52 protein-coding genes, 1 tRNA gene and 2 pseudogenes (2 of these 55 running past the window's edge) are annotated in these 56,554 nt (G+C 64.0%); 37 read left to right on the top strand and 18 right to left on the bottom strand.

All coding sequences use genetic code 11. The annotated features are described in order from the left end of the window. Both gnd and NKI64_RS03675 read right to left on the bottom strand, forming a co-directional pair. Positions 1 to 273 carry the 5' end (the start) of a phosphogluconate dehydrogenase (NAD(+)-dependent, decarboxylating) gene (gene gnd, locus NKI64_RS03680; protein WP_023670467.1) on the bottom strand. It extends 741 nt beyond the left edge of the window, so only the first 273 of its 1,014 coding nucleotides appear in the window; it begins with the start codon at positions 271 to 273; the stop codon falls past the left edge of the window. A 42-nt stretch (positions 274 to 315) separates the two neighbouring features. Then, positions 316 to 2,736, bottom strand: coding sequence for a glucan 1,4-alpha-glucosidase (locus tag NKI64_RS03675; RefSeq protein ID WP_502901362.1), 2,421 nt, complete (start codon positions 2,734 to 2,736; stop codon positions 316 to 318). 204 nt (positions 2,737 to 2,940) lie between these two features. Between NKI64_RS03675 and NKI64_RS03670 the strand changes: the two genes are divergently transcribed. From NKI64_RS03670 to NKI64_RS03635, 8 genes are all read left to right on the top strand, one after another. Continuing rightward, positions 2,941 to 3,954, top strand: a complete 1,014-nt coding sequence (locus NKI64_RS03670; RefSeq protein ID WP_352666512.1) for an ABC transporter substrate-binding protein — start codon at positions 2,941 to 2,943, stop codon at positions 3,952 to 3,954. A gap of 48 nt (positions 3,955 to 4,002) precedes the next feature. Further along, on the top strand, positions 4,003 to 5,520 hold the full coding sequence (locus NKI64_RS03665) for a sugar ABC transporter ATP-binding protein (protein WP_023732918.1): 1,518 nt from the start codon (positions 4,003 to 4,005) through the stop codon (positions 5,518 to 5,520). Position 5,521: 1 nt separating this feature from the next. After that, the gene (locus NKI64_RS03660) at positions 5,522 to 6,493 is read left to right on the top strand and encodes an ABC transporter permease (RefSeq protein ID WP_023694460.1); all 972 of its coding nucleotides are present in this window, start codon (positions 5,522 to 5,524) and stop codon (positions 6,491 to 6,493) included. 2 nt (positions 6,494 to 6,495) lie between these two features. Beyond that, positions 6,496 to 7,443 carry an ABC transporter permease gene (locus NKI64_RS03655; protein WP_023704993.1) on the top strand — a complete coding sequence of 316 codons (948 nt, stop codon included), beginning with the start codon at positions 6,496 to 6,498 and terminating at the stop codon, positions 7,441 to 7,443. A 128-nt stretch (positions 7,444 to 7,571) separates the two neighbouring features. After that, complete coding sequence (locus NKI64_RS03650) at positions 7,572 to 8,597, top strand: BMP family protein (protein ID WP_023687751.1); 1,026 nt, start codon at positions 7,572 to 7,574, stop codon at positions 8,595 to 8,597. A 174-nt stretch (positions 8,598 to 8,771) separates the two neighbouring features. Continuing rightward, entirely contained in the window at positions 8,772 to 10,283 is a 1,512-nt protein-coding gene (locus tag NKI64_RS03645) for an ABC transporter ATP-binding protein (RefSeq protein WP_352666509.1), read from the top strand. A gap of 281 nt (positions 10,284 to 10,564) precedes the next feature. After that, a complete protein-coding gene (locus tag NKI64_RS03640; RefSeq protein WP_023683937.1) occupies positions 10,565 to 11,620 on the top strand; it encodes an ABC transporter permease in 1,056 nt (351 codons plus the stop codon). Then, a complete protein-coding gene (locus NKI64_RS03635) occupies positions 11,617 to 12,561 on the top strand; it encodes an ABC transporter permease (RefSeq protein ID WP_352666507.1) in 945 nt (314 codons plus the stop codon). The genes NKI64_RS03640 and NKI64_RS03635 overlap by 4 nt, the downstream gene beginning before the upstream one ends. 71 nt (positions 12,562 to 12,632) lie before the next feature. Here the strand turns inward: NKI64_RS03635 and NKI64_RS03630 are convergent, their stop codons facing one another. After that, positions 12,633 to 13,400, bottom strand: coding sequence for an SDR family NAD(P)-dependent oxidoreductase (locus NKI64_RS03630; RefSeq protein ID WP_023686096.1), 768 nt, complete (start codon positions 13,398 to 13,400; stop codon positions 12,633 to 12,635). A gap of 233 nt (positions 13,401 to 13,633) precedes the next feature. Between NKI64_RS03630 and NKI64_RS03625 the strand changes: the two genes are divergently transcribed. Together NKI64_RS03625 and NKI64_RS03620 are read left to right on the top strand one after the other, a co-directional pair. Next, positions 13,634 to 13,789: a hypothetical protein gene (locus NKI64_RS03625; protein ID WP_023670454.1), complete on the top strand. Its 156-nt coding sequence runs from the start codon at positions 13,634 to 13,636 to the stop codon at positions 13,787 to 13,789. A gap of 158 nt (positions 13,790 to 13,947) precedes the next feature. Then, positions 13,948 to 14,904, top strand: a complete 957-nt coding sequence (locus NKI64_RS03620) for an LLM class flavin-dependent oxidoreductase (protein ID WP_352666505.1) — start codon at positions 13,948 to 13,950, stop codon at positions 14,902 to 14,904. Positions 14,905 to 14,992: 88 nt separating this feature from the next. On the opposite strand, the pseudogene NKI64_RS03615 reads toward NKI64_RS03620, so the two are convergent. Then, positions 14,993 to 15,660, bottom strand: a pseudogene (locus NKI64_RS03615) (cysteine hydrolase family protein). 337 nt (positions 15,661 to 15,997) lie between these two features. Between NKI64_RS03615 and exbB the strand changes: the two are divergent. The 12 genes from exbB (at position 15,998) to NKI64_RS03555 (ending at position 28,987) form a co-directional block, all read left to right on the top strand. Next, the gene (exbB, locus tag NKI64_RS03610; protein ID WP_027050525.1) at positions 15,998 to 16,975 is read left to right on the top strand and encodes a tonB-system energizer ExbB; all 978 of its coding nucleotides are present in this window, start codon (positions 15,998 to 16,000) and stop codon (positions 16,973 to 16,975) included. 6 nt (positions 16,976 to 16,981) lie between these two features. Further along, positions 16,982 to 17,440 (top strand): TonB system transport protein ExbD, encoded by a 459-nt coding sequence (gene exbD / locus NKI64_RS03605; RefSeq protein ID WP_023730202.1) that lies wholly within the window; start codon positions 16,982 to 16,984, stop codon positions 17,438 to 17,440. Continuing rightward, a complete protein-coding gene (locus NKI64_RS03600; protein ID WP_023730201.1) occupies positions 17,437 to 18,396 on the top strand; it encodes an energy transducer TonB family protein in 960 nt (319 codons plus the stop codon). Before exbD ends, NKI64_RS03600 begins: the two co-directional genes overlap by 4 nt. Before the next feature lie 171 nt (positions 18,397 to 18,567). After that, positions 18,568 to 19,662 carry a transporter substrate-binding protein gene (locus tag NKI64_RS03595; protein WP_023668588.1) on the top strand — a complete coding sequence of 365 codons (1,095 nt, stop codon included), beginning with the start codon at positions 18,568 to 18,570 and terminating at the stop codon, positions 19,660 to 19,662. Beyond that, positions 19,659 to 20,273, top strand: a complete 615-nt coding sequence (locus NKI64_RS03590; protein WP_023668589.1) for an ANTAR domain-containing response regulator — start codon at positions 19,659 to 19,661, stop codon at positions 20,271 to 20,273. The genes NKI64_RS03595 and NKI64_RS03590 overlap by 4 nt, the downstream gene beginning before the upstream one ends. Beyond that, on the top strand, positions 20,251 to 21,153 hold the full coding sequence (locus tag NKI64_RS03585) for an ABC transporter permease (RefSeq protein ID WP_352666502.1): 903 nt from the start codon (positions 20,251 to 20,253) through the stop codon (positions 21,151 to 21,153). The genes NKI64_RS03590 and NKI64_RS03585 overlap by 23 nt, the downstream gene beginning before the upstream one ends. Before the next feature lie 13 nt (positions 21,154 to 21,166). Then, entirely contained in the window at positions 21,167 to 22,087 is a 921-nt protein-coding gene (locus tag NKI64_RS03580) for an ABC transporter permease (RefSeq protein ID WP_023668591.1), read from the top strand. Between the two features lie 76 nt (positions 22,088 to 22,163). Then, positions 22,164 to 23,759: an ABC transporter substrate-binding protein gene (locus NKI64_RS03575; protein WP_444849001.1), complete on the top strand. Its 1,596-nt coding sequence runs from the start codon at positions 22,164 to 22,166 to the stop codon at positions 23,757 to 23,759. After that, positions 23,749 to 24,693 carry an acetamidase/formamidase family protein gene (locus NKI64_RS03570; RefSeq protein ID WP_352666500.1) on the top strand — a complete coding sequence of 315 codons (945 nt, stop codon included), beginning with the start codon at positions 23,749 to 23,751 and terminating at the stop codon, positions 24,691 to 24,693. Before NKI64_RS03575 ends, NKI64_RS03570 begins: the two co-directional genes overlap by 11 nt. A gap of 187 nt (positions 24,694 to 24,880) precedes the next feature. Then, positions 24,881 to 26,647 carry an ABC transporter ATP-binding protein gene (locus NKI64_RS03565; protein WP_352666498.1) on the top strand — a complete coding sequence of 589 codons (1,767 nt, stop codon included), beginning with the start codon at positions 24,881 to 24,883 and terminating at the stop codon, positions 26,645 to 26,647. Between the two features lie 128 nt (positions 26,648 to 26,775). Further along, positions 26,776 to 27,726, top strand: coding sequence for a hypothetical protein (locus NKI64_RS03560; protein WP_027050529.1), 951 nt, complete (start codon positions 26,776 to 26,778; stop codon positions 27,724 to 27,726). Positions 27,727 to 27,775: 49 nt separating this feature from the next. After that, positions 27,776 to 28,987 (top strand): hypothetical protein, encoded by a 1,212-nt coding sequence (locus NKI64_RS03555; protein WP_023747346.1) that lies wholly within the window; start codon positions 27,776 to 27,778, stop codon positions 28,985 to 28,987. Between the two features lie 48 nt (positions 28,988 to 29,035). Here the strand turns inward: NKI64_RS03555 and NKI64_RS03550 are convergent, their stop codons facing one another. The 3 genes from NKI64_RS03550 to NKI64_RS03540 form a co-directional block, all read right to left on the bottom strand. Beyond that, on the bottom strand, positions 29,036 to 32,461 hold the full coding sequence (locus NKI64_RS03550; RefSeq protein WP_352666496.1) for an acyl-[ACP]--phospholipid O-acyltransferase: 3,426 nt from the start codon (positions 32,459 to 32,461) through the stop codon (positions 29,036 to 29,038). Positions 32,462 to 32,552: 91 nt separating this feature from the next. Next, a complete protein-coding gene (locus tag NKI64_RS03545) occupies positions 32,553 to 32,840 on the bottom strand; it encodes a YiaA/YiaB family inner membrane protein (protein WP_023668598.1) in 288 nt (95 codons plus the stop codon). Positions 32,841 to 32,951: 111 nt separating this feature from the next. Then, entirely contained in the window at positions 32,952 to 33,638 is a 687-nt protein-coding gene (locus tag NKI64_RS03540) for a PspA/IM30 family protein (protein WP_023710178.1), read from the bottom strand. Positions 33,639 to 33,745: 107 nt separating this feature from the next. Here NKI64_RS03540 and NKI64_RS03535 point away from each other — a divergent pair, with 107 nt between their 5' ends. After that, positions 33,746 to 34,354, top strand: coding sequence for a TetR/AcrR family transcriptional regulator (locus tag NKI64_RS03535; protein WP_023688831.1), 609 nt, complete (start codon positions 33,746 to 33,748; stop codon positions 34,352 to 34,354). 103 nt (positions 34,355 to 34,457) lie between these two features. Beyond that, positions 34,458 to 36,419 carry an acyltransferase family protein gene (locus tag NKI64_RS03530; protein WP_081740621.1) on the top strand — a complete coding sequence of 654 codons (1,962 nt, stop codon included), beginning with the start codon at positions 34,458 to 34,460 and terminating at the stop codon, positions 36,417 to 36,419. A 101-nt stretch (positions 36,420 to 36,520) separates the two neighbouring features. Here the strand turns inward: NKI64_RS03530 and NKI64_RS03525 are convergent. Next, positions 36,521 to 36,596 (bottom strand) — tRNA-Ala (locus NKI64_RS03525). 148 nt (positions 36,597 to 36,744) lie between these two features. On the opposite strand from NKI64_RS03525, the gene NKI64_RS03520 reads away from it, so the two are divergent. Continuing rightward, positions 36,745 to 37,035, top strand: coding sequence for a YggT family protein (locus NKI64_RS03520; RefSeq protein WP_023668602.1), 291 nt, complete (start codon positions 36,745 to 36,747; stop codon positions 37,033 to 37,035). 13 nt (positions 37,036 to 37,048) lie between these two features. Next, positions 37,049 to 37,360: a DUF167 family protein gene (locus tag NKI64_RS03515; protein ID WP_023688833.1), complete on the top strand. Its 312-nt coding sequence runs from the start codon at positions 37,049 to 37,051 to the stop codon at positions 37,358 to 37,360. Positions 37,361 to 37,477: 117 nt separating this feature from the next. Here the strand turns inward: NKI64_RS03515 and NKI64_RS03510 are convergent, their stop codons facing one another. The 3 genes from NKI64_RS03510 to NKI64_RS03500 are packed head-to-tail and all read right to left on the bottom strand — an operon-like array spanning position 37,478 to position 40,230. Further along, positions 37,478 to 38,359 carry a MurR/RpiR family transcriptional regulator gene (locus NKI64_RS03510; protein WP_023681445.1) on the bottom strand — a complete coding sequence of 294 codons (882 nt, stop codon included), beginning with the start codon at positions 38,357 to 38,359 and terminating at the stop codon, positions 37,478 to 37,480. A gap of 30 nt (positions 38,360 to 38,389) precedes the next feature. Next, positions 38,390 to 39,457: an ABC transporter ATP-binding protein gene (locus NKI64_RS03505; protein ID WP_352666493.1), complete on the bottom strand. Its 1,068-nt coding sequence runs from the start codon at positions 39,455 to 39,457 to the stop codon at positions 38,390 to 38,392. 2 nt (positions 39,458 to 39,459) lie between these two features. Beyond that, positions 39,460 to 40,230: an SDR family oxidoreductase gene (locus tag NKI64_RS03500; protein ID WP_023688835.1), complete on the bottom strand. Its 771-nt coding sequence runs from the start codon at positions 40,228 to 40,230 to the stop codon at positions 39,460 to 39,462. Between the two features lie 178 nt (positions 40,231 to 40,408). On the opposite strand from NKI64_RS03500, the gene NKI64_RS03495 reads away from it, so the two are divergent. From NKI64_RS03495 to NKI64_RS03480, 4 genes are all read left to right on the top strand, one after another. After that, entirely contained in the window at positions 40,409 to 41,641 is a 1,233-nt protein-coding gene (locus NKI64_RS03495) for an ABC transporter substrate-binding protein (protein ID WP_023688836.1), read from the top strand. 331 nt (positions 41,642 to 41,972) lie between these two features. Next, positions 41,973 to 42,842, top strand: coding sequence for a carbohydrate ABC transporter permease (locus NKI64_RS03490; RefSeq protein ID WP_023681441.1), 870 nt, complete (start codon positions 41,973 to 41,975; stop codon positions 42,840 to 42,842). After that, positions 42,839 to 43,663, top strand: a complete 825-nt coding sequence (locus NKI64_RS03485; protein WP_023668609.1) for a carbohydrate ABC transporter permease — start codon at positions 42,839 to 42,841, stop codon at positions 43,661 to 43,663. Before NKI64_RS03490 ends, NKI64_RS03485 begins: the two co-directional genes overlap by 4 nt. A gap of 25 nt (positions 43,664 to 43,688) precedes the next feature. After that, entirely contained in the window at positions 43,689 to 45,161 is a 1,473-nt protein-coding gene (locus tag NKI64_RS03480; protein WP_352666490.1) for a M81 family metallopeptidase, read from the top strand. Positions 45,162 to 45,195: 34 nt separating this feature from the next. Here the strand turns inward: NKI64_RS03480 and NKI64_RS03475 are convergent, their stop codons facing one another. From NKI64_RS03475 to NKI64_RS03450, 6 genes are all read right to left on the bottom strand, one after another. Further along, positions 45,196 to 47,250 carry a M3 family metallopeptidase gene (locus NKI64_RS03475; RefSeq protein WP_023688838.1) on the bottom strand — a complete coding sequence of 685 codons (2,055 nt, stop codon included), beginning with the start codon at positions 47,248 to 47,250 and terminating at the stop codon, positions 45,196 to 45,198. A gap of 88 nt (positions 47,251 to 47,338) precedes the next feature. Further along, a complete protein-coding gene (locus NKI64_RS03470) occupies positions 47,339 to 47,752 on the bottom strand; it encodes a hypothetical protein (RefSeq protein ID WP_023830140.1) in 414 nt (137 codons plus the stop codon). Between the two features lie 67 nt (positions 47,753 to 47,819). Next, positions 47,820 to 48,464 (bottom strand): carbonic anhydrase, encoded by a 645-nt coding sequence (locus NKI64_RS03465; protein WP_023668613.1) that lies wholly within the window; start codon positions 48,462 to 48,464, stop codon positions 47,820 to 47,822. A 147-nt stretch (positions 48,465 to 48,611) separates the two neighbouring features. Continuing rightward, positions 48,612 to 49,376, bottom strand: coding sequence for a DUF429 domain-containing protein (locus NKI64_RS03460; protein ID WP_023693218.1), 765 nt, complete (start codon positions 49,374 to 49,376; stop codon positions 48,612 to 48,614). Next, entirely contained in the window at positions 49,373 to 50,257 is an 885-nt protein-coding gene (pdxY, locus tag NKI64_RS03455) for a pyridoxal kinase PdxY (protein ID WP_023668615.1), read from the bottom strand. The genes NKI64_RS03460 and pdxY overlap by 4 nt, the downstream gene beginning before the upstream one ends. 133 nt (positions 50,258 to 50,390) lie before the next feature. Next, a complete protein-coding gene (locus NKI64_RS03450; RefSeq protein ID WP_023698736.1) occupies positions 50,391 to 50,642 on the bottom strand; it encodes a hypothetical protein in 252 nt (83 codons plus the stop codon). 163 nt (positions 50,643 to 50,805) lie between these two features. Here NKI64_RS03450 and NKI64_RS03445 point away from each other — a divergent pair, with 163 nt between their 5' ends. From NKI64_RS03445 to ppa, 7 genes and pseudogenes are all read left to right on the top strand, one after another. Further along, complete coding sequence (locus tag NKI64_RS03445; protein WP_023681434.1) at positions 50,806 to 51,438, top strand: LemA family protein; 633 nt, start codon at positions 50,806 to 50,808, stop codon at positions 51,436 to 51,438. 167 nt (positions 51,439 to 51,605) lie between these two features. Further along, on the top strand, positions 51,606 to 52,448 hold the full coding sequence (locus NKI64_RS03440; protein WP_023736816.1) for a TPM domain-containing protein: 843 nt from the start codon (positions 51,606 to 51,608) through the stop codon (positions 52,446 to 52,448). 49 nt (positions 52,449 to 52,497) lie between these two features. Next, positions 52,498 to 52,953, top strand: a pseudogene (locus tag NKI64_RS03435) (TPM domain-containing protein); the annotation flags it as partial. Positions 52,954 to 52,988: 35 nt separating this feature from the next. Beyond that, complete coding sequence (locus tag NKI64_RS03430; protein WP_023736817.1) at positions 52,989 to 53,879, top strand: TPM domain-containing protein; 891 nt, start codon at positions 52,989 to 52,991, stop codon at positions 53,877 to 53,879. A 6-nt stretch (positions 53,880 to 53,885) separates the two neighbouring features. After that, positions 53,886 to 54,524, top strand: a complete 639-nt coding sequence (locus tag NKI64_RS03425; RefSeq protein ID WP_023668621.1) for a TPM domain-containing protein — start codon at positions 53,886 to 53,888, stop codon at positions 54,522 to 54,524. Between the two features lie 167 nt (positions 54,525 to 54,691). Next, a complete protein-coding gene (locus NKI64_RS03420; RefSeq protein WP_023668622.1) occupies positions 54,692 to 55,198 on the top strand; it encodes a GNAT family N-acetyltransferase in 507 nt (168 codons plus the stop codon). 123 nt (positions 55,199 to 55,321) lie between these two features. Beyond that, a complete protein-coding gene (ppa, locus tag NKI64_RS03415) occupies positions 55,322 to 55,855 on the top strand; it encodes an inorganic diphosphatase (protein ID WP_023668623.1) in 534 nt (177 codons plus the stop codon). 226 nt (positions 55,856 to 56,081) lie between these two features. On the opposite strand, the gene NKI64_RS03410 is transcribed toward ppa, so the two are convergent. Continuing rightward, a protein-coding gene (locus NKI64_RS03410; RefSeq protein ID WP_023736818.1) for a hypothetical protein crosses the window boundary here: on the bottom strand, positions 56,082 to 56,554 show its 3' portion. The gene runs 121 nt beyond the window's last position; 473 of the gene's 594 nt are visible here — the last part of the coding sequence; the start codon falls outside the window, past its right edge; it ends in the stop codon at positions 56,082 to 56,084.

Genomic DNA, 56,554 nt, shown 5'->3' with positions numbered 1-56,554 from the left:
GTCGATGATGATATCGCCGGGCTCCATCAATGCTGCCATCTGGTCGGCGATCCTGCCGGTGATCGCCGCCGGCAGCATCAGCCAGGCGCTACGCGGCTTGGACAGCTTGCCGACGAACTCTTCCATGGAGGCGGCGCCGATGGCGCCATCGGCAACCAGGGCGGCAACGCTTGCCGGGTTGATGTCGTAGACGACGCATTCATGGCCGTCGCGCATCAGGCGGCGCACCATGTTGGCGCCCATCCTGCCCAGTCCCATCATTCCGATCTGCATGGTCTTGTCCTAGTCGCTTGAGGAAAGAAAATTGTGGGCGAGTTAGTTCTCAATGCCGACGGTGAAGTCGACATTCTCCCAACGGTCGCCGTCGGGCCAGAAAAAAGTGAAGACGATCGTATTACCTCGCGGAATATCGGCCACCGGCAGATCCGCCAGATGGACGCCAAAGACATTCACGGACGTGTTGATTTCTTGGCTGGTCTGCCACTGGTCGCCGCTCCAGCGGATCAGTGCCGGCTGCAGCAGTTCAACCCGCAGCGTCTTGCCGGCTTCCATGGTGCGCAGCCTGTTGTTGAAGCGCCATATCCTCAGCGGCGAGCCGGTCTTGTCCCTGACATAGCGCTTGACGCCTTGCGGCGGCATGTCGAAGACGGCGCCGTCGCGGAGCGAGCGCAACAGCTTGATGTGTTCCGAATGCGCCCAGACCAGCGGCATGGCGCTGCCCGACGGCCTGCCCAGCCACAATTCGCGCTCCGGTATGTCGGCGCGGTCCCAGACCTGTTCCGGCAGCAGACCGCCCACGCCAGCCGAAGCCTCGAATGTCCTGAGCAGGCTTGCCGCCTTGTCCTTGTTACCGGCGGCCAGCTCGTAGTGGGCGCGTTCGCCGGCCAGCAACGGCCAGGGCCGGCCCTGGCCGTTGCCGTCGAAGGGCGCGCCGTCGGCGTGTTCGCCATAACCGTCGCTGGTGTAGCGATACCAGAGAGGCCCTTGCGGCAGGTCGCAGCGCAGTTGCGCGTCTATGATCTTGACCGTGCCGACGATGCGCGGATCGTCCGCGGCCCTGAGGCCGAAGCGGACCAGCGCCAGCGCGTCCGGGCTGACAATCGCTTCGGCCGGCTTGTCGGTATCGCCCGGCGGACGGTTCTTGATCGGTACGAAGCCGTCCTTCGGCGATGCGGCGCCTGAACCGTCGGCCGGCGCGATGCGGATGTAGTAGCCGTCGACGCCAGCCTCGTGGCACTGCGGTGTGCCGTTGACATAGGTCCAGCGCTCGATCTGGTCGTTCCAGCAATCCGCGACCTCGCGCAAATAGTTAGCCGGTTCCGGTTTGCCGTCAACGTCGAACAGATCGGCGGCGCCAAGCAGTGCCGATATTTCGACGGCGAGCGTGAATGGGCTGTAGCCGGCATCCTCTTCCCAGCGGTCCTGCCCGGTGACGGGACCATTGCGCACGACATAGGACGCGGCCTTCTCGATCATCGGCATGAAGGCGGCGAGCTTGGCGCGCGGCAGGTGGCCGGCGCGGTGCAGCGCATCGGCAAGCAGCAGCGGGAAGGCGCATTCGTCCATCTGGATGCCCGGCCAATAGAGCGAGCCGTCGAGCCACACATTTTGTGGCCAGTGGCCGTCCGGCTGCTGGATGGAACAGAGATAGGCGAGGATCTCAAGCGCCTGCGCCGGATCGCCGGCGGCGAGGAAGCCGCCCGCGGTTTCCACAAGGTCGCGCGGCCAGACCAGATGATAGCCGCCAAGGTCGTCGTCGCCCTTGCTGAACCCCCAGGGGATCGACAGGCTGGCGACGGCCGCACCGGGCCTCGCCAGCGACAGGTGTGTCGCCAGCACCGCTGTGCTGACGCGGTAGGTGTTGAGGCCGGATGCATCATGGTGGTCGAGCGCCGTCAGGCCTGCCTGCCATTTCCGCCATTTCGCGACATAGGCCTTTGCCGCCGGCTCAAAACCGCGTTTCAGGCTGGCGGCGGCGTTTTCGGCCGCTTCATCCGGCGTTGCCCCAAACCCAAGCGCAAGCAAGGCTTTGCTGTTGCGTAAGGAAAAGCCGATCTCGCCGGTCAGCGCGACATTGCCGTCCTCCGCCCTTTGGCAGGCCGGATCGAGCCGGCCGGCGCGGCTGAGTTGCTGCCAGCCGTCGGAAAAGCCTGCATAGCCGGCCGAGCAATCACCCCAGGGCAGCGAGGATGCAAGCGCCAGGCAGGTGCCGCGCCCGGACGCGAACAGCATCGGCCTCCCCTTGTGCTCGTCGGTCCAGGCGGTGTTGCCCATGCCGGCACTGACCAGATGCGGCGCCAGCAGGGCGTAGACGCGGTAGTCCGTGGCCACGCCCTCGAGTGCCGTGAAGCTGGTTTCCTGCAGCAAGGCCGGGCGCGCCGGATCCGCCAGGATGCGCTTTTCGATCTGGTAACGCGCCGTCGCGTTGATCAGCCGGTAGGCGGGCACGCCGTCCTCGAACGGCTCGATGGCATGCGTGGCGTCACGCTTCTCCTCGGAGAACCAGCCGCCGGGACCGGTGACCAGCAGTCCCATGTCGCGCGTGCAGGCGCTGTCGAGGCCGGGATAATAGACCTCGTTGACGATGCCATGGCTGAGCGTGAACCAGACGCGGCTCGCCGGCGAAAGCGCGGCACCTACGCCGCTCTTGGCGCTTGACGTCCAGCGCGCCGGAATTCCGGGGGCGCCCATTCTTTTGGGTGCACTGGGGGGAAGGGTCGGCGGCATCGCTGCCATGCATGGTCTCCTGGACCCTTCCCTAGACCAGCACGCGAAGGCTTTTCAACCGCCGCACCTGAAGTTGATCGTCCAAGCGTGATCGATCGCAGTTGACAAGCGGGCGTATCTGAATTTGTCTGACAATAGATAAAAAACAGGCAGACAACGCCAAAACCATCTGCAACAGTCGGCGGGGCCGACAATCTATGGGAGGATTATGACATGAAGACACTGCTCGTCCTGAGCGCTCTGGCGGCGATGCTCGCCTCGGGCACGGCGCTTGCCGACACCAGCGGCAAGAAGATCGCCTTCTCCAACAATTACGCCGGCAATTCGTGGCGCCAGGCGATGCTCGACAGCTACGGCATCGTCACCAAGAAGGCGGTGGAGGATAAGATCGTCGGCGCCGCCGACATCTTCACCACCGCCGACAAGGAAGTGCCGACCCAGGCTGCCCAGGTGCAGAACCTGATCCTGCAGGGTTATGACGCCATCGTCATCAATGCCGCATCGCCGGATGCGCTGAACGGCGCCATCAAGCAGGCCTGCGATGCCGGCATCGTCGTCGTCTCCTTCGACGGGACGGTCACCGAACCTTGCGCCTACCGCGTCGTCGTCGACTTCAAGGACATGGGCAAGCAGGAAGTCGAGCAGATGGCCAAGTTCCAGCCCAAGGGCGGCAATTTGCTGGAAATCCGCGGCCTTGCCGGCACCTCGATCGACGATGCCATCCATGCCGGCATCCTCGAAGGCGTCGCCGCCCATCCCGAGTTCAAGATCGTCGGTTCGGTGACCGGCGACTGGGACCAGACGACGGCGCAGAAGGCGGTCGCGACGATCCTGCCTTCGTTGCCCGACATCGTCGGCATCGTCGACCAGGGCGGTGACGGTTATGGCGCGGCACAAGCCTTTGCCGCCGCAGGCAAGCCGCGTCCGACCATCATCATGGGCAACCGCCAGGACGAGCTGAAATGGTGGAAGGAGCAGAAGGACAAGGATGGCTACCAGACCTGGTCGGCCTCGATCGCGCCCGGCGTGTCGTCGCTGGCCTTCTGGGTGGCGCAGCAGGTGCTCGACGGCCGCACCGACATTCCGCATGACCTTTTGGTGCCGTATCTCGCCTTTACCCAGGACAATTTCGAGACCGAGCTGCCGAAAATCAAGGAGGGCGGCGTCGCCACCCACGAATACAGCCAGGAAGACGCAATCGCGGCGATCAAAGCCAATCTCAAGTGATGCATTGCATTCATTGCCAGCGGCATGACCGACCGGATATCGTTGAGCATGCCTGAGGCCAATACGGACATCATCAGACTGGGCGGCGCCGAAAAACATTTCGGCGCCGCCCATTTGGACATCATCAGGCTGAACGGCGCCGAAAAACATTTCGGCGCCGTTCGGGCGCTTAACGGCGTCGACTTCCATGTTGTATCAGGCGAATGCGTCGGGCTGGTCGGCCACAACGGAGCCGGCAAATCGACGCTGATGCATATGGTGGCCGGTACGCTGCAGCCCGATGGCGGTGAGATCGCGGTGCGTGGCAATGCCGAAACCGACTACTCGGTGGCGCGCGCGCTGAAACTCGGCATACGCTGCGTGTTCCAGGAACTGTCGCTCTGCCCTAACCTCAGTATCGCGGAGAATACGCGCATCAACCATCCGGCGCTCACCGGCTTCGGCTGGCGACGCAAGGCGGCTGCTCTCATTGCCGCCAAGCTGGACGAAATCTTTCCGGATCACGGCATCTCGGCAGACGACATTGCCGGCGATCTCTCCATCGGCCGGCGGCAAATGGTCGAGGTGGCGCGCGCCTTCACGGTGACGCGCGATCCGCTCGACTTGGTCATTCTCGACGAGCCGACCTCTTCGCTGGACGCGCATACTGCGGGCCAGCTGCTTGCCTTCGTGCGCCGTTTCGTAGCCACCGGGGGCAGCTGCATCCTGATCTCGCATGTGCTGGGCGAGGTGCTGCAGAATGCCGACCGCATCGTGGTCATGCGCGACGGCAAGGTGGTCGCCACGGACGTTGCAAAAGCGTTCGACCGCGACCGGCTGGTGGCCACCATGGGCGGCGCGGAAGCGCGCGAGAAGATCGCGGCGGAGATCGCCGCCAGGCCGGCGGCGGGCCCGCTCAGGGTGCGGGCGCGGCCCGAGCGGCAGCAGGACGGCAAGGAGCTTGTCGCTCGCGCCGGCGAGATCATCGGGCTTGCCGGGCTTGCCGGCCATGGCCAGACCGACCTGTTGCTGGCGATCTTTGCCGCCGCGACGCGTAGAAGGCTTGATATCGAGGTGACCGCCCCGGTGGCGCTGGTGGCCGGAGACCGCCAATCGGACGGCATTTTCCCGCAATGGTCTATTGCCGAAAACATCGGTATCCGCTCGCTGGCGCGGCTGCGCAAAGGGTTGCTGATCTCGCCGCAGCGCGAGGCCGAGCTTGCTGAGTTTTGGAAGCAGAAGATCGGCATCCGCACGCCTGACATGACCAACAACATCTTCTCGCTGTCCGGCGGCAACCAGCAGAAGGCGCTGTTTGCCCGCGCACTGGGTTCCGATGCGCAGATCGTGCTGATGGACGATCCGATGCGCGGCGTGGACATCGGCACCAAGCTCGAGGTCTACGATCTCGTGCGCGAGGAGGCGGCCAAGGGCCGGACCTTCCTCTGGTACACCACCGAGACCGAAGAGCTCGACAATTGCGACCACATCCATGTCTTCAAGAACGGCCGCATCGTCGCCAATCTCACGCGCGACGAGCTGACCGAGGAAAAGATCATCCAGTCCTCATTCGGCGACGCGGCCTGAGATGACGGCAGTCGCTCCCGGCCCTACGTCCTCGCCGCGCAGCAGCGCGGCCCGCGCGCGCCTGCTGCGCAGCCTGTTGCCGGCGCTGTCGCTGGCGCTGGTGGTTATCGCCATCGCCTGGCTCAACCCACGCGCCATCAGCTATTTCGGCTTCAGCTTGATGTTGAACCTCGCTATTCCGATCGCGCTGGCGACGATCGCCCAGATGTTCGTCATCGCCGGCAATGAGCTCGATCTGTCGATCGGCACCTTTGTCGGCTTTGTCGGCTGCGTCACCGCGACCTGGCTGAAGGACGCGCCGCTGCTCGGCGTGATCATCCTGCTCGGCTCCATAGGCGTTTATGCGCTGCTCGGCGCACTGATCCATCTGCGCAATCTGCCGTCGATCGTGGTGACGCTGGGCATGAGCTTCGTCTGGCAGGGACTTGCCATTCTGGTGCTGCCCAAGCCCGGTGGCAAGGCGCCGGACTGGCTCTTGTCGCTGATGGCCTTCAAGCCGCCCTTCATTCCGTTCCCTATCATCGCCGCGCTGGCGATCGCAGCGGTGGTGCATTTTGGGCTGATGCGCACCTCCTATGGCGTCATCCTGCGGGGATCCGGCGGCAATCCGGCGGCGCTCAGGCGCGCTGGCTGGTCGCTGCTTCGAACCAAGATCGTGCTGTTTGCGCTGACCGGCCTATTCGGCGTTCTGTCCGGCATGGCGCTGATCGGCATCACCACCTCGGCCGACGCCAATATCGGCAATGGCTACACGCTGCTGGCGATCGCCGGCGTCATTCTCGGCGGCGGCGAGTTCGTCGGCGGCCGGGTGTCGCCGATCGGCGCCGTGCTCGGCGCGCTGACACTGGCGCTGGCGGCATCGCCTCTGCTCACCTTCATGCACATTCCGCCGGACTGGCAGGTCGCGGCCAACGGCGCCATCCTGATCATCGTGCTGGCAGCCCGCGTCCTGATCAGCCGCAGGGAGAGGTAGCGATGACGCTGGTTAAATCGCTTGTCGCCAAACCCTGGATCTGGTCGTTCATCGGCGCGATGTTCGTCTGGCTGGCGACCATCGCTTTCACCGGCGGCTATGGCGGCGGCGGCATGATCACGGCGGCACTTTCGCTTGCCGTGTTCACCGTGATCGTCGGCGTCGGCCAAATGTTCGTCATCACGCTCGGGCCAGGCAATGTCGACCTGTCGCTGCCGGCCAATATCGGGCTCGCCAGTGCCGTCGCCATGAAGGTCATGGGCGGCAGCGATTCCATGATCGTGGTCGGGCTGCTCGCCGCGCTCGCCTGCGGCGCTGCCATCGGTGCCGTCAACTATCTCCTGATCTGGGCGCTGAGGATCCCGCCGATCATCGCCACTCTGTCGGCCAGCTTCATCATCCAGTCGATCGACATCAGCTATGGGCGTGGCCTGCAGATCAAGCCGCCGCCCGGCTTTGCCGATTTTGCGAACTGGCAAATCCTGGGCATTCCAGTGCTGGCGATCCTTACCGTGTTGTTCAGCATCGGTGCGGCCATCGCCTTGCAGCGCATGATCTATGGCCGCTCGGTGCTGGCGATCGGCCAGAACATCCGCGCCGCGTGGCTTGCCGGCGTCAATGTCGGCCGCACCCGCTTCCTGACTTACACGCTGTCGGGCGCGCTCGGCGGCATGGATGGGGCGCTGCTCGCCGGCTATTTCCGCGGCGCCAATGTCGATATCGGCAACGAGTACCTGCTGGCCTCGATCGCCGTCGTCGTCATCGGCGGCACCTCGGTCGCCGGTGGCAAGGCCAATGTTCCCGGTGTCTGGGGCGCGGCGCTGTTCCTGGTACTGCTTCTGACCATGCTCAACACGTTCGGCGTCAGCGCCGGCGTTCGGCTGTTGCTGACCGGGCTGATCATCGTCGGCGTCATCACCGTAGCCGGCGGCGAGAAGGCGCTGCGCTAAAAGGCGTGAGCCCGGCAGCAGTCCCGCTAAATTTGACCATGTGGACAAAAGTCCGCACCCGTTCCATAGTTCCGCGCCTGATTTCGGAACAGCCGGCTCGACACGGCTGTCAAACAGAGGGGCACTAGATGGAAAACCGGAAAAACAAATCGCAATCGACCGGCCTGTCGCGGCGCGACGTGCTGGAACTCGGCGCACTTGGCCTGGCCGCAGCCATGCTGCCGGGTGCAGCCTTCGCCAAGGACAAGAAGCTGAAGGTGGCGGCGATCTTCGCCACGCCGATCGAGGAGCCGTGGGACAACCAGATCCACGTCGCCCTGCAGAAGGCCGAGAAGGAACTCGGCATCGAATACAAATGGTCGGAAAAGGTGCAGACCGCCGATTTCAGCCGCGTCATGCGCGAATATGCGCAAGGCGGGTACCAGCTGGTGCTGGGCGACGCCTTCGCCGCCGAGCGTGAATCGCGCCGCACGGCAAAGCAGTTCCCGAAGACGGCATGGCTGTTCGGCTCGGGCGCCGGCCCGGCCGAGCCCAATTTCGGCGTCTTCGACAACTGGATCCACGAGCCGGCCTATCTGTCCGGCATGATCGCCGGCAAGATGTCGAAGTCGGGCACGATCGGCGCGGTGGCGGCCATGGGCATTCCGGAAGTGAACCGGCTGGTCAACGCCTTCTTTGCCGGCGCCAAGGAGGTCAATCCCAACATCAAGAAGAAGGTCGCCTTCATTGGCTCGTTCTTCGATCCGCCCAAGGCCAAGGAAGCGGCGGTCGCCCAGATCGATGCCGGCGTCGATGTCATCTATGCCGAGCGCTTCGGCGTCATCGAGGCGGCGGTGGACAAGAAGATCCTCGCCATCTCCAACATGTCCGACCAGTCGAGCCTCGGCCCCGACACGGTCATAACCGGGCCGGTCTGGGACATGTATCCGACGGTCGAGCAGGCGATCAAGCTGGTCAAGGCCGGTGTCTTCACCGCGCAGGATTATGGCGATTTCTCGCGCATGGCCAAGGGCGGGTCGTTCCTGGCGCCCTACCATAAATTCGACAAGACGCTGCCGGCGGATGTGAAGGATCTGGTCGAGAAGAAGAAGGTCGAGATCCTGGAAGGCAATTTCCGGGTGGATGTGGATGAGAACACGCCGGTTTCGGATTAGCTCGGCGCACCCCCTCCCCTTGAGGGGAGGGTGGCCCGCAGGGCCGGGTGGGGTCCTCCGCGAAGTGCTCCATCCTGCTAAGTCATGGGTTGAGGCAGTTGAGGTGACCCCACCCGCCTCGCTTCGCTCGGCACCCTCCCCTCGAGGGGGAGGGGTATCTCCGCAGGAGCATCCTTGTCCGCCCCTCTCATCGAAATGCGCGGCATCACCAAGAGCTTCGGCGCCGTCAAGGCGAATGAGGCTGTCGATCTAAGCGTCGCCCCAGGTGAGATCCTCGGCCTGCTGGGCGAAAACGGCGCCGGCAAGACGACGCTGATGAATGTGCTGTTCGGCGCCTATGCGCCGGATGCCGGCGAAATTCTTATCCAGGGCAAGACCGTGCGGATCACCAGTTCGGCCGATGCGCTGGCCGCCGGCATCGGCATGGTGCACCAGCATTTTCATTTGGCGCCAAGGCTGACGGTCCTGGAAAACCTTCTGATTGGCATTCCCGGCAAATCCTGCCGCATCGACCGCGCCGGCGGACTTGCCCGGTTGTCCGACATCAGCCGTCGGCATGGGCTGACGCTGGACCCCAACCTGCCTGTCTCCGCGCTGTCGGTCGGCGAGCAGCAGCGGCTCGAAATCGTCAAGGCGCTGTTTCGCGGCGCCAGCCTGTTAATCCTCGACGAGCCGACGGCGGTGTTGGCGCCGGGCGAGGTCGACGGGCTGTTTTCGGCGCTGCGCTCGATGGCGGCGCAGGGGCTCGGAATCATCTTCATCTCGCATAAATTGAACGAGGTGCGGGCGCTCACCCATCGCTGCACCGTATTGCGGCACGGCCGCGTCGCCGGCCGTGTCGACGATCCGGCGAACACGACATCGGCAGAAATGGCGCAGCTGATGTGCGGCCATGAGATCGTGCCGCCGGCAAGAGGACCTTCGACCCCAGGCGCGGCGGTGCTGACGCTCGACGGTATTTCCACCTCACGGCATTCGGGGACGCCGCTGCGCGATGTATCGCTTGCCGTTCGCGCGGGCGAAATCCTCGGCATTGCCGGGGTCTCCGGCAATGGCCAGCGGGCGCTGGCCGAGGTGATTTCCGGCACGCGCGCGCCCGACGCCGGCGCGATGACGATAGCCGGCAAACCTGTTACGCGGTTCTCGCCGCGCGAGGTGCAGGCGCTCGGCCTTGGCCGCATCCCGGAAGACCGTATGACGACCGGGCTGGTCACCAATCTGCCGCTCGCCGATTCCATGGTGTTGCCGCGCATTGGTACTGCGGCTTTCAGCAGCCGGGGCCTGCTCAAGCCAGATGCGATCCGCGCCTTCGCCGAAGAACAGATCAAGGCCTATGACATCAGGTGCCCCGGGCCGATGACCCGCGCCGGCGCGCTGTCGGGCGGCAATCTGCAGAAGGCGCTGCTGGCGCGCGAACTGGCTTTCGACCCGAAGGTGCTGATCGTCTCGCAGCCGACGCGCGGCCTCGACATCGGTGCCGCCCGCTTCATCCACGAAAAATTCCTCGACATGCGTGCCAAGGGCTGCGGGATCATCGTCATCGGCGAGGATCTCGAAGAGCTGCTGGTGCTCTGCGACCGCATCGCGGTGATGTATGAGGGCCGCATCGCCGGCACGCTGGACAGCGCCGATGCGACCATCGCGCGGCTTGGGCTGCTGATGACCGGGGCGGAGGGCAGAGCCTAGATGGACTTTCTCACTCGGTTCCTCGCAGAAACCTCAAATAATACTGCCCGCTTTTGGCTGACTTTAAGCGTCAGCGCTGCCCCTCACCTGCCTGCCGGCATCCTCTCCCCGTATAGAGACGGGGAGAGGGGCTCTCACCCATGGTTTCGCCAATCACCACAGCTGCAAGAGGGGAGTTGCATAGGGCCCGGATCCCTTCTCCCCGTGTCTATTCGGGGAGAAGGTGCCGGCAGGCGGATGAAGGGCGGCGCGACCGTCTGGGCGGCGGAGGGGCATAGCTGATGTTCCGCCTCGAAGCCCGCAGTTCCACCCCCGCCTGGTTCAATCTCGCTTTGCCGCTGCTGGCCATCGGCGCAGCGCTGGTCCTGTGCAGCGGCCTCATCGCGCTGGCAGGCGCCGGCGTGCTTGAGGCCTATGGCGTGATGCTGTCGGCCTCGTTCGGCGACAGCTATGCCATCACCGAAACGCTGGTGCGCGCCGCCCCGATGATCTTCACCGGGCTGGCTGTGGCCGTCGCCTTCCGGGCCAAATTCTGGAACATCGGCGCCGAGGGCCAATTGCTGGCCGGCGCCGTGGCCAGCTGCTTCGTCGGCGCCATCCCAATGCCGGGCGCGCTGGCGATCCTGTCGATGGCGCTGGCGGGCGCTGCTGCCGGTGCCGCGGTAGCGCTGGTGCCCGCGACGCTCAGGGTCAAATTCAAGGTGGATGACGTCGTCAGCTCGCTGCTGCTCAACTCGGTCATCTACTATGCGCTGATGGCGCTGATCGAGGGGCCGTGGAAGGACTCGTTCAGCGGCTATCCGATCTCGCCGCCGATCGAGGATTCGGCGAATTTCCCGGTGCTGCTCGAAGGCACAAGGCTGCATCTGGGTGTCATCGCCGCGTTGATCGCGGCCCCGTTGATCTGGTTCCTGATCGTGCGCACCACGCTCGGCTTCCGGATCAGGGTCACCGGCGAAAGCCCGGAAGCCGCCCGCTATGGCGGCATACATGTCGAGCGGGTGCTGATCTCGACGGCGCTGCTGTCGGGCGCGCTGGCCGGGCTTGCCGGCGTCGGCGAGGTCGGCGGCGTGCATTTCCAGGTGATGAGCGACATTTCGCCGGGCTATGGCTATTCCGGCATCGTCGTTGCCATGCTGGCCAGGCTCAATCCGCTCGGCGTCGTACCGGCGGCGATCTTCCTGGCCGCCGTGATGACCGGCGCCGAAGCGATGTCGCGCGCCACCGGCGTGCCGGCGTTCCTCAGCGATGTCATCCAGGGCACGGCGCTGCTCGCCATGCTGGTGGCGCTGCTGTTCACGGCCTATCGCATCCGCCGCGTCGGTGCCGCCTTATGAGCGCGGTGTTGGAACAGATCTTTCAGGTCGGCTTCCTCGCCGCCATTATCCGCATCGCCACGCCGCTGGCATTTGCCACGCTGGGCGAGATGTTCTCCGAGCGGGCCGGCGTGCTCAATCTCGGTATCGAAGGCATCATGCTGCTCTGCGCGATGACCGGCTTCACCGCCGCCAGCCTCAGCGGCAGCCTGTGGCTCGGCGTGCTGGCCGCGGTGTTGACCGGCATGGCGATGAGTGCGCTGCATGCGCTGTTCACCGTGGCGCTCGGCCTCAGCCAGCATGTCTGCGGCATCGGCGTTACTTTGTTCTCGTCCGGCCTTGCCTATTTCCTCTACCGTCTGACCTTCGGCCAGCAATCGGTGCCGCCCAGCATCAAGGGTTTTCAGACGGTGCCGATCCCGCTGCTGTCGGATATTCCGGTTCTGGGGTCAGCGGTTTTCAACCAGTTTGCGCTGGTCTACTTGGCAATCATTGCCATCCCGCTCGCTGCTTTCGTGCTCTACCGCACGCCTTGGGGGCTGTCGGTGCGGATGGTCGGCGAGAACCCGCGCGCCGCTGATTCCGCTGGGGTCAGCGTCATCGCCACGCGCTTCCAGGCGGTCATCCTCGGCGGTGCGCTGATGGGGCTTGCGGGCGCCTTCCTCACCATGGCACAGTTCAACGCCTTCACCTTTGGTGTCGTGTCGGGCCGTGGCTGGGTGGCGATCGCGCTGGTCGTGTTCGGCCGCTGGGACCCGTGGCGCTCTGCGGGCGCGGCGCTGCTGTTCGCCTTCGTCGATGCGCTACAATTGCGCATGCAGGCGAGCGGCCTCGGGCATATTCCCTATGAGACGTTCTTGATGCTGCCGTTCATTTTCACCATCGTCGCGATGGCCGTGATGTCACGCAACGCGGTTGCGCCGTCGGCGCTGCTGAAGCCGTTTCGACGAGAAGAGCGGTAAGCGAGTAGGACTTGGCGCCCTTCCTCTCCCCCGATCGACGGGGGAGAGGAAGGGCGCCAAGCCTGGGATACTCACATCGCCGTAAAACCATTATCGACAAACAGATGCGTCCCGTTAACGAAGCTGGACTCATCGCTGGCGAGGTACAGCGCTGCCTTGGCCACTTCCTCAGGCTCACCGATGCGGCCCTGCTGTGCGGCCAATGCGGCGTCCGATACGTCGACGCCGAGCTTGCCGAGATCGGCGACCTCGCGCAGGCCGTGCGGCGTGCGGATGAAGCCGGGACAGACGGCGTTGCAGCGTATGTTGCGGTCGCGGAATTCGACTGCGATGGCGCGCGCGAACATGTGGCAGGCGCCCTTGGTGGTGTCGTAGAGCACCTCCATGGGTGTGGCCGCCACAGCCGAGATCGACGAGGTGCAGACGATCGAACCGCCACCGGCAGCGATCATGCCCGGGAGCACGGCGCGCGTCATCAGGAACATCGAGCGGACATTGACCGCATGCAGCCAGTCCCATTCCTGCACTGTCGTCTCCAGGAACGGCTTTATCACGATGGTGCCAGCATGGTTGAACAACACCGTGGCCGGGCCGAGCCTGGCAGTCGCCGCCTTCACTGCGGCCTCGACCTGCGCCTCGTCCGAGACGTCGGCCACCCAGTGTTCGGCGATATGTCCCCGCGCGCGTATCGCCGCCGCAGTGGCTGCCGCCGCCTCGCCATTGCGGTCAATGATCGCCACCTTGGCGCCTTCGGCGGCGAACAATTCCGAGGCCGCTCCGCCCATTCCGGTCGCGCCGCCCGAGATGATTGCAATCTTGCCGGCTAGTCTTGTACCCATGTTCTGTTCCCGTTCCCGATCGAAATAATCCGCATTTACGCCGGAATGGCGATGCTATCGCCTATGCAGACGTCGGCCAAGCTTGTCGCTCGCTTGTCTCCAACAGGGGGTCTCCCAGCAATGCCAAACCAAATAATAAGGAATACTGAGAAAATGATTCTACATATCTCCAAAAAATAGCACTCGACAAAGTCTACTGATTTTATAGATTAATCCGCAAGACGGAGGTCGATATGTCCTATATCCAGAACGCCGAGACGGACCGCACCAGCCAGAGGCTGGCCAATAGCCAGGCTTTCCGCCCGGCCTATGCCGGCGCTTTCGCCTATCTCGTCTTTGCCCTTGCGTTCGTGTTCACCGGGGCAGTCGTGCTCGGCTTGATTCCCTGACCGATCAGGCCGAGAGGGTGGCGACCTAGCGCTTTCAGTGAGTGACCGGAGTTGATGAACCGAACGCGGACGCGCTTTGGCGCTGATGCTTGTTTTTACGCATGTCGTCGTCTCAAAACCGGGGGCGACATACATCCAACGTGATGGAGGAGATGGCAATGCCGATCGAGTTCACGCATGTTCCCGGTAAAACGCACGCCGCCGATGCCGGTTCGGCCGTACCGTTCTTCTATGATTTCGTCGAGACGGCGACCAAGCTGTCGCTGATCGAGGATTCCGGCTTCCAGAACATCGTCGTCGACGACCCGGCCGGGCTGTTGACCAATATGGACATCGCCGCCCAGGCGCTGGACCGCACCTCGTCGCTGGAAGTGGTGCTGACGCACTGGGCCGGCGTGATCGCGCCAGCCGTTGCGGCGCGGCAACTGGCGGCGCTCGACGCCAGGAGCGGCGGCCGGCTGGCGCTGAGGATGCTGAGCGAGCCGCTGGATGACGACGATGCCGAGACGCGTCCGGTCGGCCACACCGTGGTCTGGCAGCGCATCGACGAATATCTGGTGCTGCTGAAGCGGCTGTGGTCGAACGAACGGCCCTTCGACCATGAAGGTGCATTCTACAGCATCAAGGGTGGCTATGTGCCGCGCAAGGGGCCGCATGGCGTCGACGTGATCATCCGCATGGGTGGCCAGTCCGGCACCGCGCTCAAGGTCGCCGGCCGCCATGCCGACGTGTTTGAACTCACGGCTGGTTCGCTCGACGAGATCCGCCAGCTGATGGAACGGGCGCGCAGCGCCGCCGCCGAGCATGGCCGCGCCGGCAAGCTGCGTTTTGCGCTTCCGGTCCGGGTCCGCTCGGAGGGTGGCGCCTCTACCGTCGGCCACAAGGCGGTCGAACTTTCCGGACCACCGGCGCAGATCGCCCTGTCGCTGCTGCCCTATGCGGCGCTGGGCATCAGCGAGTTCATGATCGTCGGTGTCGACCGGCCGCGCGAGATCGCCAGCGTCGGCCGCGAGACGATCGCGCTCTTGCGCAACTCGCTGGCACGCCGGGAGGCGGAGGTGCCGCAGCCCGGCGCGTTTGCCTCGCGGGGCGGGTCGGATATTCACGCAGGGTGAATTTGCGGGTGGAATGAAAGCTATTTCGTAGCGTTCCGTCACACCCCCCTCTGCCCGGCAGGGCAGAGGGGTGCTGTCCCGCCAGCGTCTAATCACCACTCAGCACTGCCAGCGCCTCCAGCACCGCGCCAGATTCCGTCAGCGCACCAAACACCCCGTCCTCCACCGTCACCATATGCAGCGCCGCGTCATGCGCGTATTGGTCGCCGCTGGCGCAGGCGTCGGCGATGGTCAGGCACTGGAAATTGAGGTCGCAGGCCTCGCGCAGCGTCGTGTGCACGCAGACATCGGTCGTGCAGCCGGAAAAGATCAGATGGGTGATGCCGCGTGCGCGCAGCACAAGCTCCAGATCCGTATAGGTGAAGGCGCTGTTGCAGGTCTTGTCGACGATGATGTCGTGCGGCGCGACGTCGATCTCGGCGACGATCTGAAAGCCGGGGCCGGAGCGCAGCAGCACGTCGGTGCCTTCGAGACCCGCCCGCTTGCGGCGCCATCTCTCGTACGGCGTCATGTCGGCCATGTCGCCGCGATATCCCTGCCTGGTGTGAATGATGGTGAGGCCGGCCGTGCGTGCCGCTGATATCAGTCGGTTGACCGTAGGCAGGATGGCGCGCAGCGGCGCGGGTCATAACCCTTCCTGGCGAAATAGCCGGTCGGCGAGAGGAAATCCTCCTGCAGGTCGATGACCAGCAGCGCGGTGTTTGCCGGCACCAGCCGGCCGTCATAGGGGAAATCGAACGGTATCGCCTTGATCATCGCAGCCTGCCTCAATTGCTGCTCGGCATCGTGGCCCAGCAACCCTGGGCCGTCCATCCCTCGGTGCGACGATAGACCGATGCCAGGACGATGTGCCGTTGAGACATCGCGCCCACAATCGTCGGCCAAAAAGCCATCTTGTTTGTTGACTACAAAGCTCATGTTTTATAGTCAAGCAGGGGCACTCGGCCGCCTGAATTGTTTTCCAGCGGCGGTGCCGCGTTTGAGAGAAGCCAGAATCCGTGGCTGGAGTTTTCGGGGTCGAGATGGGGGTGTTCCCGCATCCCGTCACCGGCCAGCCGATCGGTTACGTGCAATGACGAAGCGAGGACGAAGCGTGTCCAGAAATGGTTTGTTGGCGGCGCTGGCCGCGGTCATGCTGTCGGCCGGCAGCGCTGCTGCGCAAGAGCAGCCAAACACGCAGCCCAGGGTGACGACTGTGCCCGCTGCAGATCCCCAGTCGGCGCCAACCGTAGTCGAACAGCCCGCACCGGCTGCGCCTGTCGCGCCGGCTTCGCCAACTGCCGGGCAGGCGGCGCCGACCGCGCCCCAGCCGGCAAACCAGCCCGGTGCATCCGCGCAGGCCGAGCCTTCGGCAATATCGCTGACGCTGCCGCACGATCTGTCGCCCTGGGGCATGTTCATGGCCGCCGACATCATCGTCAAGGCGGTGATGATCGGGTTGGCCTTCGCCTCGCTCGTCACCTGGACGGTGTGGCTGGCCAAATCGCTGGAGATTCTCTTCGGCAAGCTCGGCGCCCGGCGCGCTGCGCGCGCCATCGGCAATGCCGCCACACTGCGCCAGGCCGGACGCTCGCTTGGCAACAGTGGCGGCCCCGGTGCGCTTTTGGTGCGGGCAGCCGAGGAAGAGACTGCCCTTTCGGCCGGTGCGCTCGGCCATGTTACCGGCGACGGGCTGAAGGAACGCGTGACGTCGCGCCTGTCGCGCATCGAGGCGGCGGCGGCGCGGCGCGTGTCGCGCGGCACCGGCGTGCTGGCGACGATCGGCTCGACGGCGCCCTTCGTGGGCTTGTTCGGCACCGTCTGGGGCATCATGAACGCCTTCATCGGCATCTCGCAGGCGCAGACCACCAACCTCGCGGTCGTCGCGCCCGGCATCGCCGAGGCGCTGCTCGCCACGGCGATGGGCCTGGTCGCGGCCATTCCCGCAGTGGTCATCTACAACCTCTTTGCAAGGTCGATAGCGGGCTACCGGCAGATTCTTGCCGATGCCTCGGCCGGGGTCGAACGGCTGGTCAGCCGCGATCTCGATTTCCGCACGGTGCCGCAGGCGCCCGCGCTGGCGGCGGAGTGATGGGCCATGGCGGCTAGAATTCGCGAGGCTATCGATGGCGATCTCGAAGAAAACCACGAGATCAATGTCACCCCGTTCATCGACGTCATCCTGGTGCTGCTGATCATCTTCATGGTCGCTGCCCCCTTGGCGACAGTCGACGTCAATGTCGATCTGCCGGGTTCGACGGCGACGCCAACACCCCGGCCGGAAACGCCGCTGTTCCTGACGCTGAAGGACGATCTGACGCTGGCGATCGGCAATGACAGCGTGCCGCGCCAGGCTTTCGCCGCGGTGCTCGACGGCAGAACCAAGGGCGACAAGCAGACCCGCATCTTCCTGCGTGCCGACAAGGCGGTCGGTTATGGCGAGCTGATGGAGGTGATGAACCTGCTGCGCGGCGCCGGTTATCTGAAGATCGCGCTGGTGGGGCTGGAGACGGTGCCGGCGGACGCATCCGCGGCGCACCCGGGCGCCGCCCCGTGACGCAACTGGCCGCCGCCGCCCCCGCGGCCGACCCGCCGCGCGCCGGCGTGCGCGAAATTGGCTTGTGGGCGGCTGCGGCCATTGTCATTGTCGGCGCGCATGTCGCGATCGTCTATGCCGTCCAGAGCTTCAGCCTAGCCAACATGGCCGATGGCGGCCCGCCGCCGGCTGTGACTATCGAGCTGTCGCCGATGATGGTGGCGCCGGCGGTGCAGGAGGACTCGATGGCCGACGTGGTGACGCCCGAGCCGCCGAACCAGATCGAGGAGGCGGGTGCCGAACTCAAGCCCGTCGTGGAGCCCGAGCCCGGTCAGCCAGAGCCGGTCACCGAGAAGACGGAAGCGGTTCAACCCGCCGCTCCGATCGAGACGGCAGCGGCCGAGCAGCCCGATCAATCGCCGCCGCTGGATGAGGTGGTGCCCGACATCGTCCCGACCATAGCGCCGGATGTGGTCATTCCGCCGCCCCAGACCAAGCCGGTGGAGACCAAGCCGGCGGAGACCAAGCCGATCGAGAAGGCGAAGAAGGCTGCCGAAAAACCCAAGCCGAAAGCAAAGAAAGAGAAGAAGGAAAAGGCCGCGCCGGCGAAAGCGGTCGTGACCGCCAGTGTCGATCAAAAGGCAGCGGCGAAGGCGTCGGCGCCGAAGGCTTCGCAATCGAGTGGATCATCAGTCAGTGCAAGCAAATGGAACTCCCAGCTGATCGGATGGATCAATCGGCACAAGCGCTACCCGAGCGCGGCAAGGTCGCGGCGCGCCGTGGGTACCGCAAATGTGACCTTCGTCGTCAGCGCTTCGGGCAAGGTGACCTCCGTCCGGCTGACACGATCTTCGGGGGACGCCGATCTCGATCGCGCCGCGCTCAGCATTCTGCAGGGTGCGACGGTGCCCGCGCCACCGCCTGAGAAGGCCGGTACGGCTGTCGTGGCGCCTTTGATGTTCACGCTGCGGAACTAGAATCAGCCGGACAAGGCCGATCCCATGACCACGTACTTTCCCGCTTGACTGACCCGCCGGACCGAATACGCTAGCGCAAAATACCGGCCTTGGTCGCCGGGCGGCAAACATGCCTCGTATGCCTCGCCCTCCGGCGCTGGCTGCGGGGCATTGTCATTTCTGAGGATCGGTTTGAAACGGCGTATCGAGATCGGCATCCTGTATTCCCGCTCGGGCAGCTACCAGCTGGTCTCCGATGCGTGCCGGATGGGCGCCATGCGCGCCATCGCCGACATCAATGCCGATCGGAGCTATGGCATCGAACTGGTTCCGGTAGAGCGCGATCCGCAAAGTAATGCCGATCGCTACGCGACTTTGTGCGAGGACATTTTCAGGACCAGCAGCGCGCGCCATGTCGTCGGTTGCGTCACCTCGTGGAGCCGCAAGGAAACCATCCCGGTGCTGGAGAAGGCCGGCGGCATGCTCTGGTATGCCTGCCCCTATGAAGGGTTCGAGGCCAACGAGCATGTCGTCTACATGCACGCCTGCCCCAACCAGCATCTGGTTCCGCTGATGGCGCATGTCGTGCCGCGTTTCGGCGCCAACGGCTTCCTGCTCGGCTCGAACTACATTTGGGGCTGGGAGATGAACCGCGTGGCGCGCGACCTGATCGCGGATGCCGGCGGCAAAGTGCTGGGCGAGCGCTATCTGCGCATCGGCGAGACCGACGTGTCGCGGCTGATCGCGGAAATCCGGGCGACGAGGCCGAGCTTCATCCTCAACAATCTGATCGGCACCTCATCCTACGCCTTCCTGGCGGCTTACCGCGAGCTGGGCGATGAGGATGCGGCATTCAGGCCGGAAAACTGCCCCGTCATCTCCTGCAACCTCACCGAAGGCGAGTTGCCGGCGATCGGCGATACAGGGAAAGGGCATCTGTCGGTCGGGCCCTATTTCGCGCCCCGGCCGGCTGCCTTCGCTTCGTCCTTCGAGGCCTCCGCCTATGCCTCGGTGCAGGTGATGGCCGACGTGCTGTCGCGCGACACTGATGCCGGCCCGGCGGAATTTTCCAAAGCCTTCGCCGAGCGGCGCTTCTCCACCCGGCTCGGGCCGATCGCCATCGACGCCCACTCCCAGCACGCGACGCTGCCGGTGATCATCGGCCGGATCGCCGATGGCTTCTTCGAGGTCGTCAGCCAGGAGGATGAGGTCGCGCCGGATCCATATCTGTCGCGCTACGACCCCGCCAACACGTTCGGCCGTCCGCGTCTGAGAGTGGTGTCATGACCCGGACGCGCATCCCCAATCTCGGCGGCGCGCGGGCTTTCATCCTGCATCGCCCGCATCCGACGGTGCAGGCAATCACCAGGCAATTGTCGGCCATCGGCCTGGCTACGATCGACTGCTGGCCGGAATTGCCGCCGGAAGCTCTCGCCGCCGATTTCGTCTTCTTCGATGCCGATCTCGGTTTCGACGAGCAATTCCCGTGGAAGCCGGGCGAGGCGCCGATGCCGCTGGTGGCGCTGATCGGTTCCGAGGCGCCGGGGCGTATCGAATGGGCGCTGTCGCACAAGGCCGATGCGCAGCTGCTGAAGCCGGTCGGCAATGCCGGCGTCTACAGCGCTCTGTTGATCGCGAGACAGAGTTTCGAGGCCCGAAAACATTTAGCCGGCGAGATAGCGTCGCTGCGCCAGCGCGTCGCCGAGCGCCAGACCATCGTGCGCGCGGTGACGGCCTTGTCGAAAGGCAGCGACGACGAGCGCGCCTATGCGCAGCTGCGTTCGCTGGCGATGAGCTGGCAGATCAGCGTCGAGGATGCCGCGCGTCGGATCGTGGCAATGACAAGCGAGGAAGCGACGGGGGAAGAAGGCGGCGATGACCAGTCCCATCGCGCCTGATCTACCGGTGCGCATGCCGGCAAAACCGCGCGCCGGTGTCTGGCGCCGGCTGGTGAAACGCCGCCTCGCGCTGCTCGGCCTGGTCATCGTCGCCATTGTCCTTGCCGGCGCTGTGCTGGCGCCCCGGCTGACCGGCTATGACCCCAACGAGCAGATGTTCGACGGCCTGACCATCGAGGGCTCGCCGCTGCCGCCCAGCGCCCAGTACTGGCTCGGCACCGACCTGCTCGGACGTGACCTCTTGACCCGCATCCTCTACGGCGCCCGCACCTCGCTGATCATCGGCATCGTCGCCAATGGCGTGGCGCTTTTGATCGGCACTTTGGTGGGCGTCACCGCAGGCTATTTCCGCGGCTGGATCGGCAGCGCGCTGATGCGCTTCACCGATCTGATGATGGCGTTCCCGGCGCTGCTGCTCGCCATCTGCCTGGCGGCAGTGTTTCAGCCCAGCCTGTGGATCGTCGCCATGGTCATCGCGCTGGTCAACTGGGTGCAGACGGCGCGTGTCATCTACACCGAGACATCGTCGCTGGCCGAACGCGAGTTCATCAACGCCGAGCGCAGCATCGGGGCGAGTGCGCCGCGCATCCTGTTTCGCCACATCCTGCCGCATCTCCTGCCCACCATCATCGTCTGGGGCACGCTCGGCATCTCCACCACGGTACTGCTGGAGGCGACGCTTTCCTTCCTCGGCATCGGCGTGCAGCCGCCGACGGCGTCGTGGGGCAACATCATTTTCGAGAACCAGACCTATTTCCAGGCCGCGCCCTGGCTGGTGTTCTTCCCCGGCGCCGCAATCCTGGCGTTGGCGCTGGCCTTCAATCTGATCGGCGACGCGCTGCGCGACATCCTCGATCCGACGCAAAGGGGCCGGGAATAATGGGGGGCCGGTCATGATCGCCTATCTCGGCCGCCGGCTGATCCAGTCGCTGCTCATCCTGCTTGGCGTCTCGCTGATCACTTTTGCGCTGCTCTACCTCTTGCCGGCCGACCCGGTGCGGCAGATCGCCGGCCGCAGTGCTACGCCGCAGACCGTGGAAAACATCCGCCAGCAGCTCGGCCTGGACCAGCCTTTCGTCGTCCAGTATTGGCACTACCTGACGAAGCTAATCAGCGGCGATCTCGGCCGCTCCTACATCCAGCGCTCGGAGGTTACCGAGCTCATCGTCTCGCGGCTGCCGGCCAGCCTGCTTTTGATGGTGGGCGCCATATTGTGCGAGTTGCTGATCGGTCTAAGCATGGGGCTGATCGCCGCCGTCAAGCGCGGCTCCGCCACCGACCAGACCCTGATGGTGGCCTCCTTCGTCGGCGTCTCGGCGCCGCAATTCGTCGTCGGCTTATTGCTGCTCTACGTCTTTGCCGTGCGGCTAAGCTGGTTTCCGATCGGCGGCTACGGCACATGGCGCCATCTGGTGCTGCCGTCGTTGACCATGGGCGTACTCGGCGCCGGCTGGTATGCGCGCATGATGCGCTCGTCGATGATAGACGTCCTGCGCCAGGATTATGTCCGCACGGCGCGGGCCAAGGGCCTGGCGCGCAGCGCCATCATATTCCGCCACGCACTGCCGAATGCCATCCTGCCGGTCATCGCCATGATCGGCATCGACATCGGCATCTTCATGGGCGGCATCGTCGTCGTCGAAAGCGTGTTCGGCTGGCCCGGCATCGGTCAGCTGGCGTGGCAGGCGATCCAGCGCGTCGACATTCCGATCATCATGGGCGTCACGCTGGTGTCGGCCTTCGCCATCGTGCTCGGCAATCTGCTCGCCGACATCATCGCGCCGTTCATCGATCCCCGCATCAAGCTCAGATGAAAATGAAACAGAGAAAGGGAACACAACAATGAAAAAGTTTCTCGCATCCACAGTCGCGGCATCCGCCTTGGCCCTCATGCTCGGCATGACAAGCGTCCGCGCCGAAGACACGGTCGATCCCAACGCCAAGCAAGGCGGCGCCATCACCATCACCTACAAGGACGATGTTGCGACCCTCGATCCGGCGATCGGCTATGACTGGCAGAACTGGTCGATGATCAAGAGCCTGTTCGATGGGCTGATGGATTACGAGCCAGGCACCACCAACCTGAAACCCGATCTGGCAGAAAGCTACGAGATTTCGCCCGACGGCCAGACCTTTACCTTCAAGCTGCGCCATGGCGTGAAATTCCACAATGGCCGCGAGATGACGGCCGACGACGTGAAATATTCGCTCGACCGCGTCACCAATCCGAAGACGCAGAGCCCCGGCGCCGGCTTCTTCGGCTCGATCAAGGGCTATGACGATGTCGCTGCCGGCAAGGCCGAAGGCCTTTCCGGCGTCACCGTCGTCGATCCCTACACGGTGAAGTTCGAGCTGACCCGGCCCGACGCCACCTTCCTGCATGTCATGGCCATCAATTTCGCCCATGTCGTGCCGAAGGAAGAGGTCGAGAAATATGGCGCCGATTTCGGCAAGCATCCGGTGGGCACCGGCGCCTTCAAGCTCGCCGAGTGGACACTCGGCCAACGCATCGTCTTCGAGCGCAATGCGGATTACTGGCACAAGGGCCTGCCGCATCTCGACAAGATCACCTTCGAGATCGGCCAGGAACCGATCGTGGCGCTGCTGCGCTTGCAGAAGGGCGAGATCGATGTGCCCGGCGACGGCATTCCGCCGGCAAAATTCCAGGAGGTGATGGCCGATCCCGAGCAGAAGGCGCGCGTCGTCGAAGGCGGTCAGCTGCACACCGGCTACGTCACCATGAACACCACCATGGCGCCGTTCGACAATGTGAAGGTGCGTCAGGCCGTCAACATGGCGCTCAACAAGGCGCGCATCATCCAGATCATCAACGGCCGCGCCGTGCCGGCCAACCAGCCGCTGCCGCCGTCGATGCCGGGCTACGACAAGGAATACAAAGGTTATCCCTATGACGTAGCCAAGGCCAAGGCGCTGCTGGCCGAGGCCGGTCATCCCGATGGTTTCGACACGCAGCTGTTCGCCATGAACACCGATCCCAACCCGCGCATTGCCCAGGCGATCCAGCAGGACCTGGCGGCCATCGGCATCAAGGCCAGCATCCAGTCGCTGGCGCAGGCCAATGTCATCGCCGCCGGCGGTGACAAGGCCGGCGCGCCGATGATCTGGTCGGGCGGCATGGCCTGGATCGCCGACTTCCCCGATCCGTCGAATTTCTACGGCCCGATCCTCGGCTGCGCCGGCGCGGTGCCGGGCGGCTGGAACTGGTCGTGGTACTGCAACAAGGACCTCGACGCCAAGGCGGCCGAGGCGGATTCGGTGGTCGACCCGGCAAAGGCCGGCGAACGCGACAAGATGTGGAGCGCCATCTACGACAAGGTGATGGAAGACGCGCCCTGGGCGCCGGTCTTCAACGAACAGCGCTTCACCATGAAATCCGCGCGCATGGGCGGCGCCGACAACCTCTATGTCGACCCGGTCCATATCCCGATCAACTACGACAATGTGTACGTAAAAGATGTGCAATAACTGCGACTACACCATCCATGGGCGCCACCACCATTTCGGCTGGGACAATTCCTTTGTCCCGGCCGAGCGGGTGGCGCCCGGCGCGACCATCGAGTTCCAGTGCCTCGATGCCGCCGGCGGCCAGCTGAACGCCGACAGCACGGTTGCCGAAATCGCCAAGCTCGACTTCGCCGGGGTCAACCCGGTGACCGGGCCGATCTTCGTCGAGGACGCCGAGCCGGGTGACGCGCTCAAGGTGACGATCGAGATGTTCAAACCGTCCGGCTTCGGCTGGACGGCGAACATTCCGGGTTTCGGCCTGCTCGCCGACGACTTCACGGAACCGGCGCTGAACATCTGGAAATACGATGCAGCCGGGCTCGAACCGGCGCTGTTCGGGAAAAACGCGCGCGTGCCACTGAAGCCGTTCGCCGGCACCATCGGCAATGCGCCGGCTGAGATGGGGCTTCACTCGGTGGTGCCGCCACGGCGGGTCGGCGGCAATCTCGACATCCGCGATCTCGCTGCCGGCACGACGCTCTATCTGCCGGTTGAGGTGGCCGGCGCGCTGTTCTCGGTCGGCGATACGCACGCCGCACAAGGCGATGGCGAGGTCTGCGGCACGGCGATCGAGAGCCCGATGGACGTCGTGCTCAAGCTCGACCTTGTCAAGGACGCCAGGCTGAAGACGCCGCGCTTCACCACGCCGGGCCCGGTGACGCGCCATCTCGACGCCAAGGGTTACGAGGTGACGACGGGGATTGGGCCGGATCTAATGGCGGGCGCGAAGGAGGCGGTGGAGCAGATGGTCGATCTGCTCGCTGGGCGTTACCAGATCGATCCGGTCGAGGCCTATATGCTGGCCTCGGTGTGTGGTGACCTGCGCATCAGCGAGATCGTCGACATGCCGAATTGGGTGGTGTCGTTCTATTTTCCGCGTTGCGTGTTTGAATGATGTCAGGTCGGCGCTGCACCCCCACCCCGCTGTTTCGCAGCGACCCTCCCCACAAGGCGGAGGGTAAAGCGCTGCCGCCCTACCTCCCCCTTGTGGGGAGGTCGGACCGGAGGTCCGGGTGGGGGTCAGCGCCAAGGTTTGTGCGAATGGTGCGACGAAACCAATCCGTCGCAGGGCTCCACCTACCATGACCCTCGCCGACAACCCCATCCTCTCCATCGCCAACCTCTCGGTCAGCGTGCGCGGCGAGGACGGCGAGCGCGATGTAGTCTCCAACCTGTCGCTGACGCTGGCGCGCGGCGAGACGCTCTGCATTGCCGGCGAATCCGGTTCCGGCAAATCGATGACCGCGCTGGCGATCATGCAGCTCTTGCCGCAGCCTGCCGCTCGCATATCGTCAGGCACGATCCATCTTGGCGAAACCGATCTAGCTGGTCTCGACGAGCGCCAGATGCGCCGCATTCGCGGTGACCGCATCGCCATGATTTTCCAGGAGCCGATGACCTCGCTCAACCCGGTGCTGTCGATCGGCCGGCAGCTGACGGAATCCATCGAGGCGCATACCAGCCTGTCGCGGGCCGAGGCCCGCCAGCGCGCCGTCGAGTCACTGAAGGCGGTGCGCATTTCGGAGGCGGAAAGCCGGTTAAAGCAGTTTCCGCACGAACTCTCCGGCGGCATGCGCCAGCGGGTGATGATCGCCATGGCGCTGGCGCTCGAGCCCGACGTGCTGATCGCCGATGAGCCGACGACGGCGCTCGACGTCACCGTGCAAGGCGAAGTGCTGGAGCTGTTGCGCGACCTGCAGCGCCAGCATGGCACCAGCGTCATCCTGATCACCCACGATATGGGCGTGGTTGCCGAAATGGCCGACCGGGTCATCGTCATGCGCGACGGCCGCATGGTCGAAGAAGGCACGACATCGGATATTTTTGCCCGCCCGCAGGCCGACTATACGCGCGAACTGCTGGCTGCCGTGCCGCGCATCGGCAGTGGCGTCGGTCGACAGAAATCCAGGGATGCGATTGACGTCTTGAAACCGGCCAATGTCGCCGAGGTCAACGACCTGCATGTCCGCTTCGATCTGCGTGGCGGCATCTTTGGCCAGGTCACCCGCCGCGTCCACGCCGTCGAGGGCGTCAGCTTCTCGATCGCGCCCAACGAAACGCTTGCTCTGGTCGGCGAATCCGGCTGCGGCAAGTCGACGACCGCCAAGGCGCTGGCCGGACTGGCGCCGTATAGCGGCGACATCGTCATTGGCGGGCGCAATCTCTCCGGTCTTGGCCGCGACGAACGCAAGGCGGTGCGCCGTGACGTCCAGATGATTTTCCAGGATCCCTTCGCCTCGCTCGATCCGCGCATGCGCGTCGGCGACCTCGTTGCCGAGCCGCTGGTGATCCATGGCATCGCCTCCAAGGACGAGCGCCGGGAACGGGTGGCGGCGCTGTTCGAGCGTGTCGGCCTGTCGGCCGAACAGATGGAGCTTTACCCGCACGAATTCTCCGGTGGCCAGCGCCAGCGCGTCTGCATCGCCCGAGCGCTGGCGCTACGACCAAAACTGATCATCGCTGACGAAAGCGTCTCCGCGCTCGACGTCTCGGTGCAGGCGCGTGTGCTCGATTTGCTGAAGGAATTGCAGCGCGAATTCGGCGTCGCCTATCTCTTCATCTCGCACGACATGGCGGTGGTCGAGAACATTTCCGACCGCGTTGCCGTCATGTATCTCGGCCAGATCGTCGAGATGGGCACGCGCGACCAGGTGTTTTCCAACCCGCGCCATCCCTACACCAGGCGGCTGATCGACGCCGTGCCGGTGCCCGATCCGGCGCAGCGCAGAACGCGCTTCGCGCGCTTCGACCAGGAAATCCCGAGCGCCACCCGCAGGATCGGGGAGGCGCCGCTGAAGCTGGCGCTGAACGATGTCGGCGGCGGCCATCTGGTTGCTGCGGAAAGCTGAGCCCGCACTGGCTGGCAGCTGTTCTTTTACTTTGTTGAGTACAACCAAGAACTGCCGTCTCGGGTTTACCGCGTCTTAGGTGGACGGCGGCCACTATACGGTCGGCGTTCTTGCCACGGGGAAAAATAGTGCTCAAGGCGGTTCTGCAGCTGCTGCCGGGTCGGTTCATGGATGTGCGCATGCGCGTATCCGCCGACTACGAGACGCGCGTCGTGGAGCGGCCCGGGCGCTGGATGAAGGCTGCCGAACTGGAGCAGCTGAGCAGCGATCTGCGGCTGGTAGCGTCCAAGACACTGAAGTTCGGCAGCCTGACCTATGGCGTGTTTTCCGGCGACCGCAGCCGGCTGGAACATTCCATCATCACCATTGTCTACCGGCGCAGCGACCGGCAGCCGATCGCCTTCAACTCGCTGGCGCTGATGGAGATATCGCTCGCCGGCAAGCCCTATGAAGTCTTGCACCTCGGTTTGGTCATGATCGATCCCGACGAGCGCAGCCGCGGGCTGAGCTGGATCCTCTACGGCCTGACCTGCTTCCTGATGTTTTTGCGCAATCAACTGCGGCCGATCTGGATTTCCAATGTCACCCAGGTACCCGCTGTCGTCGGCATGGTCGCGGAGGCGTTCAGCAATGTGTTCCCAGGACCGCATGCCGGCGCGCGCCGCTCGCTTACCCATGTGCTTCTGGCGCGGCAGATCATGGCGCGCCATCGCCATGTCTTCGGTGTCGGCCCCGAAGCTGGTTTCGACGAAGAGCGCTTCGTCATCACCAACGCCTATACGGGCGGCTCGGACGATCTGAAGAAGACCTTCGACGAGGCGGCCAAGCACCGCGTCGAGACCTTTAACGAGTTCTGCCGCAAGGAACTCGACTACACGCGCGGCGATGATGTGCTGCAGATCGGACAGATGAGCTTTCAGTCGGCGCGCACCTATCTCGCCGACGCGGTTCCGCGCGGCTCGCTTGCCGCCCTTGCGGTAGCAGGTGCGGCGGCCACGCTGCAGCGGCTGGTTTTGCCGGTGGTACACTGGGCGGATAGCAGCCGCCAATGGAATGTGCTGAGACCATGGACACGCTGATGGCTTCATCCGTGATGATGCCTGGGTGTGAGCTGATGGGCGCTGACCGATGAACCTCGACGACACGCTCGTGGCCGACACCATCACCTCGCTGGCGGCGCTGTTCGGGCTGCTGATCGTGATATCGGTCGTCGGCGGGCGCGACACCGGCGATCCGCTGTCGCGGCGTTTTCTGTTCGGTTTGCGGGTGCTGACGGTTCTGCTCGCCTGCCGCATCCTCGACTGGACTACCGGCCTCGCACTCTTCCGCTTCGTCACCATCGCGGCGGCGGGCCTGCTGCCGCTGGCCGCACTGCTGCTGACCGAGGGGCTGTTGCGCCGGCATGCGCCGTTTGCGCTAAAGTTCTTTGCCGCCGGCGGCGCCCTGCTGTTTCTACTGCTGGCGCCGATCCCGGAACGCTTTGCCGAGCCATGGCGGATGGCGGTACTACTTGCCTTCCAGTTCGGAGGTTTTCTCGCCATCGGCTGGCTGGTGATGACGCGCGATCGCGACAGCCTGTCGGCGGCCGAAAACCGCACGGTCGAGCGCATGGCGCTGTCGCTGCTGTTGATCATTCCGTTCATAGTCACCGACTACCGGCCCGGCCTGTTCGAAGTGCCGGTTCGGCTTGGCGGCATCGCCATCCTGTTCCTGTGTTGGCTGACGATCGGCCTTGGACGCGCGAGCCTCGGCCATCGCGACACGATCGGCGCCTTTACCGTGATTACGCTGAGCTCGGTTTTCGCCGGGCTGGCGCTGGGCGGCATCGACGATCTCGGCTGGCGCGGCAGTGTGCAGGGCGTGGTGATCGTGCTGTCGGCGACGCTGCTGGCAGTCATCTACAATGACAGCGTCAGCCTCACCGCGGAGAAGCGCCGCGACTCGTTGCTGAAGCATATGGCCGAGGGCGACCTCACCGATTCGGCGCGCTTCCTGCGCGGCCTGCAGAGCCATATTCTTGTCGACGGTGCGCTGATCCTGCCGGCAGCCGACCTCGGTGATTTCGACCTGAAGGTGCTGGCCCGTGCACTAGAGCAGGAGCCCGTGCGCTCGCTCGCCGATACGCAGCCGGGGGCGCCAGTCGACCAGGATATACGCGAGCAGCTGGCCTGGCTGTTCGAGAAATTTGAGGCGACCCATGTGCTGCTGGCGACGCTCGAGCCGTTGACCGTGGTGGCGCTCAACATGCCGGCGCTGGCATCGTCGCCGGGCGTGGAAATGGAGCTGCGGGCAGTCCAGCGCATGGCGATGCTGATCTCGCAGCGGCATGCGAAGGGTTGATCATACTGAACGGGCCGGCTCTTGCGTCGGCCCGTTGCCGTAGCCGGGTCAGGCGGCCTTGGTCTTCAAGGCCTCTTCGTCGCGCACCATTTTTGTCACGGCGGCGAAGTCGAGCTTGCCGGAGCCAAGGACCGGTACCTTTGAGACCACCCGCACTTCGGCCGGGACCATCAGGTCCATGGCGCCGTTGGCCTTGGCGTAGGCGAGGAATTCCGCTCGTGTGGCGCCGGATGCCTCAGTGATGAGGATCAGCTTTTCGCCCTTGCGCGCGTCGGGCACCGTGGCGACCGCCGACAGCGAGCCCTTCCACAATTCGCCGGCCAGCGCTTCGACAGCGGCGAGCGAGATCATCTCGCCGCCTATCTTGGCGAAGCGCTTGGCGCGGCCGCGAATGGTGATGAAGCCGCCTTCGTCGATAGCGACGACGTCGCCCGTATCATGCCAGCCGTCCTCCAGCGGTTCGAGCACGCCGGGCTTCTCGGCCCGGAGATAACCGGCCATGACATTGGGGCCGCGCACGAACAGCCGGCCGCCTTCGTCGACGCCGGGGACCGGATCGAGGCGGTATTCCATGCCGGGCATGATCTTGCCGACGGTTCCAGAGCGATTGTACATCGGCGTGTTGATGGAGATCACCGGCGCCGTCTCGGTGACGCCATAGCCCTCGAGTATGCGGACGCCGAACTTCTCCATATAGGTCATGCGCGTCGCTGTCTTGACCGGCTCCGCGCCGGCAAAACAATAGCGTATCGAGCGGAAGTCGTAGGGGTGCGCGGTGCGGGCATAGCCGGAGAGGAAGGTGTCGGTGCCGAAGATGATCGTCGCGTTCGAGCCGTAGATCAGTTCCGGCACGAGGCGGTAGTGCAGCGGCGAGGGGTAGAAATAGACCGGCACGCCGGAGATCAACGGCAGCACCGTGCCCGCGGTCATGCCGAAGGAGTGGAAGATCGGCAGCACGTTGAATACCTTGTCGCCCGAATGGAAGTCGATACGCGACGCCGCCTGGGCGGCGTTGGCCAGGATGTTGCGGTGGGTCAGAACGACGCCCTTCGGCGTGCCTTCCGAACCCGAGGTGAACAAGATCACCGCCGCATCGCCGGGCTTGCGTTTCGCGCGCGGCGTCGACTTGCGCAGCAAGCCGAGCAGCTTATCCTTGAGACTGATGGTCTTTCTGAGTTCGTCGAGCCAGACGATGTCGACCGAGCGACCGAGTTCCTCGACTACAGCGCCGAGCTTTGCCTGTTCGACGAACGCGCGGGACGTCAGCACGGTGCGGACTTCGGCGGCCTTGCAAGCGGACAGAATATTGGCAGCACCTGCGGTGAAGTTCATCATCGCCGGAACCTTGCCGGCGGACATGACGCCGAGCAGCGTCGCGCAAGAGCCGTTGGCGTTGGGCAGCATGATGCCCAGCGTCTGCTGGTCGGCATAAAGGTTCTGGAACTTCTCACCAAGCACGGCGGCAGCCGTGAGCAGCTTGCTGTAGCTGAGAGAACCGGTGACCGGATCCTGAACTGCGAGCTGTTTCATGCCGCGTTCGTTCGCCGTCTCGATGATCTTTTCCAGTACGGTCTTGTCGATGTCCTGGGTGCGGAAAACGAGATCCGACATCACCTGGTAGAGCGCGGAACCCGCCGCGGCGCGGCGCTTGCGGCCCTTCAGCTCCTGCGGCACCTCGAGCTTGACCGGTTCCAGAATGGTCACCCTGACCTTCGGGAACAGGCGGCGGCGCACATGCTGCGAGCTCAGCCGCGAGAAGTAGGTCTTCTCCAGCCCGTCGATGCGCACCGGCACAACCATCGAGCCGGTCTTGTCGGCAACCATGGCGGCGCCGTCATAGACCTTCATCAGGCCGCCGGTCACGGTGATGCGTCCCTCCGGGAAGATCACCAGCGGGTCGCCGCCCTGCACGATCTTGATCAGCGTGCGGGTCGACATCGGCTTGGCCGGGTTGAGCGGCAAAGCGCGGGCAAGTTTCATGAACGGCTTCATCCACCAAGCCTGGGCAATGGTGTAGTCGATGGCGAAGACCGGTTCCTCATCGGTCAGCGTCAAGGCGAGCGGACCGTCGAGGAAGCTGACATGGTTGAGCGCCAGGATCGGCGCCTTGCCGGCCGCCTTGAGGTTTTCCATGCCCTCGACTTCGAGGCGCAGGAAAGCGCGGAACAGGATGGAGACGAAGTCACGGAAGGGGTTCGTCGGCAAATATTTCAGCATCAGCCAGGCGGCAATCGCATTGGCCGCGACGAGGCCGAACAGGATGCCGCCGGTCGAGACCTTCGTCTGGATCAGGGCCATGATGATGCCGCCGCCAGTCATGAAGCCGGCATTGACGATACTGACGGCGGCGACGACCCGGGCGCGCCGCGCTTCGGGCGACCAGGCCTGCACGGCGGCGAAGGTCGGCACCACCAGGAAAGCGGCTGCAATGGCCATGCCGGCGAGGTCGATGGCGACGCGGATCGTGTTTGGGCCGGCGAAGAATGCGCCAAGGGTTTCCGCCTGGGGCGACGGCGTCATACTGGAGATGGTCCAGGCGAGATGCAGGCCGAACAGGGCGAGCAGCGCCGTGCCGACCGGTGCCGGCAACAGCACGATGCGGCCCTGCGACATCCAGGCGGCGATGGCCGAACCGATGGCGATCGAGACGGCGAACACGGCGAGGTAGACGGTGACGGCCATTTCGTTGCCGCCGAGCGAATCCTTGATCAGCACCGGCAGGAGCGAGAGCACGATGGCGCCGATCAGCCAGAACCACGACGTCATCAGGCCGGCGCGCCAGATGCGTGTGTCGGTGCGCAATTCGGCGACCTGGCGCCAGGTCGAGCGGAAGATGTTCTTGTCGATGACAAGGTCGGGCGCCGCCGAACCGGTGGACGGGATGTAGCGGCTGACGAGCCAGCAACCGACGGCGAGCGCCATCATGATCGGTCCGAACACCGCGACACCGATGCCATCGGCGGAAACGACGCCGCCGGCTATGGTGCCGCCGAGAATCGCGGCAAACGTAGCTGACTCGATCCAGGCGTTGGCCTTGGGCAGTTCCTTGCGTTCGAGGTGATCGGGCAGGATGCCGTATTTGATCGGTCCGAACAGCGCCGAGATGATGCCGAACATCAACAGCGCCGTCATCAGCACGGGAATCGACGACAGGGCGATGCCGACGACGGAGACACCCGCCGCGGCGATCTCGGCGAATTTCAGACGCTTGGCTATGAGAGCCTTGTCGAAGCGGTCGGCGAGCTCGCCGCCGAGCGCCGACAGGAGCAGGAAGGGGGCCATGAAGACGGCGCCCGCCAAGGTGACCAGTGATGCCGCCTGGTCCGCCGCCAGCGTGAACAGAATAAGGAACACCAGCGTGTTCTTGAGGAAATTGTCGTTGAAGGCGGACAGGAACTGCGTCCAGAACAAGGGCGCAAAGCGCCTGGACGTCATCAGATGAGCTGTCGGTCGGTTGATCGGGGCGATTTCCATAGCGGCGACTTCCATTGGGCAAGACCGATTAAAATCCTGGCTGGATTGATCAGCGGTCTTGCGCGTTGAGCCTTGTTTAGCGGGAACCCGGTTACACTTCGTTACTGCGGCTGACTTCCATCAGCAACTTCTCGGTCTTGGCGTCTTCCAGCCGGTTGATGAAGCGGCTTGCCTCTTCCGAGTCGCGCAGTGTCTTGGTGATGGTGATCGAGGTGTGCACGAGCATGATGGCGGCCATGGCATAAAACCCCTTGGCGGCGAAGCTCGCCTCCATGAAGTAGATGCCGCCGGCCATCATTGTGGCGGCAACGGCGAAACTGGCCATGGTGAAGGTCTTCCAGGCGCTTGAGTCCTTGGGGGAATAGGTGTTCGGGGTCATCGATATGGTCCTTTCGTTTCAAGGTTAGGTTGGTTGGGCGTGGGTCTGTTTCAGGCTGGATACAATCAGGCTGGATACCATCAGGCCGGATACAATCAGACTGGATAACAATCAGGCCGGCTTGGTCATGGTCTTCGTGAGCCGTTCGAGCACGGCGTCGGCGCTGCTTCTCAGCGGCGCACCGCAGCCGGCGGCCGCAAGCTTCTCTGAGACGGCGGCAGGATCGCCCGACTGTTCCATCTCGGTCATGGCGGCCGCGGTGGCGTCGATCTGCTTTTGCCTGGTGCGCAGGCGCAGCAGCGTCTCCTCGGCGTCCCTGAGCGCCGACAGGCTGGAGCCGGGCGCGCTTTCTCGCAGGCGCTGGGTCGAGTCGACCGCGGCAACGATGCGCTGGCCGCGCTGCAATTCGCGCAGGCGCATTTCGGAGACGCGGATGATCCGCTTGAGACGCTCGATCTCGGTGTCGAAGCTTTTCTGCGCCTCGGCGGAGGCGTCGCGTTCGGCTTCCAGCATGGCGATGGTTTCGGCGGCTTCGCGGGCCAGTTCATTCTGTCCCTGCTCGATGGCGGCGATCGTGCGCTTCTCCAAATCGTCGATGCGGAGGACAAGCTTCTTGAACTGCGCGACTTCCTGTTCGTTCTGGGCGATGGCAATTGCAACCGCCCGGCGGGCGGCCGCGATAGCGTCGGCGCAATCGCGGATCTGCTGGCGCAGGATTATCAGCGCGTTGCGGTCGACGACCGCCTCGGCGGCTTCGTAGCTTCGGCCGCGAACGAGAGCAAAAAACTGTTTCAACATTTCCGTTTCTCCTCTATGAACGTTGTTCATGAGGCAAAGTAGCACATTGTGAACGGCGTTCAAGGAGAAAATGAACGGTGTTCATGATTGCGCATAAGAGAAGGTTAATGACCGCAAAACGGGACGCCAAACGCGAGGACCTCAAAGGCAGGCTGATCGAGGCCGCGCAAGCGCGCATCCAGTCCTCGGGGCTCGCCGGTCTGCGTGCGCGCGACATCACGGCCGATGCCGGCTGCGCGCTGGGCGCGCTCTACACCGCCTTCGCCGACCTGGACGAGCTCATCCTGCACGTCAATTCGATCACACTGGCCAGGCTGGGGGCGGCCCTGCAGCAAGAGGCGACCGGCGTCGCCGAGCCTAGGGCAAGGCTGAAGGCGCTGGCCAAGGCCTATCTCGGCTTCGCCCGCGACAACCGCATGGCGTGGAAGGCGCTGTTCGAGCACCGTATGGCGCCAGGCGTGGCGGTGCCCGAATGGCATCTGGCCGAACATGCGGTGCTGATCCAGCATCTGGTTGAGCCGCTGGCCCAGCTGCTCCCGGCGGCGGCAACGCCGGAGCTTTTGGCCCGCGCGCGCACGCTGTTCTCCGCCGTGCATGGGATCGTCGCCCTCTCGCTCGAAGGCCGTTTCATTGGCCTGGCGTCCACCGATCTCGAAAGTGAGCTGCTGGGTTTCGTCGGCACGCTGGTGAGCGGACTGGAGACGGAAAGGGAATGAACTGCTGCGATCGGCTCTTGCCTCACGGCACTCTGCCCTTATGAAGATCGTGGCGCGAATTGCCGGTTGATCCAGGCCGGCTGAGACTGTTGGGGGATACCCGGTGACAATCGATCAGAACCGTCGGTTTCGACCCGAAATACAAGGGTTGCGCGGACTGGCCGTCGCTCTGGTCGTCGTCTTTCACCTGTGGCCCCATGCTCTTCCCGGCGGATATATCGGCGTCGACGTCTTTTTCGTCATCTCTGGCTATCTGATCACCGGGCTGCTGGCGCAGATGGCGCTGCGCGACGGTCGCGTCTCGCTGATCGAATTCTATTCGCGACGAATCCGCCGGCTCCTGCCAGCAGCGATCCTGGTTCTATTGGTGACGCTGCTCGGTACGCTGCTGTTCATTTCCAAGGCGCGCTGGGAGGAAACGGCCAACCAGATCCTGGCCAGCGCGCTCTATGTCGAGAACTGGCGTCTGGCCCACGAGGCAGTCAGCTATCTCGACGCCGACAATCTGCCGACGCCGGTGCAGCATTACTGGTCGCTTTCCATAGAAGAGCAGTTCTACATCGTCTGGCCGGTGCTCATGATCGGCGTGATCTGGCTGGCGCGGCGATGGCATCTCTCCTTGCGACGATGCTTGGCGACGACATTGTCGCTCGTTTTCCTGGCATCGCTGGCCGCCTCGGTCATCCTGACGAAAACGGATTCGGCACAGGCCTATTTCGTCAGCCATACACGCCTGTGGGAATTGGCGTTGGGCGGCCTGCTGGTGCTTGGCGAGCACCGGTTCCGCCTGGGCGCGGGTGCAAGCCGGGTGATGGCGCTTGCCGGCACCGCCGGCATCCTTGCCTCCGCTCTTCTGTTTTCAGCGGCGACACCGTTCCCTGGCCTCAGTGCGTTGCTGCCAACCCTGGCCACCGTGCTCATCATCCTGGCTGGCGAAGGCCAAGCCGGTCGGTTTCGTGGGCTCGATTTGTGGCCGCTTCGGTTCATCGGCGATAGGTCCTATTCGATCTATCTCTGGCATTGGCCGTTGATCACATTCTTCCTGGGACAGGGCTTTTCGCTGACCTTTGCCAGTGGTGCCGGCCTGATTGCGGTGACTGTGGTCCTGTCGGACCTGTCTTATCGCTATGTCGAACAACCCTGCCGGCAATCCCGGGGTGCCTGGTGGAAGCCGCTGGGATATGGCACCATCGCGGTGCTGGCATGCGTGGCGGCATCCGCGGGGCTTCTGCATTTCGTGACGACGCAACCCACCGACATTACGCTGATCGGCACAGCTGCCTACCCCGGGCCTGCCGCCTTGCTGACCGGCGCGACGATTCCGGACGATGTGGACCTCCTGCCGCCGCTGGCCCGGCTAAGGCGGGACGTGTCGGGTTTATTCTCGGCGGGATGTCAGCAAAACTTGAAAGGAGCGAAACCGGTGGGATGTGTGCTGGGCGACCCTGCCGGCACGAAAACCATCGTCCTCGTTGGCGATTCCCACGCTGCCCAATGGGGTCCAGCCTTGAACAAGATCGCCAGGGACCGCAAATTCAAACTGGTTTCTTTCTCGAAATCCGCCTGCGCATTCGCGCGTGCGCCTACCAAGTCGGACGGCAAACCGTATCCATCTTGCTACGAGTGGAGGGAGAAAGTGCTGGCTGAGGTTTTAAAGCTCAGGCCGCTCGCCGTCATCACCAGCCAGTCCAACGCCGGATCGGTTCCGGATGACCTGATGATCGAGGGGCTGCGCAATGTCTGGAGCGAACTGACCGAGGCAGGTTCGCAGATCATCGTCATCCGCAACACGCCCTTGATGCGATTCGAACCCGGCGATTGCCTGAGCGCCACGCCCGCAAAATGCTCCACCAAAAGAAGCGACGCCGAGCTCAACAACCTGTTGGCGCTTGCCGCGGAGGGTCAGAAAAACGTGCGCGTCGTCGATATGACTGACGCTTTGTGCGGACCGGAACTATGCCCGGCGGTCGTCGGCAATATGATCGTCTGGCGCGACACCGGTCATTTGACGGCCACCTATTCGCTTGCGCTCGCGCCTTATCTCGCCCCCAGGCTCGGCCTGTGATGCGATTCCCAAAGCGAAAGGGCCTCGCGCTTTCCCAAGTTGCTCCAGCAGGCACAGAGTCCAGATATTTTTCGGGACGAGCAAAGAAATGGAAATTCCGCTGGTGGAGCTGAGGAGGATCGAACTCCTGACCTCGTCATTGCGAACGACGCGCTCTCCCAGCTGAGCTACAGCCCCGTCCAGCGGATGGCGCATTTATCGAAGGCTGCGGTTTCCTGTCAAGGCGGGGTTTTGCCGAAATCCCTTGTGCCCGATGCTTGTAGGCGACCGGCCCTTGCCGGTTTCGCGCTCAATGGCTACATGTCGGCAACAATCGGAGACCGGCATGCTCGCCCTCATTCAAACAATCGTCATGGCGCTGGACCTGTACTGGTGGGTCATCATCGCCTCGGCGATCTTTTCCTGGCTCTATGCGTTCAACGTCGTCAACTCGCGCAATCAGTTCGTCGGCAGCATCGGCAACATGCTCTACCGGCTGACCGAGCCGGCGCTGCGGCCGATCCGTCGGTTCATGCCCGACCTTGGCGGCGTCGACATCTCGCCGATCATCCTGCTTCTGCTCCTGTTCTTTCTCAGGCAGCTCATTCTCACCACGATAGCGCCGCTGGTCCTGTGAACCTGACGGCGGCATGAGCGCGCCATTCCGCTTGCGCGCCGACGGCATCGACCTGTTTATCCGGCTGACGCCGAAGTCTTCCGTGGACAGGCTCGGAGGCGTGGAGACGATGGCCGACGGGCGCAGCCATTTGAAGGCGCGCGTGCGCGCCGTGCCGGAGAATGGCGCGGCCAATGCGGCGCTGGAACCGCTGGTGGCCAAGGCGCTGGGCGTTCCGGCATCGGTCGTGTCGGTCGTTGCAGGCGGCACGGCGCGGCTGAAGACGGTGCGTGTCGGGGGTGATCCGGCGGTGCTGGCGCAGCGTATCGGGGCGCTCAGCGGCTGATCGAAGATCCAGCGTTGCGGCATGCAGCCCCTTGATCTGTCGGCGGAACAGCGCCCCCCTCTGTCCTGCCGGACATCTCCCCCACGAGGGGGGAGATTGGCAGCTTCCGCCCCACTCTCAGTCCCCCAGCGGCAGCTTCGGATCGTCGACCTTCAGCGTGTTCACGCTCTGCTTGATGCGGCGCAGGTTTTCGAGAACCCTGGGTCCGCGCGTCTCGGCCACGGAGGTGACGATCATGTCGACGATCGACAGCAGAGCATAGCGCGACGAGGTCGGCTTGTAGATGTTGCCGTCCTCCAGCGACTGGAACTGGATGACGGTATCGGCGGCCTTGGCGAGCGCTGATTCCGGCGGGGTTACGGCGATGGTGGTGGCGCCATATTGCTGGGCCACCTGAACGGCGTCGATCACCGATCGCGCATAGCCGGACACCGAGAACGCGATCAGCGTCGTCTCCGATGTGGCGACCGCGGCATACATGCGCTGCAATTGCCCGTCGATCTGCGCCAGCACCGGCACGCCGAGCCGAAACAGCCGGTTCTGCATCTCGGTCGCCATCATCGAGGAAATGCCGCCGGAGCCGATGCACAGCACATTGCCCGAACTGACGATGCGCGCGGCCACGCCCACCAGCGTCTTCATGTCGAGGTTTTCGCTGGCGCGCTGGATGGCGGCGATTGCCGCTTCGGTGATGGCCGACGCAATGCGCTGCTCGCGCGCGTCGCGGTTCAGCGGTTCGGGCGACAGATACTGGCCGCCAATGGCAATCGCCTGCGCCAGGTAGAATTTGAAATCGCGCAGACCCTCGCAGCCGAGATTGCGGCAGAAACGGGTGACCGTCGGCTCGCTGACGCCGACGCGCGCCGCAATTTCCGAGATTGCCGCCTTGGAGGCGAAGTCGAGATCGGTCAGCACGAGGCCGGCCAGGCGGCGGTCCGATTTGGTGCCGTCCTGCGACATCAGCTGCAGGCGCGTGATGATGTCGGCCGGCGTTTTCATTTCTGGGTTGTCGTCTTCATAGCGCTGCCTTCATAGCGGCAGGCCTGTTGCCGTGTCGAACAGATGAATGTTGCCCGGCGCGACGGAGACCGGCAGCATTTCGCCGGGCTTGACCTGAACCCGGTCGCGGAATACGGCGCGCACCGTGTCAGCGCCGATGGCGCCATAGACATGGGTTTCCGAGCCGGTCGGCTCGACGACATCGACCTTGATCGCCATCGCGTCGACAGCCTCACCGATGACGAAGTGTTCGGGCCGTATGCCGGCCTCGACCGTGCTGCCAGCCGGCACCGTCTTGCTGCCGAGCGCCAGTCGCCCTCCGCCGGCCGATTCGAACCAGCTTTTCTCGGGCGTCGTCTTCAGGGCGCCGGAGACAAAACTCATCGACGGCGAGCCGATGAAGGAGGCGACGAATTTGTTGGCGGGACGGTCGTAGAGTTCCAGCGGTGCGCCGACCTGCTGGATCTTGCCGCGGTCCATCACCACGATGCGGTCGGCCATGGTCATGGCCTCGATCTGGTCGTGGGTGACATAGACGATGGTCGATTTCAGCCGCTGGTGCAGCGCCTTGATCTCGGTGCGCATCTGCACGCGCAGTTGCGCGTCGAGATTGCTGAGCGGCTCGTCGAACAGGAACACCGAGGGTTCGCGCACGATGGCGCGGCCCATTGCGACGCGCTGGCGCTGGCCGCCCGACAGTTCCCGGGGATAGCGGTCGAGATAGGAGAACAGGTTGAGGACGCCAGAGGCCTTTTTCACCTTGGCGTCGATTGCCGTGCGGCTTTCGCCGCGGATCTTTGGGCCAAAGCCGATGTTGTCGGCCGCTTTCAGGTGCGGAAACAGCGCATAGGACTGGAAGACCATCGCGATGTTACGCTGCTGTGGCGGCAAATCGTTGGCGCGCACGCCGCCGATCAAGAGGTCGCCTGCGGTGATCGGCTCCAGCCCGGCCAGCATGCGCAGCAAGGTCGACTTGCCGCAGCCGGAAGGGCCGACCAGCACGACGAACTCGCCGCTCTTGATGTCGAGGCTGATGTTTTCGAGGATCTTGTGGCGTCCGAAGGATTTCGACAGGTCACGGAACTCGACATCGGTCATGGTCAGGCTCCCAATATGTCGTCGATGAAGGGCAGGAAGCCGGCGGTCAGTCCGGCGTCGACCGGCACCACCGCGCCGGTTATCCCCGATGCGCGATCCGAAACAAGGAAGGCCACCGCTTCGGCCACTTCCGTGGCGTCGACGATGCGGCCGAGCGGATAGAGCCGCTTGAGCTTGCCGAGAACATCCGGGTTCTTGGCCAGCCGATGGTCCCATGCGGCGGTGCGGATCGAGCCGGGGCAGACGACATTGGCGCGCAGCCCGTTGCGGCCGAGTTCCACAGCGACCGCTTTGGCATAGGCATTGATGCCGGCCTTGGCCGCGGCATAGGCCGGGTTGCCGAAGTGGGCGATGGCGTTGACGGAAGAGATGAAGACGACGCTGCCCGAACCGCGCGCGGCCATTGCCTTGATCAGCGGATCGGCGAACAGCATCACCCCGGTCAGATTGAGGTCGAGTTCATGCGTGATCTTGTCGGGGGTCAGCGCTGCAAGAGTCTCGGCGCGCGTCCAGCCGGCATTGTTGATCAGGATGTCGGGCACGCCGTCTTTCTCGAGGATCGCCGTGATCGCGGCATCGGTGGAGATCCGGTCGAGAAGGTCGAAGACGTGGCGCGACGCCAGATGCGGACTGCCGAGCTGGTCTTGCGACTGGTCGCAGCCGACGACGCGCGCGCCTCGTTCGGCCAGCAGCGCCACAATAGCCGAGCCGAGCCCGCCGCCGGCGCCGGTCACCAGCACGGTCTTGCCTGCGAATTCGGCCGTTGAAACCACGCTGCGCGCCTCCCTGGGATCTACGATAATCGGAAAACGCTATTTTAAGAAATGTAATTAAGCAACAGGATAATCCGCTTGCACAGCGCGAAATCATGGATAATGTAGGAAAGTCACATAAAGCCGTGGCCGCCTCAAAGCCGCAAGAGTGCAGACGCAATCAAATGGGAGAGATCGAATGAAGCTTGCAAAATGGACTGTCGGCGTGATGGCCGGAATGAGCCTGCTCGCCCTGGCCGCGCAGGCAGATGCCGGCGAGGTGCGCGTAACCGTCGCCGAATACAGCGCCAAGACCGGCCCGTATTTCGAAGCGGTGAAAAAGGAATTCGAGGCAGCCAACCCGGGTATCACCGTCAAGTTCGAAGTTGTGCCGTGGGACGTGCTGCTGCAGAAGCTGACCACCGACATCACGGCCGGTACCAATGCCGACCTGTCGATCATCGGCACCCGCTGGCTGATCGATTTCGTCCAGCAGGATGTCGCCGAGCCGCTCGACGCCTACATCAAGCCGGAGTTCAAGGACCGCTTCATCGACACCTTCCTGTCGCCGTCGATCATGGAGGGCAAGACCTATGGCCTGCCGATCGCGGCCTCGGCGCGCGCCATGTACTACAACAAGGAATTGTTCGAGAAGGCCGGAATCGCCAACCCGCCGGCAACCTGGACCGAGTTGCAGGAGGATGCGCGCAAGATCAAGGCACTGGGCACCGGCACGTTCGGCTTCGGCCTGCAGGGCAAGGAGATCGAGACCGACGTCTATTATTATTATGCGATGTGGTCGCAAGGCACCGAGATTCTCAACAAGGATGGCACGTCGGGCCTCGGCACGCCGGGCGCGCTCGAAGCCGCCAAGCTCTACAAGTCGATGATCGACGAAGGCCTGACGGAACCCGGCGTCACCTCCAACAACCGCGAGGACGTCCAGAACCTGTTCAAGCAGGGCAAGGTCGGCATGATGATCACCGCGCCCTTCCTGTCCAACCAGATCAAGGACGAGGCGCCGAACCTGAAATACGGCGTGGCCGCTATCCCCGCCGGACCGACCGGCGCGCGCGGCACGTACGGCGTCACCGATTCCATCATCATGTTCAAGAATTCCAAGAACAAGGATGAGGCCTGGAAGCTGCTCGACTTCCTGTTCACCACCGAACAGCGCGCCAAGTTCACGCAAGGGGAAGGCTTCCTGCCGGTGAACAAGGAAGAGGCCAAGATGGACTATTACGTCAACAATGCCGATCTGGCAGCGTTCACCGCGCTGCTGCCCGACGCCCGCTTTGCGCCGGTCATCCCCGGCTGGGAAGAAGTCGCCCAGATCACCTCGGATGCCATGCAGAAGATCTATCTCGGCGGCGACCCCGAGGCAGGCTTGAAGGAAGCGGCTGCCAAGGCCAACGCCGTGATCAAGAAATAGGGCGTATCTCCCTGCGCCCGGCGCGCCCCTGAGATCGGGGCGCGCCACACTTTCCTCTCCCTCCGGAGGGGGAGAGGTGGCTCGGCGAAGCCGAGACGGAGTGGGGGAACCACCTGGCAACCGCCGCGAACGGACATAGGAAGGGCAATAGGGGCAAACATCACCTCGCCTTGCGCCCCAAGGGTCGACCCCCCGAGCTTCGCTCGACACCTCTCCCCTGATCGACGGGGGAGAGGAAAGGCATTCTTCTGAAGCGCTGCTAAAGACCGATATGCAAGATTGATCCGAGCTGGCGTGCCAGCGCCACAGAACCACGGTACAAAACCGGCCGATGCAAAATCGCTTCTTGCCCTATCTGCTGACCTTGCCCAGCCTGTTGCTGGCGGCGGTCGTCATCTTCTGGCCGGTCTGGGACCTGATCCAGATCTCGACGCATGACGTCAGCCGCTTCGGCCAGCTACGCGACTTCAACGATTTCGCCAATTATTCAGCCTTCCTCGCCGATCCCGATTTCCTGGCGGCACTCTGGCGCACCGGCCTGTGGACGTTGCTGGTGGTCGGCGGCGCGCTGCTGTTGTCGGTGCCGGTGGCGATGATCCTCAACACCGATTTCTACGGCCGCGGCATTGCCCGCGTCATCATCATGCTGCCCTGGGCGGTGTCGCTGACGATGACGGCGGTGGTCTGGCGCTGGGCGCTCAACGGTGAAAGCGGCATGCTGAACTCGGCGCTGATCGGGCTCGGCCTGATCCATGAAAACATCCAGTGGCTGGCGCGCGCCGAGACGGCATTCCCGATGCAGGTGCTGATCGGCATATTGGTGACGGTACCGTTCACCACGACCATCTTCCTCGGCGGCCTGTCGTCGATCCCCGACGACCTCTACGAGGCGGCGGCCCTGGAGGGGGCGACGCCGCTGCAGCAGTTCCGCGAGATCACCTTTCCGCTGCTGAAGCCGTTCATCAACATCGCCATCGTGCTCAACACCATCTACGTCTTCAATTCCTTCCCGATCATCTGGGTGATGACGCAGGGCGGGCCGGCCAACTCGACCGACATATTGGTCACCCATCTCTACAAGCTGGCCTTCCGCATCGGCAAACTGGGTGAAGCATCGGCGGTGTCGCTGCTGATGTTCGCCATCCTTTTGATCTTCACCATGATCTATGTGCGGCTTGCCATGCGGGAGCAGCGCACATGACGCCCAAGCTGAAGCGTACGATCATCGCCTGGCTGCTGCTTTCGCCGCTGCTCGTGGTGACGATCTTCCCCTTCGCGGTAATGTTTTTGACCGCGGTCAAGCCGCGGCAGGAGGTGCTGTCGCCGACCTGGTGGCCAAGCGAATTCCACTGGTCGAATTTTGCCGACATGTGGGTGGCGACCGGCTTTGGCCAGGCGCTGGCCAATTCGCTCTATGTCTCTGTTATCGCCACCGTCGGCGCCATCCTGATCTCGGTGCCGGCCGCCTATGCCATGTCGCGGTTTCGCTTTGCCGGCTATGGCGCCTTCCGCCAGTTCCTGCTGATCTCGCAGATGATCTCGCCGATCGTGCTGGTGCTCGGCCTGTTCCGGCTGATGGCGGCCTGGGGTCTGATCGAATCCACGACCGCGCTCGGCGTCATCTACATGGCTTTCAACGTCGCCTTCACCGTGTGGATGCTGCAAAGCTATTTCGACACCATCCCGCGCGATCTCGAGGAAGCAGCGTGGATGGAAGGCGCCGGCCGATGGCTGACCTTGCGAAAAGTGTTTCTGCCGCTTTGCCTGCCGGCAATAGCGGTGACCGCCATCTTCACCTTCATCAACGCATGGAATGAGTTCGTCGTTGCGCTCACAATGCTGCGCAGCCAGGAAAGTTACACGCTGCCTATCCAGGTGTTCTCGCTGGTCGCCGGCCGCTACACGATCGAATGGCACCATGTAATGGCGGCGACGCTGCTGGCGACGCTGCCGGTGGCAATCCTGTTCATCTGGCTGCAGCGCTATCTCGTCCGCGGGCTGGCGCTCGGGGCGGTCAAATAACGGCGCCATTCACAACGGAGCTTTCATGCGCATCTTCACCGCCTCGCTGGCGACCGAAACCAACACCTTCTCGCCGGTGCCGACCGACCGGGCGTCGTTCGAGATGGCGTTCTATGCCGGGCCGGGCAAGCATCCAGACACGCCGACCTTGTGCTCCTCGCCGATGGTCGCGCTGCGCCGGCGTGCGGCTGCCGAAGGGCTGACCGTCATCGAAGGCACCGCCACCTGGGCGGAGCCGGGCGGGCTGGTGCAGCGGCAGACCTATGAGTCGTTGCGCGACGAGATTCTCGGCCAGTTGAAGGCAGCCTTGCCGGTCGACGCCGTCATCCTCGGCCTGCACGGCGCCATGGTGGCGCAAGGCTATAACGATTGCGAAGGCGATCTGCTGGAACGGGTTCGCGCAATCGTCGGGCCCGACGTGGTGATCGCGGTCGAGCTCGACCCGCACAGTCATCTGACCCCAAAGCGCGTCGCGGCATGCAATGTCATGGCCTATTTCCTCGAATTCCCGCACACCGACTTCTATGAGCGCGGCGAACATGTCGTCGAGCTTGGATTGGCGGCGGCGCGCGACGAGATCAAGCCGGTGATCTCGACGTTCGACTGCCGCATGATCCAGGTGCTGCCGACCAGCCGCGAGCCGATGCGCTCCTTCGTCGACCGCATCAAGGCGCTGCACGGCAAGGACGGCGTGCTGTCGGTCTCGGTCATCCATGGCTTCATGGCCGCGGACGTGCCGGAAATGGGCACGCGCATCCTGGTCGTCACTGACAATGACAAGGCCAAGGGCGATGCGCTGGCGGAGAGGCTAGGGCACGAGCTTTACGCCATCCGCGAAAGGACGGCGATGACGATGCTGAACACCGAGGACGGCATCGCGCGGGCACTGGCCGTGCGCAAGGAAAATCCCGGCAAGCCGGTTGTGATTGCCGACATCTGGGACAATCCCGGCGGTGGCGTCGCCGGCGACGGTACGGTCGTGCTGCGCGCCATGCTGGAACAGGGCGTGGACAATTTTGGCGTGGCGACGATCTGGGACCCGATCGCTGTCACCTTTTGCCAGGCGGCAGGCGAAGGCGCCGTCATCGACCTGCGCTTCGGCGGCAAGGCCGGGCCGCTGGCCGGCGAACCGATCGATGCGCGCGTCAAGGTGTTGAAAGCCGTCCCCGAGGGCTGGCAGAGCTTCGGGCCGAGCCGGGTGACGCTCGGACCGACGGCGCTGGTGCGGCTCGAAGGCACCGAAATCGACATCATCCTCAACACCAACCGCACGCAGACCTTCGAGCCGGATGTCTTCTCCAACATCGGTGTCGATCCGTTGTCGAAGGACATATTGCTGATCAAGTCAACCAACCATTTCTACGCCGGCTTTGAACCGATCGCGGCGGAGATCATCTATGTCTCGGCGCCGAGCTCGTATCCGAGCAATCCGGCGGTGACGGATTACAGGAAGCTGACGCGGCCGGTGTGGCCACGGGTGGCGGATCCTTGGCGCTAGTGATCTCCCCCTCGAGGGGGGAGATAAGGCGGCGCTATAGCAATCCCCGCTTCACCATCATCGCTTCCGGCGAAGGCATCTTGCCGCGGAACGCCGTGTACAGCTCCTCCGGATCCTTCGACCCGCCAGCGGCATAGATATTCTTCCGAAGCCGTTCCGCCAGCGCCGGGTTGAAGGGATCGCCGGTCTCCTCGAAGGCGGCGAAGGCGTCGGCGTCGAGCACTTCCGACCACATGTAGGAATAGTAGCCGGCTGAATAACCGTCGCCGGAGAAGATATGGCCGAAATGCGGGGTGCGATGACGCATGGCGATGGTGTCGGGCATATCAAGCTTTTCCAGCGTTTCGGCTTCGAAACGCAGCGGTTCCGCCGGCGCATCCGGCCGCGCGTGATACGCCATGTCGATCAGCGCCGACGCTGTGAACTCGACCGTGGCGAAACCGGCGCCGAACGTGCGGGCGGCCAGCATCTTGTCGAGCAGCGACTTCGGCATCGGCTTGCCGGTCTTAACATGCAGCGCATGCTTTTCCAGCACTGCGGGCACCGTCAGCCAGTGCTCGTAGAGCTGCGAAGGCAGTTCGACGAAATCGCGGGAAACCGAGGTGCCCGCCACCGACGGCCAGGTGACGTCGGTCAGCATGCCGTGCAAAGCATGGCCGAACTCGTGGAACAGGGTCTTGGCCTCATCGACCGACAACAGCGCTGCTTCCCCGGCCGGCGGCTTGGCGAAGTTCATGATATTGTAGATCACCGGCTTGGAGCCATCGCCAAGCTTGTAGCCCGACTTCAGCGCGCTCATCCACGCGCCGGAGCGCTTCGAGGACCGGGCGAAATAGTCGGCGAGGAACAGGCCGCGCTCGCTGCCATCGGCGTTCTTCACCACGAAGACGCGCGCGTCGGGATGCCAGGCGGCGATGCCCTTCTTCTCCTCGAAAGTGATGCCGAACAGTTTTGTGGCGACGTCGAAGCAGGCGTCGATGATGCGGTCGAGTTGCAGATAGGGTTTCAGTTCCGCCTCGTCGAAGGCGAATTTTTCGGCGCGCAATTTCTCCTGGTAGAAGCGCCAGTCCCAGGCGGCGAATTTTTCGTTGCTGCCTGCCTTGGTCGCCAGCCGCTCCAGCTCCTTCTGGTCGGCGGCGGCCTTCTCCAGCGCTTTCTCCCAGACCGGGTCGAGGAGGTCGTGCACCGCCTTCGGCGTCTTGGCCATGGTGTCGTCGAGTTTCAGCGCGGCGAACGAGGCATAGCCTAGCAGCCTGGCCTTTTCGGCGCGCAGTTTCAGCATGTCGCGCACCACTGCGGTGTTGTCGCTGGCGCCGCCATTCTGGCCGCGCATGGTGAAAGCGCGGAAGGCGCTCTCGCGCAGGTCGCGGCGTTCGGAGAAGGTCGTGAACGGCTCATAGATAGAGCGCGACAAGGTGACTGCGTAGCGGCCTTTCTGGCCGCGCGTCTCGGCGGCTTCGGCCATCGAACTCTTCACGAAGTCCGGCAGGCCCGCAAGATCAGCCTCGTCGAGGAAAAGCGCCCAGTCGCGCTCGTCGGCCAGCACGTTCTGGCCGAAGGTCGTGCCGAGCGAGGACAGCTCCTCGCTGATGTTGGCCAGCCGCTTCTTGCCGTCGGCGTCGAGTTTTGCGCCCGATCGCACAAAGCCTTTCCAGGTCTTCTCCAGCACCCGCAGCGTCTCGGCGTCGAGTTTGAGCGTCTCACGGCGCTGGTAGAGATCGTCGACGCGGGCAAACAATTTCTCGTTCATCGAGATCGCCGAGAAATGCCTCGACATTTTTGGCGAGATATCGCGCTCCAGCGCCTGGATCGCATCGTTGGTGTGGGCGCCGGCCCGGCACCAGAAGATCGACGAGACATGGTCGAGCGGCTCACCGGCGAGCTCGAGGGCTGCCAGCGTATTCTCGATGGTCGGCGCATCCTTGTTGCCGGCGATCGCATCGATTTCGGCCTCATGTGCCTTCAGCGCCGCGTCGAACACCGAGGAGAAATCGTCGTCGCCGATGCTGGCAAAATCCGGCAGGCCGAGCGGCCCTTGCCATTTGGTCAGCGGATGGGCGGCGAGATCGACGGTTTTCGTGGACGGCATGGGGGATCTTTCGATGATTGGCGGAGCTTGCTGACCGATGTAGGGCGATGACTGGCGCGGCGCAACAGCGCGGCCGTTCAAGCCCGCGTCAGAAGCCGTCGCAATTTTCCGCGATCGCCGCTTGCGAACTGGCGGTGATGCGGTTGCCGGTGACGGCGAACGTCTCCTGCATCAGCATGTCATTGTTGGGGAAATCATAGCAGGCGATGACAGTTGTGACGCCGGCCTCGCTCTTTTCGACGCGATGCCGGATTGCGGCTCCGGCGACCGCGCCCTTCCATTCGTCGATCGACGCGATGAACTCCTGCTTCGACTGTACGACGCCGACATCGTCGAGCTTGATGCGGACATCGTCGGCGAGCAGGTCCGACAATTCGGTGCGATCGGCGACCAGCAGCGCCGAATACCAGCGGTCGATAATGGCGCCGTCATCGGAGCGGGCAGGGACGAGCGAAATCAGCAGCGCCGCTACGGCGAAAGCGATCGCAGGCCAAACCCGCATTCTTGCCTCCTCTTATTTGACCATGCCCTTATCCGAAAACCGGTTCCCACTTTTCGGGATCATGGGTCTACGTCAAATCCGGCCGCTCGAAGTCGCCGGTGTCCTTGTTCATCACCCAGAGCTCGCCGGTCGAGATGTCGAACCAGGCGCCATGCAGCGACAGCCGCCCCTTGCCTTCGAGGATGGAGACGCAAGGGAAGGTCCTGAGATTGGCGATCGAATAGCGGATGGAAATCCGCTCCAGCGCCGTCTGCCGTTCGGTTGTCGTCATGAACGTGCTGGACGAAACGGTTTCGGCCGCCGGCGCGATCAGGCTCATCCATTTGCCGATGAAGTCGCCGGGCGACAGCGGCGCCGAATTGGTGTCGAGCGCGGCGCGGATGCCGCCGCAGCGGCCATGGCCCATCACCACGATGTTTTTCACCTTCAGGCTCTGCACGGCGAATTCGAGCGCGGCCGAGGTCGAGTGGAACTCGCCGTCCGGCGCATAGGGCGGCACCAGATTGCCGACATTGCGCAGGACGAACAGTTCGCCCGGACCGGCGTCGAAGATCGCCTCGGGGGCAGAGCGGGAATCGCAGCAGGCAACGATCATGGTTTCGGGCGCCTGCCCCTCGCGGGCAAGCTCGCGATAGCGTCCGCTCTCGGTGAGATAGCGGCCATTCATGAAGTTGCGGTAGCCGGTCCAAAGATGTTCGGGGAGATGGGGCATGGGCTAGGGATGAAGCCTTTCGGGGTTAGCGACGGCAGCTCATTTCAAGTTAGAAAGGCTCTAACGGCAAATGCCCGTCGCGGGCAATGCCGAATTGCGGATGGCTTCGTCGCAAATCGCCATGCCGCACGCATGGCGCCGCTTGCCTCACGCCCAGATCGCCAGGGGAATGCCGAAACGGTCGGCAAGCGGCGGGTCGGGAAACGGCGTTGCCTCCCCGCCGGCAATGCGTCCGGCAATCAGCATCATCGCTGCGGCGTCGAGGAAATCGTCGGCGGCAGCACCGCGTTGCGGCGGCTGGTCAAGGAAAGCTCTGGTATAGCCGTGCCGGCAGAGCAGTGCCTTGCGTTCTTCCATCCCGGCCGGATTGACGGCGCCCTTGATCTTCTTCGGCAGTGTCATCGGTTTTTCGCCGTTCAGCCGGCAGAAGGCCACTTCGGGATGCGATTCGAAGACGCGGCGGCGCAGTTGCGGACGTGCGATCAGCAGCGCGTCGATCTCGCGTATCTTGGCAAAGATGCCGAAGGCCTGGATCGAGACGCCGCGTGGCGGATCGGAGGTCGCCTTGGCCACCTCGCTGGCGCGCCGATGTGCCTCATACCAGGCCTCGACCGTGGTGAAGCCGCTGGTGTCGGCGTAGAGGGCCGGGCGGGACGGGATAGAGAAGACGCTGGATTGCCGTGCTCCGAGCATTGGCCGTACCAAGGTCTCCGGCCCGCGCCCGCCTCTTTTCGAGACGTCCGGCAGGCCGATCGGCATGTCGACGACCACTGTCGCATCGGCGGGCAAGGCGTCGAGCAGGGTCGCAAAGCTGGGAAAGACGCGGACTGACGGCGCGGCATCCAGATCGCGGCGGACGGCGATCCAGCCGGCCTTGCAGCCGTCGACGCCGACGACCACGGTCGAGGTCACGCCCGGCGGTCCCGCCCCGGATGCGTGAGGTGGCGCAGTTGCACCATCGCCATCGGATGCGACAGGCTCTGGGCATCGGTTTCAAGCTGCAACTCGTCGCCGCCACGCTTGGCGGTTCGCGCCAGGATTTCGTAGACGGCGGCGGTGGTCGATTGCAGCGCCTTGATCGGCGGCTGCCCCGACAGGATGCGGGCGAGGTAGACGGCCGCAGTCAGGTCACCGAGGCCATTCGGCGGCTTGTCGATGAGGCGGTGTTCGGCCAGCAGCGCCTGGGTGCCGTCAAGCAGCAGATTGCCGGTGCCGCCGGTCATCATCGACTGTGCCGACGTCACCAGCATTGTTGACGGTCCGGCATGGAGGGCGGCCGAGATCACCGATTTCAGATCGGGCAAAGGCGCGCCGGCCATCCACTCCAGCTCATAGCGGTTGGGGGTGGCGATGTCGGCGATCGGCATCAGCCGGTCGCGCATCGCGGCGGCCGTCGGCTCGGGCACATAGAGCCCGCCGGAATCGCCCATCACCGGATCGCATATATAAATCGCGTCCGGCGTCTTGGCCTTGACCGCCGCAACCAGCGAGGCGACGGCCTCGGCCTGGCCGGCCTCGCCGAGATAGCCCGACAGCACCGCGCCGACCTCACCCAGCCAGGGCGCGCGCTCGAGATCGGCCATCAGCGCCTTGAACTGGTCGAGCGGCGGCACGATGCGCGTGGCGCGGCCATGGCCCGGATGCCAGGGCAAGATGACCGTCGGTACCGCCCACACGGGAAAGCCCAGCGTCTCCAGCGCAAACACGGCGGCGCGGTTGCCCACCGAGCCGCGGGCGACATGGCTGGAAATGACGATGACCGCGCGCGGCGCGTCGGCTTTTTCGCTGTTCATGGAAAATCCTAGATGCGGATAATTTTTCGCTGAATCGTCATCCTGGTCTATCTCTTTGGTTGGAGCATGATCTCCGGACAAAACGGTTCCCGCTTGTCCGAGAAAACCGGTTCCCACTTTTCAGGATCATGGTCTAGCTGCCCCGGGAGACGTAGTACACGAGCCAGATCAAAAGGCCGAGGGCGACGATGAGCCCAAGTGCGCGACCGATGCGGGTGCCCCAGACCTCGATCGGATCGGATCGGTCGGCCTCCGCTGCGGTAACATGATCGCGCGCGCCTTTCGCTGCCCGTGACACCAGCGATGCGCCGCCAAGGCCGCCCTCGTTCGCCACGCGCTCGATAATGCGGCGCGATTCGCTGTCATCGTCGCGGCCTTCCGCCATGGTCCTGTCCTGTTTGCCGGCAACCATACCGTGTTCGCGCGATCAATCACAGGGCCTCGCCGGCGCATGAATGCGCGCCAGGAATGCGCGCCAGCGGCAGACATTTTCTTGAGCGCGGATTGTGCTAATGCTTCGCATGCAACTTCTGTCGAGGGACCTCACCATGTTTGCCCAGCGCCTTGCCTTCCCTTTCCGCAGTCTGCCGGCCGTGCTGATGATGGCCGTCGTGCTGCCTCTGCTCGCCGGCTGCGGCTTCAACACCATCCCGACGGCGGAGGAAAACGCCAAGGCGGCATGGAGCGAGGTGCTGAACCAGTATCAGCGTCGGTCCGACCTCATTCCCAATTTGGTCGAGACGGTGAAGGGCTATGCCTCGCATGAAAAGGACACGCTCGATGCGGTGGTCGAGGCGCGCGCCAAGGCAACGCAGATCACGGTGACGCCGGAAACGCTGAAGGACCCCGAAGCGCTCAAGAAGTTCCAGGATGCGCAATCAGGGCTGACCAGCGCGCTGTCGCGGCTGATCGCGGTGTCGGAGGCCTATCCCGACCTCAAGGCCAACCAGAATTTCCTGGCGCTGCAGGCGCAGCTCGAAGGCACCGAGAACCGTATCGCCGTGGCGCGGCGCGACTACATCCTGGCGGTCAAGGATTACAATCTGACGCTGAGGACCTTTCCGTCGGTGCTATGGGCAACCTTCTGGTTCCGCAGCAACGAGCCCTTCGCCAACTTCACCGTCGAAGAAGACAAGATGCAGCCGCCGAAGGTCGATTTCGGCACGAAGCAGGGCGGGTGATGACGTCTGGGTGAGCTTGGCCTTTGCCAGCCTTGCGTTCCTTCACACCCCCCTCTGTCCTGCCGGACATCTCCCCCGCGAGGGGGGAGATCGGCTGTCATTTTGGCTTTCGCCAATCGCCAACGTTTGAAGGGATGGGTCGACGAGGAAGCTGCCAATCTCCCCCCTTGCGGGGGAGATGTCCGGCAGGACAGAGGGGGACGCGAAGGAACGCCAACCTTGGTGTTCTTCTCGCCTTTCTGGCCGTCTTCCTGCCCCTCACCGCCTTCGCCGCCGACCTCCCCGCGCTGACCGGCCGCGTCGTCGACAATGCCGGGATCATCGATGCAGGCACCAAAGCCGCGCTCACCCAGAAACTCGCCGACTTCGAGACCAGAGGCTCCGACCAGATCGTCGTCGCAACCATCCCCAGCCTCGACGGCGAGGAGATTGAGCCTTACGCCAACCGGCTGTTCCGCTTCTGGAAGCTCGGCCAGGCCAAGGAAAACAACGGCGTGCTGCTGCTGGTGGCGCCGAACGACCGCAAGATGCGCATCGAGGTCGGCTATGGGCTGGAAGGCACGCTGACCGATTTGCACACCAAGCTGATCATCGAAAACGACATGGTGCCGGCGTTCCGCGCCGGCGATTTCTCCGGGGGCATTTCCAAGGCCGTCGACGACATGGTGATGGTGCTGGAAGGCAATCCGGAGGAATTGGAGGCGCGCGGCGAGCGCAACCAGAAGCCGCCCATCAATACCGACAATCTGTTCTTCGGCGTCTTCATCAGCATCTGGGCAATCATCTTCTTCGGCAGCATGGCCGCCTCCATCCTGCCGCCGATCTTCGGCCAAAAACTCGGTCCCGGCCGCTATCGCTGGCTCGGCATGACATTCGAGCCGCACAAGCGGTCATCCAGCGGCGGCTGGTCTTCGGGCGGGGGCGGCTGGTCGTCGGGTTCAAGCGGTGGTGGCGGCTTTTCCGGCGGCGGCGGTTCGTCCGGCGGCGGCGGCTCCTCGGGAAGCTGGTGAAGAGATGACCACACGCATCGCCAATCCCTGGCATGGCCGCTTCGCCACGATGACCGGCGCTGCCTTGCTGGTCTTGCTCGTCAGCGTCGCGGCGCTGGCAGCGGAGCTGCCCGCCCTCGCGGGACGCGTGGTAGACAATGCCGACATCATCGATGCCGCGACCGAGGCGGCGCTCACCCAAAGACTGGCCGATTTCGAGACCAAAGGGTCCGACCAGATCGTCGTCGCGACGGTTCCCAGCCTCGACGGCGAGGAGATCGAGCCTTACGCCACCCGGCTGTTCAACGCTTGGAAGCTCGGCCAGAAGGCCAAGAACAATGGCGTGCTTCTGCTGGTGGCCGTGAACGACCGCAAGATGCGCATCGAGGTCGGCTACGGGCTGGAAGCCACGCTCACCAACCAGCACGCCACACGGATCATTGAAGGCATGGTGCCGGCCTTCCGCGCCGGGGATTTCTCCGGCGGTATTTCCAAAGCGGTCGACGACATGATCATGGTGATTGAGGACAGTCATGGTGGTTGAGGGGAGCTGGTGACGGCATGACAGTAGGCGTCTTCAATCCGCCAAGACCTGGCCGCGCAGCCGCGACGATCGGCATCGCCCTGTTGACGATGCTCACCATGCTGTTTGTAGCCTTGGCGGCAGACCTGCCGGCACTCACCGGGCGGGTGGTCGACAATGCCGGTATTATCGACGCCGCGACCAAGGCGGCACTGACGCAGAAGCTCGCGGATTTTGAGACCAAAGGCTCCGACCAGATCGTCGTCGCCACCATCCCCAGCCTGGACGGCGAGGAGATCGAACCCTACGCCAACCGGCTGTTCCGCTTCTGGAAACTCGGCCAGGCCGGCGAAAACAACGGCGTGCTTCTGCTGGTGGCCAAGAACGACCACAAGATGCGCATCGAGGTCGGCTACGGGCTGGAAGGCACGCTGACCGATCTGCACACCAAGCTGATCATCGAAAACGACATGGTGCCGGCGTTCCGCGCCGGTGATTTCTCCGGCGGCATTTCCAAGGCCGTCGACGACATGGTCATGGTGCTGGAAGGCAACCCGGAAGAGCTGGAGGCGCGCGGCAAGCGCAACCCGGCCGACCGCAGCACGCCCATCGATCCCGTCGTCGCGGTCTTCCTGATCCTGTGGGCGGCGATGTTCTTCGGCGGCCTGGCGATGGCCTTCCTGCCGCCGATCTTCGGCACCAAGCTGTCGCCGGGCGTGTATAAATGGCTGGGCATGACCTTTCGCTACGGCCAGGGGCCGAGCGGATCGTCCTCGGGCTCCAGCAGCTGGACAACAAGTTCGTCGTCGGGCAGCGGATGGTCATCGGGAAGTTCGGGCAGCAGCTGGTCTTCGGGCTCAAGCAGCGGCGGCGGGTTTTCAGGCGGCGGCGGTTCGTCTGGCGGTGGCGGGTCTTCAGGGAGCTGGTGAGAGAAGATGGCAACACGACCGATCAGCCCACAGGACCATGAGCGCATCGCCACCGCGATCCGCGCGGCCGAGGCCAAAACCGACGGCGAGATCTACTGCGTCGTTGCGCATGCCAGCGACGGCTATTTCTTTCCCGCCGCCTTCATGGCGACATCAGGCATGCTGATTGCCAGCCTCGCCGTCGCTTATGGGCTGGAAGCCTGGTGGCTGTCGATCCGGCTGCCGCATTTCGTCATTGTCCAACTGCTGGCACTGGCCTCGGTGTTGGTGCTTTTGTGGGCGCTGCCGGGCTTGCGCATCCATCTGGTGCCGCGCCGGCAGCGTTATCAGGCGGCACATCACAATGCGCTCAGGCAGTTCCTCGCCCGCAATGTCCACCGCACCACGGCGCGCACCGGCGTGTTGGTCTTCGTGTCGATCGCCGAGCGTTATGCCGAAGTGGTCGCCGATTCGGGCATCGACAGCAAGGTCGGCCAGCATGTCTGGGACGGCGTGGTGCGCGATCTCCTGCAGCATGCCGGTGACGACCGGCTCGCCGACGGCTTCGTCAAGGCGATCGGGCAGGTCGGCGCGGTGCTGGCCGAGCATTTCCCGGTGACGTCGGGCGATGCCAATGAACTGGACGATCATCTCGTCGAGATCTGAAAAGCCAGCACGCGCTACCCGGACGGACGCCTGACCGCGCCGGCTGGGTGCGTTTCCAGGCAGGCTTTGCCCATTGTCAGCAGTGTCGCGATCGGCTGTGAGAAAGCGGTCGGCGGGCTGACCTCGACTCTTGCAAATGGCCGATCCGGGTTTATGGTTAACAAATCATGAATACGCTGAGCATCGACATCAGGAAAGCCGAACCGCGCGACGCTGGCGCCATTGCGGACGTGCACCAGCAGGCTTGGGAGGGCGCCTATTCCGGCATCATCCCGCATCGCTCGCTGACCTCCATGATCAACCGCCGCGGCGCCGACTGGTGGGCCAACGCCATCCGCCGCGCCGCCACCGTTCTGGTGGTCGAGATCGGCGGCACCATCGCCGGCTATGCCACGATCGGCAAGAACCGCGCCCGCGAGCTGAAGCAACAGGGCGAAATCTACGAACTTTACCTGCGTCCGGAATATCAAGGCATCGGGCTCGGCAGCCGGCTGTTCAAGGCGGCGCGGGCGCGGCTTGCCGACCACGGGCTGAAGGGAATGGTGGTGTGGGCGCTGGAAGACAACCAGAACGCACTTTCCTTCTATGCCGGCGCGGGTGGCCGTGACGTCGCCGAAGGCGTCGAGATTTTCGAGCAGAGGGCGCTCAAGAAGGTCGCCTTCGTCTGGGAATGACCGGCCTCGGTTACAAATCATCATAAACCGTGCGCTTCCGTTAGCGCTTCGCACCAATCGCCGCATTGCACCATGCCGCGCCGCCCGCTATCGATCTTGGACATCGAGAGAGGGATTTAAGCCATGCGAATCGAAGCCATAGCCATCGGAAAGAACCCGCCCGAGGACATCAACGTCATCATCGAGGTGCCGATCGGCGGCGAGCCGATCAAGTACGAGATGGACAAGGAGGCCGGCACGCTGTTCGTCGACCGTTTCCTACATACGTCGATGCGCTACCCCGGCAATTACGGTTTCGTGCCGCACACGCTGTCGGGCGACGGCGACCCGATCGACGTGCTGGTCTGCAACACGCGCGCGCTGGTGCCGGGCTGCGTCATCAATGTGCGACCGATCGGCGTGCTGGTGATGGAAGACAATGCCGGCCAGGACGAGAAGGTCATTGCCGTGCCGTCGCCGAAGCTGACGCTGCGCTACGAAAACGTCACCGAATACACGCAGCTGCCCGAGATCACCCGCGACCAGGTCCAGCACTTTTTCGAGCACTACAAGGATCTCGAGCCCGGCAAATGGGTCAAGATCGAAGGCTGGCACGATTCCAAATACGCCAAGAAGATGATCGTCGACGCGATCGCACGGGCGAAGGCGGCAAAGTAGCGCCGAGAGAGGCCTGCGTCTCGTTCAAGTAAGCGGCAAACGCCAGCGAGGCACCCCCCTCTGGCCTGCCGGCCATCTCCCCCTCAAGGGGGGAGATCGGATGTCGCAACGGCTTTCGTCAATTTTCAGCGCCGAAAGAAAAAGCGCCGCCAGCGAAGCTGCCAATCTCCCCCCTTGAGGGGGAGATGCCCGGCAGGGCAGAGGGGGGTGCCTTGCACCCACGTGGCTAGTTATCCACCCTGCCAAAAGCCGGGACGTTGCCGATGACGGTGTGCTTGTCCTTGCCACAGGCGAAACTCTTCGCCTTTTCGTCCGCCAGCTTGCGCGCCTGGTCGTTGGCCTGCGGGTTGCCGGTGGCCAGCACGAGGCCGATGGTGCAGCCGTCGCGGGCTTCCATCTGGGCGACCTTGGCGACGAGCAGCACTTCGGTCGGCTTGTTCTCGTCCTCGGGATTGCTGATCGAGCGGCGGTGGATGACGGCAAAGGGAACGGCAACGTCGCCCTTGGTCTCGATGCGCCATTCGACCCTGGCGCCGGACGAGTTGAAGCCGGAAAAGCTCTCCCAGACCGAGGTCATCTCGCCGCCGGGCGGAAACCCGTAGAACAGCGATTCACGCGCATCGTCATAGGCGATCAGCACGGGATAGCCGCGATAGCCGGAGCAGGCGAGTTCGGCCCAGTCGCCGTCACCTTCCTCGG

Source organism: Mesorhizobium sp. M0478 (assembly GCF_040321305.1).
In the GTDB taxonomy this organism is placed as follows: domain Bacteria; phylum Pseudomonadota; class Alphaproteobacteria; order Rhizobiales; family Rhizobiaceae; genus Mesorhizobium.
This window is presented reverse-complemented; position numbering and strand designations above follow the sequence as displayed.

Excerpts from the sequence above, each read along its gene's own strand:
- NKI64_RS03630 (WP_023686096.1), bottom strand. The coding sequence starts at position 13,400 with ATGGGTACAAGACTAGCCGGCAAGATTGCAATCATCTCGGGCGGCGCG.
- NKI64_RS03450 (WP_023698736.1), bottom strand. The coding sequence starts at position 50,642 with ATGGCGGAAGGCCGCGACGATGACAGCGAATCGCGCCGCATTATCGAG.
- NKI64_RS03640 (WP_023683937.1), top strand. The coding sequence starts at position 10,565 with ATGTTCCGCCTCGAAGCCCGCAGTTCCACCCCCGCCTGGTTCAATCTC.
- NKI64_RS03635 (WP_352666507.1), top strand. The coding sequence starts at position 11,617 with ATGAGCGCGGTGTTGGAACAGATCTTTCAGGTCGGCTTCCTCGCCGCC.
- NKI64_RS03535 (WP_023688831.1), top strand. The coding sequence starts at position 33,746 with ATGACCGCAAAACGGGACGCCAAACGCGAGGACCTCAAAGGCAGGCTG.
- NKI64_RS03590 (WP_023668589.1), top strand. The coding sequence starts at position 19,659 with ATGACCCGGACGCGCATCCCCAATCTCGGCGGCGCGCGGGCTTTCATC.
- NKI64_RS03425 (WP_023668621.1), top strand. The coding sequence starts at position 53,886 with ATGGCAACACGACCGATCAGCCCACAGGACCATGAGCGCATCGCCACC.
- pdxY (WP_023668615.1), bottom strand. The coding sequence starts at position 50,257 with ATGAACAGCGAAAAAGCCGACGCGCCGCGCGCGGTCATCGTCATTTCC.
- NKI64_RS03445 (WP_023681434.1), top strand. The coding sequence starts at position 50,806 with ATGTTTGCCCAGCGCCTTGCCTTCCCTTTCCGCAGTCTGCCGGCCGTG.
- NKI64_RS03570 (WP_352666500.1), top strand. The coding sequence starts at position 23,749 with ATGTGCAATAACTGCGACTACACCATCCATGGGCGCCACCACCATTTC.
- NKI64_RS03520 (WP_023668602.1), top strand. The coding sequence starts at position 36,745 with ATGCTCGCCCTCATTCAAACAATCGTCATGGCGCTGGACCTGTACTGG.
- NKI64_RS03545 (WP_023668598.1), bottom strand. The coding sequence starts at position 32,840 with ATGACCCCGAACACCTATTCCCCCAAGGACTCAAGCGCCTGGAAGACC.
- NKI64_RS03565 (WP_352666498.1), top strand. The coding sequence starts at position 24,881 with ATGACCCTCGCCGACAACCCCATCCTCTCCATCGCCAACCTCTCGGTC.
- exbD (WP_023730202.1), top strand. The coding sequence starts at position 16,982 with ATGGCGGCTAGAATTCGCGAGGCTATCGATGGCGATCTCGAAGAAAAC.
- NKI64_RS03585 (WP_352666502.1), top strand. The coding sequence starts at position 20,251 with ATGACCAGTCCCATCGCGCCTGATCTACCGGTGCGCATGCCGGCAAAA.
- NKI64_RS03515 (WP_023688833.1), top strand. The coding sequence starts at position 37,049 with ATGAGCGCGCCATTCCGCTTGCGCGCCGACGGCATCGACCTGTTTATC.
- NKI64_RS03480 (WP_352666490.1), top strand. The coding sequence starts at position 43,689 with ATGCGCATCTTCACCGCCTCGCTGGCGACCGAAACCAACACCTTCTCG.
- NKI64_RS03575 (WP_444849001.1), top strand. The coding sequence starts at position 22,164 with ATGCTCGGCATGACAAGCGTCCGCGCCGAAGACACGGTCGATCCCAAC.
- NKI64_RS03475 (WP_023688838.1), bottom strand. The coding sequence starts at position 47,250 with ATGCCGTCCACGAAAACCGTCGATCTCGCCGCCCATCCGCTGACCAAA.
- NKI64_RS03620 (WP_352666505.1), top strand. The coding sequence starts at position 13,948 with ATGCCGATCGAGTTCACGCATGTTCCCGGTAAAACGCACGCCGCCGAT.
- NKI64_RS03670 (WP_352666512.1), top strand. The coding sequence starts at position 2,941 with ATGAAGACACTGCTCGTCCTGAGCGCTCTGGCGGCGATGCTCGCCTCG.
- NKI64_RS03505 (WP_352666493.1), bottom strand. The coding sequence starts at position 39,457 with ATGACCGATGTCGAGTTCCGTGACCTGTCGAAATCCTTCGGACGCCAC.
- NKI64_RS03430 (WP_023736817.1), top strand. The coding sequence starts at position 52,989 with ATGACAGTAGGCGTCTTCAATCCGCCAAGACCTGGCCGCGCAGCCGCG.
- NKI64_RS03675 (WP_502901362.1), bottom strand. The coding sequence starts at position 2,736 with ATGGCAGCGATGCCGCCGACCCTTCCCCCCAGTGCACCCAAAAGAATG.
- ppa (WP_023668623.1), top strand. The coding sequence starts at position 55,322 with ATGCGAATCGAAGCCATAGCCATCGGAAAGAACCCGCCCGAGGACATC.
- NKI64_RS03660 (WP_023694460.1), top strand. The coding sequence starts at position 5,522 with ATGACGGCAGTCGCTCCCGGCCCTACGTCCTCGCCGCGCAGCAGCGCG.
- NKI64_RS03650 (WP_023687751.1), top strand. The coding sequence starts at position 7,572 with ATGGAAAACCGGAAAAACAAATCGCAATCGACCGGCCTGTCGCGGCGC.
- NKI64_RS03470 (WP_023830140.1), bottom strand. The coding sequence starts at position 47,752 with ATGCGGGTTTGGCCTGCGATCGCTTTCGCCGTAGCGGCGCTGCTGATT.
- NKI64_RS03485 (WP_023668609.1), top strand. The coding sequence starts at position 42,839 with ATGACGCCCAAGCTGAAGCGTACGATCATCGCCTGGCTGCTGCTTTCG.
- NKI64_RS03540 (WP_023710178.1), bottom strand. The coding sequence starts at position 33,638 with ATGTTGAAACAGTTTTTTGCTCTCGTTCGCGGCCGAAGCTACGAAGCC.
- NKI64_RS03465 (WP_023668613.1), bottom strand. The coding sequence starts at position 48,464 with ATGCCCCATCTCCCCGAACATCTTTGGACCGGCTACCGCAACTTCATG.
- NKI64_RS03550 (WP_352666496.1), bottom strand. The coding sequence starts at position 32,461 with ATGGAAATCGCCCCGATCAACCGACCGACAGCTCATCTGATGACGTCC.
- NKI64_RS03420 (WP_023668622.1), top strand. The coding sequence starts at position 54,692 with ATGAATACGCTGAGCATCGACATCAGGAAAGCCGAACCGCGCGACGCT.
- NKI64_RS03655 (WP_023704993.1), top strand. The coding sequence starts at position 6,496 with ATGACGCTGGTTAAATCGCTTGTCGCCAAACCCTGGATCTGGTCGTTC.
- NKI64_RS03625 (WP_023670454.1), top strand. The coding sequence starts at position 13,634 with ATGTCCTATATCCAGAACGCCGAGACGGACCGCACCAGCCAGAGGCTG.
- NKI64_RS03665 (WP_023732918.1), top strand. The coding sequence starts at position 4,003 with ATGCCTGAGGCCAATACGGACATCATCAGACTGGGCGGCGCCGAAAAA.
- NKI64_RS03490 (WP_023681441.1), top strand. The coding sequence starts at position 41,973 with ATGCAAAATCGCTTCTTGCCCTATCTGCTGACCTTGCCCAGCCTGTTG.
- NKI64_RS03555 (WP_023747346.1), top strand. The coding sequence starts at position 27,776 with ATGAACCTCGACGACACGCTCGTGGCCGACACCATCACCTCGCTGGCG.
- NKI64_RS03580 (WP_023668591.1), top strand. The coding sequence starts at position 21,167 with ATGATCGCCTATCTCGGCCGCCGGCTGATCCAGTCGCTGCTCATCCTG.
- NKI64_RS03510 (WP_023681445.1), bottom strand. The coding sequence starts at position 38,359 with ATGAAAACGCCGGCCGACATCATCACGCGCCTGCAGCTGATGTCGCAG.
- NKI64_RS03495 (WP_023688836.1), top strand. The coding sequence starts at position 40,409 with ATGAAGCTTGCAAAATGGACTGTCGGCGTGATGGCCGGAATGAGCCTG.